At 35.0% G+C, this 57,671-nt stretch carries 46 protein-coding genes and 1 pseudogene (2 of these 47 only partly in view); 28 read left to right on the forward strand and 19 right to left on the reverse strand.

Annotation, left to right across the window (positions count from 1 at the left end; translation table 11 throughout):
* The 8 genes from A4F88_RS13930 to A4F88_RS13965 all read left to right on the forward strand — a co-directional run.
* On the forward strand, positions 1-1,540 hold the 3' end of the coding sequence (locus A4F88_RS13930) for a SusC/RagA family TonB-linked outer membrane protein (RefSeq protein WP_068843216.1). 1,559 nt of this gene lie to the left of the window's left edge; 1,540 of the gene's 3,099 nt are visible here — the last part of the coding sequence; its start codon lies beyond the left edge, outside the window; its stop codon occupies positions 1,538-1,540.
* Between the two features lie 31 nt (positions 1,541-1,571).
* Positions 1,572-3,083: a RagB/SusD family nutrient uptake outer membrane protein gene (locus tag A4F88_RS13935; RefSeq protein WP_068843217.1), complete on the forward strand. Its 1,512-nt coding sequence runs from the start codon at positions 1,572-1,574 to the stop codon at positions 3,081-3,083.
* Positions 3,084-3,182: 99 nt separating this feature from the next.
* Positions 3,183-4,595, forward strand: coding sequence for an aryl-sulfate sulfotransferase (locus tag A4F88_RS13940; protein WP_068843218.1), 1,413 nt, complete (start codon positions 3,183-3,185; stop codon positions 4,593-4,595).
* A 280-nt stretch (positions 4,596-4,875) separates the two neighbouring features.
* A complete protein-coding gene (locus A4F88_RS13945; RefSeq protein ID WP_068843219.1) occupies positions 4,876-5,865 on the forward strand; it encodes a c-type cytochrome in 990 nt (329 codons plus the stop codon).
* 43 nt (positions 5,866-5,908) lie between these two features.
* Positions 5,909-8,917 carry a glycoside hydrolase domain-containing protein gene (locus A4F88_RS13950; RefSeq protein WP_245179121.1) on the forward strand — a complete coding sequence of 1,003 codons (3,009 nt, stop codon included), beginning with the start codon at positions 5,909-5,911 and terminating at the stop codon, positions 8,915-8,917.
* A 102-nt stretch (positions 8,918-9,019) separates the two neighbouring features.
* Positions 9,020-12,115, forward strand: a complete 3,096-nt coding sequence (locus A4F88_RS13955) for a DUF5107 domain-containing protein (protein ID WP_068843220.1) — start codon at positions 9,020-9,022, stop codon at positions 12,113-12,115.
* 18 nt (positions 12,116-12,133) lie between these two features.
* Positions 12,134-14,314 (forward strand): M1 family metallopeptidase, encoded by a 2,181-nt coding sequence (locus tag A4F88_RS13960; RefSeq protein ID WP_068843221.1) that lies wholly within the window; start codon positions 12,134-12,136, stop codon positions 14,312-14,314.
* A 175-nt stretch (positions 14,315-14,489) separates the two neighbouring features.
* Complete coding sequence (locus A4F88_RS13965) at positions 14,490-15,869, forward strand: Gfo/Idh/MocA family protein (RefSeq protein WP_143154971.1); 1,380 nt, start codon at positions 14,490-14,492, stop codon at positions 15,867-15,869.
* Between the two features lie 303 nt (positions 15,870-16,172).
* On the opposite strand, the gene A4F88_RS13970 is transcribed toward A4F88_RS13965, so the two are convergent.
* The 4 genes from A4F88_RS13970 to guaA all read right to left on the reverse strand — a co-directional run bounded on the left by A4F88_RS13970 (position 16,173) and on the right by guaA (position 22,274).
* A complete protein-coding gene (locus A4F88_RS13970) occupies positions 16,173-16,574 on the reverse strand; it encodes an OsmC family protein (RefSeq protein WP_068843222.1) in 402 nt (133 codons plus the stop codon).
* Positions 16,574-18,673, reverse strand: a complete 2,100-nt coding sequence (locus tag A4F88_RS13975) for a LysM peptidoglycan-binding domain-containing protein (protein WP_068843223.1) — start codon at positions 18,671-18,673, stop codon at positions 16,574-16,576. Before A4F88_RS13975 ends, A4F88_RS13970 begins: the two co-directional genes overlap by 1 nt.
* 93 nt (positions 18,674-18,766) lie before the next feature.
* Positions 18,767-20,683, reverse strand: coding sequence for a lytic transglycosylase (locus tag A4F88_RS13980; RefSeq protein ID WP_068843224.1), 1,917 nt, complete (start codon positions 20,681-20,683; stop codon positions 18,767-18,769).
* A gap of 61 nt (positions 20,684-20,744) precedes the next feature.
* Positions 20,745-22,274 (reverse strand): glutamine-hydrolyzing GMP synthase, encoded by a 1,530-nt coding sequence (guaA, locus tag A4F88_RS13985; protein WP_068843225.1) that lies wholly within the window; start codon positions 22,272-22,274, stop codon positions 20,745-20,747.
* Positions 22,275-22,513: 239 nt separating this feature from the next.
* Between guaA and A4F88_RS13990 the strand changes: the two genes are divergently transcribed.
* The 3 genes from A4F88_RS13990 (at position 22,514) to A4F88_RS14000 (ending at position 26,917) form a co-directional block, all read left to right on the forward strand.
* Positions 22,514-23,041, forward strand: coding sequence for a hypothetical protein (locus A4F88_RS13990; RefSeq protein ID WP_068843226.1), 528 nt, complete (start codon positions 22,514-22,516; stop codon positions 23,039-23,041).
* Between the two features lie 784 nt (positions 23,042-23,825).
* On the forward strand, positions 23,826-25,562 hold the full coding sequence (locus A4F88_RS13995) for a thiamine pyrophosphate-dependent enzyme (protein ID WP_068843227.1): 1,737 nt from the start codon (positions 23,826-23,828) through the stop codon (positions 25,560-25,562).
* A 107-nt stretch (positions 25,563-25,669) separates the two neighbouring features.
* Entirely contained in the window at positions 25,670-26,917 is a 1,248-nt protein-coding gene (locus A4F88_RS14000) for an MFS transporter (protein ID WP_068843228.1), read from the forward strand.
* A 46-nt stretch (positions 26,918-26,963) separates the two neighbouring features.
* On the opposite strand, the gene A4F88_RS14005 is transcribed toward A4F88_RS14000, so the two are convergent.
* Positions 26,964-27,680 carry a hypothetical protein gene (locus A4F88_RS14005; protein ID WP_068843229.1) on the reverse strand — a complete coding sequence of 239 codons (717 nt, stop codon included), beginning with the start codon at positions 27,678-27,680 and terminating at the stop codon, positions 26,964-26,966.
* 302 nt (positions 27,681-27,982) lie between these two features.
* On the opposite strand from A4F88_RS14005, the gene A4F88_RS14010 reads away from it, so the two are divergent.
* The 15 genes and pseudogenes from A4F88_RS14010 (at position 27,983) to A4F88_RS14080 (ending at position 41,137) form a co-directional block, all read left to right on the forward strand.
* Positions 27,983-28,906: a DnaJ C-terminal domain-containing protein gene (locus A4F88_RS14010; RefSeq protein WP_068843230.1), complete on the forward strand. Its 924-nt coding sequence runs from the start codon at positions 27,983-27,985 to the stop codon at positions 28,904-28,906.
* Positions 28,899-29,204 (forward strand): chaperone modulator CbpM, encoded by a 306-nt coding sequence (locus A4F88_RS14015; protein WP_082815774.1) that lies wholly within the window; start codon positions 28,899-28,901, stop codon positions 29,202-29,204. Before A4F88_RS14010 ends, A4F88_RS14015 begins: the two co-directional genes overlap by 8 nt.
* 166 nt (positions 29,205-29,370) lie before the next feature.
* Complete coding sequence (locus tag A4F88_RS14020) at positions 29,371-29,754, forward strand: RidA family protein (RefSeq protein WP_068843232.1); 384 nt, start codon at positions 29,371-29,373, stop codon at positions 29,752-29,754.
* 132 nt (positions 29,755-29,886) lie between these two features.
* Positions 29,887-31,131, forward strand: coding sequence for a voltage-gated chloride channel family protein (locus A4F88_RS14025; protein WP_068843233.1), 1,245 nt, complete (start codon positions 29,887-29,889; stop codon positions 31,129-31,131).
* Between the two features lie 198 nt (positions 31,132-31,329).
* On the forward strand, positions 31,330-32,334 hold the full coding sequence (locus A4F88_RS14030; protein WP_068843234.1) for a DHH family phosphoesterase: 1,005 nt from the start codon (positions 31,330-31,332) through the stop codon (positions 32,332-32,334).
* Positions 32,335-32,340: 6 nt separating this feature from the next.
* Positions 32,341-32,985 carry a gliding motility-associated peptidyl-prolyl isomerase GldI gene (gene gldI / locus A4F88_RS14035; RefSeq protein WP_068843235.1) on the forward strand — a complete coding sequence of 215 codons (645 nt, stop codon included), beginning with the start codon at positions 32,341-32,343 and terminating at the stop codon, positions 32,983-32,985.
* Positions 32,986-33,000: 15 nt separating this feature from the next.
* Entirely contained in the window at positions 33,001-34,077 is a 1,077-nt protein-coding gene (locus A4F88_RS14040; RefSeq protein ID WP_068843236.1) for a peptidylprolyl isomerase, read from the forward strand.
* Between the two features lie 40 nt (positions 34,078-34,117).
* Entirely contained in the window at positions 34,118-35,260 is a 1,143-nt protein-coding gene (locus A4F88_RS14045) for a peptidylprolyl isomerase (protein ID WP_068843237.1), read from the forward strand.
* Positions 35,261-35,471: 211 nt separating this feature from the next.
* Complete coding sequence (locus tag A4F88_RS14050; protein WP_068843238.1) at positions 35,472-36,368, forward strand: EamA family transporter; 897 nt, start codon at positions 35,472-35,474, stop codon at positions 36,366-36,368.
* A gap of 87 nt (positions 36,369-36,455) precedes the next feature.
* Positions 36,456-36,812, forward strand: a complete 357-nt coding sequence (locus A4F88_RS14055) for a DoxX family protein (protein ID WP_068843239.1) — start codon at positions 36,456-36,458, stop codon at positions 36,810-36,812.
* A 31-nt stretch (positions 36,813-36,843) separates the two neighbouring features.
* A complete protein-coding gene (gene aqpZ, locus A4F88_RS14060; protein WP_068843240.1) occupies positions 36,844-37,551 on the forward strand; it encodes an aquaporin Z in 708 nt (235 codons plus the stop codon).
* A 34-nt stretch (positions 37,552-37,585) separates the two neighbouring features.
* On the forward strand, positions 37,586-37,828 hold the full coding sequence (locus tag A4F88_RS14065; protein ID WP_068843241.1) for a GlsB/YeaQ/YmgE family stress response membrane protein: 243 nt from the start codon (positions 37,586-37,588) through the stop codon (positions 37,826-37,828).
* A gap of 123 nt (positions 37,829-37,951) precedes the next feature.
* A pseudogene (locus A4F88_RS14070) lies at positions 37,952-38,779 on the forward strand (sterol desaturase family protein).
* Positions 38,780-38,899: 120 nt separating this feature from the next.
* Positions 38,900-39,178, forward strand: a complete 279-nt coding sequence (locus A4F88_RS14075; RefSeq protein ID WP_068843242.1) for a DUF2805 domain-containing protein — start codon at positions 38,900-38,902, stop codon at positions 39,176-39,178.
* A gap of 99 nt (positions 39,179-39,277) precedes the next feature.
* Entirely contained in the window at positions 39,278-41,137 is a 1,860-nt protein-coding gene (locus tag A4F88_RS14080; RefSeq protein ID WP_068843243.1) for a M61 family metallopeptidase, read from the forward strand.
* 95 nt (positions 41,138-41,232) lie between these two features.
* On the opposite strand, the gene A4F88_RS14085 is transcribed toward A4F88_RS14080, so the two are convergent.
* Together A4F88_RS14085 and A4F88_RS14090 are read right to left on the reverse strand one after the other, a co-directional pair.
* Complete coding sequence (locus A4F88_RS14085) at positions 41,233-41,676, reverse strand: hypothetical protein (protein ID WP_068843244.1); 444 nt, start codon at positions 41,674-41,676, stop codon at positions 41,233-41,235.
* 227 nt (positions 41,677-41,903) lie between these two features.
* Positions 41,904-44,243 carry a GH92 family glycosyl hydrolase gene (locus A4F88_RS14090; protein WP_068843245.1) on the reverse strand — a complete coding sequence of 780 codons (2,340 nt, stop codon included), beginning with the start codon at positions 44,241-44,243 and terminating at the stop codon, positions 41,904-41,906.
* A 168-nt stretch (positions 44,244-44,411) separates the two neighbouring features.
* Here A4F88_RS14090 and A4F88_RS14095 point away from each other — a divergent pair, with 168 nt between their 5' ends.
* Positions 44,412-45,035 (forward strand): M949_RS01915 family surface polysaccharide biosynthesis protein, encoded by a 624-nt coding sequence (locus A4F88_RS14095; protein ID WP_068843246.1) that lies wholly within the window; start codon positions 44,412-44,414, stop codon positions 45,033-45,035.
* Positions 45,036-45,185: 150 nt separating this feature from the next.
* On the opposite strand, the gene A4F88_RS14100 is transcribed toward A4F88_RS14095, so the two are convergent.
* From A4F88_RS14100 to A4F88_RS14155, 12 genes are all read right to left on the reverse strand, one after another.
* Complete coding sequence (locus tag A4F88_RS14100) at positions 45,186-45,803, reverse strand: GNAT family N-acetyltransferase (RefSeq protein WP_068843247.1); 618 nt, start codon at positions 45,801-45,803, stop codon at positions 45,186-45,188.
* Positions 45,804-45,889: 86 nt separating this feature from the next.
* Positions 45,890-46,420: a hypothetical protein gene (locus tag A4F88_RS14105; RefSeq protein WP_068843248.1), complete on the reverse strand. Its 531-nt coding sequence runs from the start codon at positions 46,418-46,420 to the stop codon at positions 45,890-45,892.
* A gap of 26 nt (positions 46,421-46,446) precedes the next feature.
* On the reverse strand, positions 46,447-46,803 hold the full coding sequence (locus A4F88_RS14110) for a hypothetical protein (protein ID WP_068843249.1): 357 nt from the start codon (positions 46,801-46,803) through the stop codon (positions 46,447-46,449).
* A 186-nt stretch (positions 46,804-46,989) separates the two neighbouring features.
* Positions 46,990-48,168, reverse strand: a complete 1,179-nt coding sequence (locus A4F88_RS14115; RefSeq protein WP_068843250.1) for an AIR synthase related protein — start codon at positions 48,166-48,168, stop codon at positions 46,990-46,992.
* 164 nt (positions 48,169-48,332) lie between these two features.
* Positions 48,333-49,817: a carboxypeptidase regulatory-like domain-containing protein gene (locus tag A4F88_RS14120; protein ID WP_068843251.1), complete on the reverse strand. Its 1,485-nt coding sequence runs from the start codon at positions 49,815-49,817 to the stop codon at positions 48,333-48,335.
* 64 nt (positions 49,818-49,881) lie between these two features.
* Positions 49,882-51,243 carry a CsgG/HfaB family protein gene (locus tag A4F88_RS14125; protein WP_068843252.1) on the reverse strand — a complete coding sequence of 454 codons (1,362 nt, stop codon included), beginning with the start codon at positions 51,241-51,243 and terminating at the stop codon, positions 49,882-49,884.
* Between the two features lies 1 nt (position 51,244).
* A complete protein-coding gene (locus tag A4F88_RS14130) occupies positions 51,245-51,649 on the reverse strand; it encodes a curli production assembly/transport component CsgF (RefSeq protein ID WP_068843253.1) in 405 nt (134 codons plus the stop codon).
* Positions 51,650-51,665: 16 nt separating this feature from the next.
* Positions 51,666-51,968: a curli production assembly/transport protein CsgE gene (locus tag A4F88_RS14135; RefSeq protein WP_245179122.1), complete on the reverse strand. Its 303-nt coding sequence runs from the start codon at positions 51,966-51,968 to the stop codon at positions 51,666-51,668.
* Positions 51,969-51,991: 23 nt separating this feature from the next.
* Entirely contained in the window at positions 51,992-52,396 is a 405-nt protein-coding gene (locus A4F88_RS14140; RefSeq protein WP_068843255.1) for a hypothetical protein, read from the reverse strand.
* A gap of 9 nt (positions 52,397-52,405) precedes the next feature.
* Positions 52,406-52,927, reverse strand: coding sequence for a hypothetical protein (locus A4F88_RS14145; RefSeq protein WP_068843256.1), 522 nt, complete (start codon positions 52,925-52,927; stop codon positions 52,406-52,408).
* 68 nt (positions 52,928-52,995) lie between these two features.
* A complete protein-coding gene (locus A4F88_RS14150) occupies positions 52,996-53,844 on the reverse strand; it encodes a hypothetical protein (protein WP_068843257.1) in 849 nt (282 codons plus the stop codon).
* Positions 53,845-54,237: 393 nt separating this feature from the next.
* Positions 54,238-56,427, reverse strand: a complete 2,190-nt coding sequence (locus A4F88_RS14155; RefSeq protein ID WP_068843258.1) for a glutamine synthetase III family protein — start codon at positions 56,425-56,427, stop codon at positions 54,238-54,240.
* A 428-nt stretch (positions 56,428-56,855) separates the two neighbouring features.
* Between A4F88_RS14155 and A4F88_RS14160 the strand changes: the two genes are divergently transcribed.
* Positions 56,856-57,671, forward strand: partial view of a glutamine synthetase beta-grasp domain-containing protein gene (locus tag A4F88_RS14160; protein ID WP_068843313.1) — the 5' portion only. Its footprint extends 201 nt past the window's final position; the window shows 816 of its 1,017 coding nt (coding positions 1-816); its start codon is at positions 56,856-56,858; its stop codon lies beyond the right edge, outside the window.

Genomic DNA, 57,671 nt, shown 5'->3' on the forward strand with positions numbered 1-57,671 from the left:
ACACCATTCTTTTACCACAATGATTGGAACATCGAACCAAAAAGACACTTTCGAAAGAATGAAAGCGTCCGGTTCTGGTTTTGCTAATGATATATTAACCTATTACAATCTTGAAAGTGCTTCTGTTTACCTGAAACCTGAAACTCAAAAACAAGAAACAAAACTTACGTCGTATTTTGGTAGGTTAAGTTATTCTTTTGATGACAAATATTTAGCTTCATTTACAGTTAGACGCGATGGTTCTTCTCGTTTTGGTCCAAATAACAAATACGGTACATTCCCATCAGGAGCAGTAGCCTGGAGAATCTCAAAAGAGGCGTTTATGCAAAACTTTAATACGCTTTCAGAACTAAAATTAAGAGTTAGTTATGGTATTACAGGAAATGACGGAATTGCAGATTATGCATACATGTCTACTTTACAGCCTTGGAATACTACTATTGCCGATGGTTCTTTTCAAGGAGGTAATGAACCTAAAAATTTAGCAAATCCTGATCTGAAATGGGAACAACAAGCTCAGGCCAATATTGGTTTAGACATGGGATTCTTCAATGACAGACTTACTGCTACAATTGATGTCTACAAAAAAAGAACAACAGATGCGCTTTTGGATGTGCCTGTTGGAGGATGGTGGGGATTTAAAACCCAAACACTTAACTCAGGTACAATTGATAATAAAGGAATTGAACTTGGCATAAGCAGTGAAAATTTTAAAAATGATAAATTCTACTGGAGAACGTCTTTAAATGTTGCGTACAATAAACAAGAGGTTATTGCGCTTGCAGATAATGTTAAAATAATCAGTTATAATACTTCTAATCCAAGTGGTACAGTTTCTGGTCGTGAATTTACAAGACTTGAACCAGGAAAAGAAATGGGACTTTTGTATGGTTTTGTTTATGAAGGTGTTATCAAAACTGGTGAAGTTTATGCTCCACAACCACTATCAAAACCCGGAGATCCAAAATATGCTGATCTTGATGGAGACGGTAAAATTACAGCCGCCGATAGAACTTATTTAGGAAATTCTACGCCGCATTATATTGTTGGTTTTAATAATGATTTTAGATTCGGAAATTTTGATGTAAATATCTTCTTTCAGGGCGCTCTTGATTATTCTGTTTACAACATGACCAAAATGGTAGGCGAATCATCCACCAGTACTGATGCTTTAAATCGTTGGGTTGCCGGAACAAATGAAAATACTGATATTCCAAGAGATGGTTATTACAAAAGCACTTATGGTAGTTATGTAAATTCAAAATTCGTTGAAGATGCCTCTTACCTGCGCCTTAAGAATTTATCTATTGGATATTCTATTCCGGAAAGCATCTTAAAACCAACCAAGTTTATCGACAACATAAGATTGTATGCTACAGGTCAAAATTTACTGACCATTACAAAATATTCTGGAAACGATCCTGAAATAAACGGACATACCACTACTGCTACAGCACAAAACCTTGGCGGAGGAATTGATTTTAACTCTTTCCCGGCTTCAAGAACGTTTATATTAGGGATAAAAATAGCAATTCATTAATAGCTTTTTCAGTAACATTAAATTTATCAAAATGAAAAAATATACAATATTATTGCTTTTACTTGCTGCAGGTTTACAATATTCCTGTAATGAAGATCTTGATCCTACAGTATACAGCAGTTTAACTAATACCAATGGATACCAAACCAAATCTGATGCTATTGCTGCTGTTAATTCTATTTATGGCAGGTTAAAAGGACCATCAGTAGGAGACAATTTTTCGTATTGGGCAACACGCCACTTTGCGTTGACTGATATTGCAACAGATTTAGGACATTGTCAGTTTGGCGGAGATCCCGGACAATTATCATTAGGAACATGGAACTCAGCAAATGGTTTACTTCTTGAAGACTGGAATGCCATGTATAAATTAATTTCTAATGCAAATAATGCTATTTATTACATTGGAAAAATGTCTTCAATTTCAGAAGTTGAAAAAGCACAGTTTATAGCTGAAGCCAAATTTCTAAGAGCATCTTCTTATATGGATTTAACAGACTCATGGGGTCCCGTTATTTTAATTACTGAGGATAACTTAGTAAATCCTAATTATCTGGAACAAACGCCTCCAACATCTGTAGAAGATATTGATAAACTTCTTATCAAAGACCTTACAGAAGCTGCTGCTGTATTACCGGTTAATTATAAACAAAATGTAATTTACGGAAGTAATGATGTAGGCCGTGCTACAAAAGGGGCAGCACTTACTTTATTGGCAAAATTATATTTACGCAGCCATGACTGGCAAAAAGTGGTTACACTTACACAACAAGTAATCGACCTGAATGAGTACAGTCTTTATCCTTCGTACTTAGGTTTGTTTAAAGAAAGTAACAAATGGTGCAGCGAAAATATCTTTTCGTCTCTAAGTGATGCTAATACAAACGGAACTGAATTATTGAACCACTTTGGTCCAACAGATCATCCGGTTGTTCAAAATAGATGGCAATATTACACTGTGAACTGGGATTTTTACAACACTTTTGGTGATGAAGACGACAGAAAAAAATGTTTTTTCCCGGAATTTATGGGTTCAGATAAATTATTGCATACACAAGCACCAACTTTAGGCGCACAACCACCGGCTGGTGTACTTTATATGCCTGATGTATCAACCAGAAAATATGCAGATGATGAAACTACAACCTATTATGATGGTCATAGTGTAAACATATTGCGTTATGCTGATGTATTGTTAAGCAGAGCCGAAGCCTTAAACGAAATTAGCGGTCCAACTCAGGAAGCTATTGACCTTATCAATAAAGTAAAAGGAAGATCGCATGCAAAACTTTTAAATATAGGCGATTACAATCAGACTACATTAAGAGATGCTATTTTGCAGGAAAGAGGATGGGAACTTTTCTATGAAGGAAAACGTCGTGCCGATTTAATCAGAATGAACAAATATGATGTTCTTGTAAACGCTTATCACTTAAGAGTTGGAGAAGCTGCATTAATTAAAATGCCACAAAATAAATATTACACATATCCTCAAAGTCAGGTAGATCTTAACCCTAAGTTAAGTAACGCTGACAGACAATAATAAGGAGTAAAATCAAGAATAGGCAGACAAATTAAAACTGTCTATTCTTGATTTTTATATAAAAAATGTACTTTTCTGTTTCACAAAAGAAGCCTAAAGATGATACAAAAATTAATCGTAAAATGGAGTTTTGTTTTAGCATTACTTGCTTTGGCAGGCTGCTCTAAAAATCAGGGCAATTCGATCTCAAATATCAATATTGGGACTCATAGCAACAACGAATTGAAAATTCAGATCGATGTTACTACGAATGACAATGTGCAGGTATATGCAGAATATTGGTCTGATAAAAAAGGAGTAAAAAACAAAATAACATCGCCAGTTTCAAAAACAGGTCTCTCCCATTCATTAGTTCTTTGCAACATCACTCCCGAAACCAATTACAGCTTTCAATTGGTCACTATTGAGGGAAATACAAAAAACACCAGCAAAGTCTATACTTTCAAATCCCGAAAATTGCCGGAATGGCTTCAAAAACAATTCAAAGCAAATATTCCAAAACCGGAATTATTACCAGAAAATTTCAAAAAAGGATTTATGCTTTTAGCCAAAAGAGAAACTCCCGGAACAGCATATATTGTAGATTACAAAGGCAACTTAAGATGGTATCATACTATTGAAGGAACCGGATTTAAAGTAGCACATTTTACCAAAGAGCAAAGTATCATTGCTATTTTAGGAAAAAATGATGAACCAACAAGCTACGGAAGCGAGATTCTTGAAATCAATTTACAGGGTGATACCTTAACACATATCAAAAAAGGGCAAGGCGATTTAAAACAAGTTATCCATCATGAAATTATAAAAAAATCGGCAAATGAAATTGTCACTTTATTTGTTGATGCCAGAATCACTGATTTAACCGCGATTGGCGGAAAACAAAAAGATACCATCAATGGTGACGGAATTTTGATTTTGGATAAAAAAGGAAAACAAATCTGGAAATGGAGTGTTTTTGATGACTTAGATCCAATGAAAGACAAGGCATTACTGAAAACAAAAAAAGACTGGATGCACGCCAACAGTCTTAATTATGATAAAGATGGTAATTTTCTAATCTCTTTTTACAACAACGGACAAATCTGGAAAATAGATTCGAAAACCGGAAAAGTAATCTGGAAATTAGGAAAAGGAGGAGATATGAAAATGTCAAAAGATAGCGAATTCTCTCAGGCACATGCCGCTCACATCAATCCCGAAGGAAGTCTAATGTTTTTTGATAATGGTGTAAATAAAAAACAATCTTCGGTATTTGCCTTAAAAGTAGATGAAAAAGGAAAATCGGCAAAACTGGATTTCCACATCAATCTACCAAAAGATATTTACAATGACCGAATGGGAAGTGCTTATATGATCGACAAAGAAACTGTATTATGTTGCTGTTCAAAAAGACATATTACTGTTCTGACTAACAAAAAAGGAGTATTACTTTGGGCATTAGAGTCGGAAATTCCGCCCTATCGCGTACAGTTTATTCCGGAAGAAAACATGAAACCATTTCTTCTTAATTAGACAAATTATTATACTACAAGGCTTTGAATTCTTGCAGACATTAAAACAACTTGTTAAGTACAAAATATTAAACACATAGAAACATAGATTAATATGTCTAAAAAAGAAAGCAAAAAGAAATACACTTCTCTCACATAGATAGCTATGTGTGTTTAAATTAAGTGAGACGCCTTTTTTAAGTAACCAAAAGCTATGTTTCTATGTGGTTACCAACAGTTCAGAATATAAAATTAAAATACTTAACAGGTTTCAAAAATCTGTTAGGATAAAAATAGTAAACATGAAAAAAATAATTCTTATTGGTCTCTTTTCAGCATTGCCAATGGTTGTTTTCAATTCCTGCAATACTTCAAATTCACAGACATTGGCAGCAAAAACAACCGAAGATGATTCGTATATCACCATCGATACTTCAAAAATTCCCGATGACGAATTTGGAGCATCTGTACGTTACGGAAGAGAATTAATGCTAAAAACAGCTTATTATATTGGTCCAAATGGGATTAACGGAAAATATTTGGGCAATAAAATGAACTGTACCAATTGTCATCAGGATGCAGGTACCAAACCTCATGCCTTCAATTTAATGTCATCTCATGATAATTATCCTCAATACCGCGGACGTGAAAATAAAGTGCTTACACTGGCTGAACGTGTAAACAATTGTATCATGCGCCCGCATTCCGGAAAACCACTTCCGCTTGACGGAAAAGAAATGGTTGCTTTTCTGTCTTATTTTAAATGGATCAGCAAATTTGTTCCAAAAGACGGAAATTTTAAAGGCGCTAAAAACTTAGAAATAGAATTTCCGGATGTAGCCGCAAGTCCGGTAAGAGGAAAAGCATTATTTGTTGAAAATTGTGCCCGCTGTCACGGAAATAATGGCGAAGGAGTTTACAATGCAGATAAATCAGGATACACCTATCCTCCACTTTGGGGAGAATACGGATACCAACCCGGCTCAAGCATGCACAGAGTAATCAAACAGGCGCAATGGCTAAAAAGCAATATGCCTTATGACAAAGTAACTCTTGGAAAACCGTACCTTACAGACTTGCAGGCACTGGATATTGCCGCTTATGTAAATGACGATGAAATACATACAAGACCAAACCCAAAAACATTAGATTATCCAAACAAAATGGGCAAACCTATTGATTATGCACATAGCCCGTTTAATGATAATTTTTCTGAAGAACAACACAAATACGGACCATACAAACCTATTATTGCCTACTGGAAAAAAAATGGATGGAAAGCCGTTTACTAACTTTACAAAATAAGCATACCTTTTTAACCTGAACATCAAAACAATGAAACTAAACTCACACAACACACCAATTTTAAGCCGAATATTGATCCTGTGCTTTTTCATTCTCAGTATTCCCTTAGCCGCACAACAAATAAAATATACAGACGGAAACGATAGCTGGAACCCAAATCAACTGGGGAACCATCGTGTTGCAGTAGCATTTTCCGGAACAGGAAATGTTGCTAAAACTACTATCGAATGGCGCAGAAGAGACGAAAATCCAGAGCTGAAAAAAATCATTGTTCAGGATGCTTCAGGTAAAGAAATCCAAAACATAAAAACCACCAACATCAATAGAGAAAACGGAACTGTTTTCTTTGAACCTGTTTCAGGAAAAGGAACTTATTATGTGTATTATATGCCTTATATTGATGAAGGTACAGCAAATTATCCAAAAGGAATTTATGCAAAACCAGAGTATAAAGCAGATGCACAATGGCTATCAAAGATCAACACCAATCTGACTGACAATTGTATTGTAACCGAAATTCAGAGTATAAACGCATTCAATAGTTTTTACCCAATGGAAGTCATTGCGACTGCTGCCGAAACCAAGGATCTTATTGCCAAAAATAGTGGAAACACTTTCCTGGTTTTCCCGGAAGACAGATTGTATTCAATCCGAATGAAAAATGATTTACCACAACGCTGGATTCAAAAAGGAGTTCAAAATACATTTTCAGATACCGCGCAAAAAGGAGAATATTTAGCTTTTCAATTAGGTGTTTATGCTTTGCAGGATTTAAGCAATGTAAAAGTTACTTTTTCGGATTTAAAAAATAATACCGGAGAAACCATCTCATCAAAAAATATCAGTTGTATAAATACGGATGGAGTGAAATACGATGGTTCCGTTTTTATGAATACAGTTTCCGTTTCAAAAGGAAAAGTTCAGGCAATGTGGTGCGGAATCGACGTTCCTCAAACTGCAGCAGCCGGGACTTATACCGGAAAAGCAACAGTAATTGCTGATGGAAAATCTACAGCAATCACACTTCAGATAAAAGTAACAAACGAAGTTACCAAAAACGGAGGAATTGACAGCCCGGAAAAAATGACACGTCTTAAATGGCTGAATTCTACTTTAGCACAGGAAAATACCGTTATTGCGCCCTACACTCCATTAGTTGTAAAAGATGCTGAAATATCTTTATTGGGCAGAAAACTAGTTTTAGGAGCAAATGGTTTGCCAGCACAAATTCAGACTTTCTTTACTCCTGAAATGACCACTGTAACGACAAAAGCCAATGATATTTTGAGTGCCCCTTTTGCTTTTCATTTTGTAGATGCATCAGGAAAAGAAGTTTCACAATGGAAAAACTCAGGGTTAAAATTCACTAAAAAAGAGGCCGGAACAGTTTCCTGGGAAAATACTTCTACGTCTAAATCAGTACAGATGGATGTAAATGCATCGATAGAATTTGACGGTTTTTTACATTATACTGTAAAAGTTACCGCACTTGAAGATGCTTCTTTTAATGATATTAATTTTCAAATACCAATGCAGCCAACATCTGCCAAATACATGATGGGATTAGGTCAAAAAGGAGGCGATCGTCCTGCAACTTTTGACTGGAAATGGGATGTAGCACATAAAAATCAAGACGGGGCATGGATTGGAAATGTAAACTCAGGATTGCAATTTTCTTTAAGAGACGAAAAATACAGCCGTCCGTTAAACACCAATTTCTATTTACAAAAACCATTGTTATTACCAACTTCATGGGGTAACGAAAACAAAGGTGGAATTACGATTACACCAAACCCAAAATCAGTTTTGGTAAATGCTTACAGCGGCGCCCGCAGCATGAAAAAAGGAGATGTTTTGTATTATAACTTTACTTTGTTAATTACACCATTTCATACCATAAACACCGATTTTCAATGGGATACTAAATTCTATCATAAATACAGTCCAATCGATTCTATTGCCAAAACTGGTGCAACAGTAATCAATATTCATCATGCAAATGCTATAAATCCATATATCAATTATCCTTTTATCGAATTTAAAAAGATGAAAACATATATTGATGAAGCACATGAAAAGGGATTAAAAGTGAAGATTTACAATACCGTAAGAGAGGTTTCGAACAAAGCTTACGAAACTTTTGCCTTAAGAAGTCTGGGTCATGAAATTTATTCTCCAGGAAAAGGCGGCGGATTCTCATGGTTACAGGAACATGTTGGTGACGATTACATCGCAGCATGGTTTGTACCTGAAATTAAAGACGCTGCAATTGTAAACAGTGGCATGAATCGTTGGCATAACTATTATGTTGAAGGTATGAACTGGTTAACACAAAACGTAGGTATCGACGGTATTTACCTTGACGATGTTGCTTTTGACAGAATCACCATGAAACGTATCAAAAGAGTATTGACAAAAGACGGACATCCGGGAATTATCGATTTGCACAGCGCAAATCAATACAACAAAAGTGACGGATTTAATAATAGTGCCAATCTGTATATGGAACACTTTCCGTACATCAATAAATTATGGTTCGGAGAATATTTTGATTACGAGAAAAACCAACCTGACTTTTTCTTAACTGAAGTAAGCGGAATTCCTTTTGGGTTAATGGGAGAAATGCTTCAGGGTGGCGGAAATCCATGGAGAGGAATGGTTTACGGAATGACCAACAGATTACCTTGGAGCGATAATGCTGATCCAAGAAATATTTGGAAATTATGGGATACTTTCGGGATTAAAGGTTCTGAAATGATTGGATACTGGAGCGAAAACTGTCCGGTAAAAACATCTAACGATAAAGTCTTAGCGACAGTTTACAAAAAGAACGGAACCGCTTTAATTTCAATTGCAAGCTGGGCAGATACTGATGTAAATGTAAAACTGAACATTGACTGGAAAAAACTGGGAATTAATCCAGCCAAAGCCACTATTACAGCTCCTGAAATTACAAATTTCCAACCGGCAAAAACGTTTACAGCAAAAGACGAACTACCTGTTTCAAAAGGAAAAGGCTGGTTGCTAATTGTTAAGTAATTTTTGAACAACAGTAATTACCGCGTTCTGTTTGTCATTCCTCGAAATGACAAACAGAATGCTAAAACAACCTGATCATCTAACTAATCATAACCACATAATATGAAATTTAGACCAATATTATCTATTTTGCTCTTTGGAAGCCTGTTTGCCAATGCACAAAATAAAACCACTATAAAAGAATACAAAAAAGTATTTACTACTTATCCGTTTTCAGATCCGGATCCGATCCCAAAGCCGGATACCAAAATCTATCCTTATTATCGTTTTGACGGTTTTACCAATAAATCTGTTCAAAAAGAATGGAAAGTAATTGAACTTGAAAACGACTATATCAAATTAATGATCCTGCCGGAAATAGGTGGAAAAGTTTGGTCGGCAGTAGAAAAATCAACAGGAAAGGATTTTATTTACAACAATCATGTCATTAAATTCAGAGATATTGCCATGCGTGGTCCGTGGACAAGCGGCGGTGTCGAAGGCAATTATGGCATCATTGGACATACACCAAATTGTGCCACTCCGGTCGATTATACCATCATTAACAGAGAAGACGGAAGCATAAGCTGTGTAATTGGGGTTTTGGATTTACTAACGCGTACTTCATGGAAACTCGACATCAATTTACCAAAAGACAAAGCTTATTTTACAACCAGTTCATTTTGGTTCAATTCAACCGAAGCAGAACAGCCTTATTACACCTGGATGAATACCGGGCTTAAAGCAGGTCAGGATTTGCAATTTATTTATCCTGGACAAAGTTATATTGGTCACAATGGCGAACACAATTCATGGCCAATTGACAAAGAAAACGGTAAAGATTTGTCTTATTATAAAAACAATAATTTTGGCGGTTATAAATCCTATCATGTGTTTGGCAAATACAATGATTTCTTTGGCGGATATTATCATAACGAGGATTTCGGAATGGGAAGATATGGCAACTATGATGATAAGCCCGGCAAAAAAATATGGATTTGGGGACTCTCTCAACAAGGTATGATTTGGGAAAAACTACTAACCGATACTGATGGTCAGTATGTAGAAGTTCAAAGTGGCAGACTATTCAATCAGGCGAGCGAAGGCAGTAATTTAACCCCGTTTAAACAACGCTCTTTTGCACCTTATCAAACAGATTCGTGGACAGAATACTGGTTTCCTGTAAAACAAACTAAAGGTTTTGTAAAAGCCAATAATTATGGGGCCGTAAATGTAAAAAACGAAAACGGCTGGCTGAAAATCTATTTTTCCCCACTTCAAAAATTAAATGAAAAACTGGAAGTTTTTAATGACGGAAAGAAAGTATATTCTAAAGATATTTCAGTTAATACCTTACAAGTATTCAAGGATTCTGTTCAGGTTGCAGTTGACGAGCACAAATTGAAACTGACACTTGGCGAAAATAAACTGGTTTGGAATTCAGCTCCGGAAGATGGAAACCTAAACAGACCTTTAGAAGTTCCTAAAGATTTCGATAATAACTCTGTTTATGGCTTATACCTTCAGGGGAAAAATTATATCAGTTTTAAAGATTATGTAAAAGCTGAAGAAAAACTAAGTGCCTGTTTGCAAAAAGATCCAAACTACGCACCTGCCCTTTCTGATATGGCAGTATTACAAATTCGTAAATTTCAATATAACGAAGCCATTGCGACAGCCGCCAAAGCCTTATCTATAAACACTTATGATCCTGCTGCCAATTATTATTACGGTGTTGCCAATTTACACGCAGGAAATACAACCGATGCCAAAGATGGTTTTGATATTGCAGCTGCAAGTACAGAATTTCGCAGTCCTGCTTATACTGCTTTAAGCAAAATTTATTTTACCGAAAATAATCAGGCAAAAGCTATTGAATATGCTGAAAAAAGCCTGCTCAATAATCAGTACAATTTAGAAGGATTGCAGTTACTGGCCGTTATTTATCGTTTACAAAACAATACTGCCAAAGCAACCGAAATGCTAAATACCATCAACAAAGTCGATCCCTTAAATCATTTTGTTGGTTTTGAAAAATTCCTTTTCGAAAATTCAGATACCTCAAAAGGACGTTTTACTGCTTCTATTCGAAACGAAATGCCGGAGCAAAGCTATCTTGAATTAGCAATCTGGTATGCACAATTAGAACGTAAAGACGAAGCTTTGAAAGTTTTGTCTCTTGCTGTTCCGAATGCTGAAATTATGTATTGGAAAGCCTTTTTAGAAAACACAAAAGTTGATTTGCGTCAGATTCAGCCTCAAATTAGCTTTCCATTCCGCTCAGAAACAGCCGGGATTCTAAAAAAACTAATCCAAACCAACGATCAATGGCAATTAAAATATCATTTAGCCTTAATCGAATGGAATCATGAAAATATTTCTGATGCTAAAGAATTGTTTTTGCAATGCGGAAACATACCTACAGATCCTGCTTTTTATGCCGCAAAAGCAGCTTTGATGAAAGACGATTCGCAATTGGTAATCTCAAGTCTTCAACAAGCAATCAGGCTTGATAATCAAGGATGGAGATATCATAAATTACTGGCAGAACACTATATCATCCAAAAACAAAATGACAAAGCTTTGGCCATTGCTGAACCTTTTTACAAAAAACATTCAGAAAATTATTTGATGGGAATGTTATATGCCAAAACATTATTACTCAACAAAAAATATGCTGCTGCCGATGCTTTTTTAACCAAATTAGAAATCCTTCCTTTTGAAGGAGCGACTGCAGGCAGACAATTGTATCATGAAGCCAAACTGATGCAGGCATTATCAGAAATGAAAAACAAGCAATACAAAAAAGCATTAAAATTTATTGCCGAAGCTAAATTATGGCCACAAAACCTGGGTGTAGGAAAACCATACGACGAAAACATTGACGAAAGGCTGGAAAACTGGTTAGACTATCAATGTTACACCAATTTGGGCGACGATAAAACCGCTGTAAAATTATTACAAAAAATTATTACTTTTACTCCAAAAGTCGACAACACCGTGATGAACTTTTTACCGGCAAATCAATTGGTTTCAGCCTGGGCCATCGAAAAAACATCATCAGCACAAAAAGCAGAAGAATGGTTGAGCAATCAGGCAAAATTATATCCAGATAATAAAATTATTCAATGGAGTTTAGCCGTTTACACTAAAAAGCAATCGGATTTACTAACCGAAGATGAAAAAGATGGTGAAGTCAGAATAATAGAAAAACTTTAAATTTTATAACAAACAACCATGAACAGACTATTTTTAAAATATGCCGTTTTTAGTCTTATCCTTTCAGCAGGTTCAAAAGTACAGGCTCAAAATGCAGATCAGAATAAAGATCCATTATCAGTTTACAGAGTTACCGCATTAAAAGTAAACGATTTGGTTCATACCAAATTAGAGGTTTCTTTTGATTATGGTAAGAAATATTTATACGGAAAAGAATGGCTAACCTTAAAGCCACACTTTTACGAAACAGATTCACTTACCTTAGATGCCAAAGGGATGGACTTTAAAGAAATCGCGATCATTGATGGTAAAAAAAGTATTCCGTTAAAGTATACCTATGACAACGAACAGCTTTTTATTACATTAAACCGAAAGTATAAAAGCACTGAAAAATATACACTTTTCATTAATTATACCGCAAAACCTGATGAGTTAAAAGTTAAAGGAAGTAATGCCATTACCAATGCAAAAGGATTGTATTTTATAAATCCTGATGGTAAAGCAAACAAACCTGTTCAAATCTGGACTCAGGGTGAAACAGAAGCATCTTCTTGCTGGTTTCCAACGATAGACAAACCAAATCAAAAAACCACATCTGAAATTGCGATGACGGTTGAATCTAAGTATACTACTTTATCGAATGGTAAATTAACATCGCAAAAAGCCAACAATAACGGAACCAGAACTGATGTCTGGAAAATGGATCAGCCTAATGCACCCTATTTGTTTATGATGGCTGTTGGAGATTTTAAAATTTACAAAGACTCCTACAATGGAAAAGAAGTAAGCTATTATCTGGAACCAAAATTTGCACCTTACGCCAAACAGATTTTTGGAAAAACTCCGGATATGATGAATTTTTACAGTAAAATGCTGGGAGTAGAATATCCATGGGTTAAATATTCTCAAATTGTTGCCCGTGATTATGTGTCTGGCGCAATGGAAAACACATCTGCTACTTTACATGGCGAATATGTACAAAAAACAGAAAGAGAATTGCTGGATGATAATCAGGAAAGTACCATAGCACATGAACTTTTTCACCAATGGTTTGGAGATTATGTTACGGCTGAATCCTGGTCAAACCTAACCATGAACGAATCTTTTGCCACTTTTGGAGAAGTACTTTGGCATGGACACGATGCCGGACAAGATGCAGAAGACAGATCACGTTACGAAAAATTACAAAACTATTTACGTTCTTCTAAAAACGGAGACAGTCCAGTTTTAGCTCGTTTTTATTACAACGACAAAGAAGATTTGTTTGACAATATAAGTTACTCAAAAGGTTCAATCATCTTGTATGCAGCAAAAAATCAAATGGGAGATGCAGCATTCTTTAAATCCTTAAACTTATATCTAACCGCAAATGCATACAAATCCGGAGAAACACACCAATTGCGTCTCGCAATGGAAGAAATTACCGGAAAAGACTGGAGCCCGTATTTTAACCAATGGTATTATCAGGGAGGAAATCCAATATTGAATGTTGAATACGGATATGCTAACGGAAAAGCGACAATTGCAGTAAAACAAGTTCAGGAAAGCAAAGTTCAGACTTTCAGCCTTCCGTTAAAGGTTGATTTTTATGTAAACGGAACTAAAATCAGAAAAGATATTCTTATTGATAAAAGAGAACAAAATTTCAGTTTTGATGTACCTGCACAGCCTACTTTCGTAGATCTGGATCCTGATAAAATTTTAGTAGGTCAGGTTCTGGATAACAAAAAAGTATCAGATTATTTATTTCAATATAAAAATGCTCCATCTTACTACAACAGAATTGAAGCGATAAAATTTGCAATAAAAGATAAAAGCCATGAAGCACAATTGATTTTACTGGCAGGTCTTGAAGATCAGCAAGAAGATTTAAGAACACTTAGTATAAAAGGATTAGATTTAAGTGATAATCAAATCAAAGATCCGGCTTTAAAAAGTCTGCTTAACATTGCGAAAAATGATAAAAAAACGATCGCAAGAGCTGCTGCGATTATAAAATTAGCTGCAACAGGCGATGCTTCTTATAAAGCGTTAATGATCGAGAGCACTAAAAATCAATCGTACAATGTAATTGCTGCCGGAATATGCGGATTATCTAAATTCTCAACGGATGAAGCAGATAAAACCTTAGCAGCACTAGATGAGGATACTAAAAATCACGTAACACCACTTATTAAAAGGTTTAACAACCAAAAATAAGCTACCATATCATACTTTCGATAGCCTGAAAGTATTAAAAGAACATTATTTTAAATTAGTAATTTTTTTTAAATATTGTTTGTTTTTGAGGCCTCTCTAATTGGATAAATTAGAGAGGTAATTCAAAAGACAAATCGTTTGTATTTAGATGATTATTAAAATCAAAAATTAATTTATGAAAAACCATATTGCAAAATTTATCATTGTTGCTTTTATTTTGTTTGGAGGAACATCGGCATCAGCACAAATGATTAAAACCAAAACTCCGGCTCGTGCCAAAGGACAACAAGATGTTTTACGTTTGGCAGCAGCACCTATTCCAACGGTTCGTGTCGCTTTTATCGGACTCGGAATGCGTGGTCCCGGAGCAGTTGAGCGTATGACTCATATTCCGGGTGTGGAAATTGTGGCACTTTGTGATATGTTAGAAAAAAACACACAATCAGCCAATGAAATTTTAACCAAAGCAGGATTCCCTAAAGCGCAGGAATTTTTTGGAGATGAAAATGCTTGGAGAAAAGTTACAGCGTTACCAAATGTTGATTTAGTTTATGTGGCTACAGATTGGAAACATCATGCGATTATTGGTGTTCAGGCGATGAAAGATGGAAAACATGTTGCAATAGAAGTTCCGGGAGCTTTGACCATGAAAGAAATCTGGGAGCTTATAGATACTTCTGAAAAGACCAGAAAACACTGTATGCAGCTTGAAAATTGTGTCTACGACTTCTTCGAACTCACTACTTTAAACATGGCGCAACAAGGTTTATTTGGAGAAATCCTTCATGCCGAAGGTTCTTACATTCATGGTTTACAACCTTTTTGGGGTGAATACTGGAACAACTGGAGAATGGATTACAACATTAAACATCGCGGAGATGTATACGCGACTCACGGAATGGGACCTGCTTGTCAGGCTTTGAATATCCATCGTGGAGATAAAATGAATTTTCTGGTTTCTATGGATACCAAAGCAGTTGGAAATCCGGCTTACATTAAAGAAAAATCGGGTCAGGAAATAAAAGATTTTAGAAACGGAGATCACACCATGACTATGATTCGTACTGAAAACGGAAAAACAATACAGATTCAGCATGATGTTACTTCTCCCCGTCCGTACAGCAGAATGTATCAACTGAGCGGAACGAAAGGTTTTGCCAACAAATATCCGTTAGAAGGTTATGCTTTAGACGGAAAAGAATTAAGCGATGATGTTAAACCAAATCACGAAAAATTAAGCGCACACTCGTTTGTCCCTGAAGATGTCAAAAAAGCATTAATGGAAAAATACAAACATCCAATGGTAAAGAACATCGAGGAACAAGCCAAAAAAGTGGGCGGTCATGGCGGAATGGATTTTATAATGGATTATCGTTTAATTCATTGCCTTCAAAAAGGACTTCCGTTAGATATGGATGTTTACGATTTAGCCGAATGGTCCTGTTTAGGTCCGTTAACCGAAATCTCTCTTGATAATAATTCTTCACCTGTTCAAATTCCTGATTTCACGCGTGGCGGATGGAACAAATTACAAAAATTAGAATTTTCAGAATAATTTATTCATTGGTTAGTTGATAGTTAAAACGAGAAAGAGGCTATCCGAAAAGTATTGGGGAAAAAATCTGCTTCGGAGAAGCAAAATATTTATAGAAATCAGATTATTATCAATAGTAAAGCTCCAGCGGAGCGACATATTTCTTATATGACTCTATATTTCGCTCCGCTGGAGCTCTTTTATGGATGTCGTTTAATTTCTATAAATATTTTGCTCCGCTGGAGCTTAATCAAAAAATGGATATAATAAAATGAGATTACTCAATACTTTTCGGAAAACCTTTTCTTATTTTATATTTTAAAATTACTTCCAGTTAAAAGTAATTTTCTTTTCTATTTCACTGCTTAAACTCAAAAACACAGGACAAGTCATTCCTGCACGTTCCAGAATTGTTCTGTTTTTTTCATCTTCAACACCCTGCATGTCAAAAACAATTTCGATTGCCCCAATTCGTCTTGGTTCAGCATTCATTATTTTCGTTACTTCGGCAGTCGAACCAACAAAATCTACGTTTAAATCGCGTGCTTTGATTCCCATAATGGTCATCATACAACTCGCTAAAGCATTGGCAACTGTATCTGTTGGAGAAAATGCTTCTCCTTTTCCGTTATTGTCCAGTGGTGCATCAGAGATAATCTCACTTCCTGATTGCACATGAATTGATTTTGTTCTTAGATCTCCTAAATAGGTTACTTTTGATGTCATTAATTTGCTACTTTTAAAGTTAAGTCTGAATCGTAATATAAAATGTAAACACCTTTATTAGCGTGTCCGCCATCTTCTTTTCTGTAAAACTGAAATTTATTGTCAACCTGTTCTGTTGTCATTAAATCTGCTGTTTCCTGATATGTTTTTCCTTGTACCAAACGCATCATAGTGTCGAACGTAACATCAAATCCGCGAGTTGCATATGTACTTGGGTTTACTTTATTTTTCAATCGGTATTCTTTTTCAAAAACCAAAACTCCTGCTTCGTCGCTTTCGCGTGTTACAGACGGATACATCAATTTTAATTTTACCAAACTATCAAAACTAATTTCGTCAGTATCCAAAGTACTGTTTGGTTCTAAAATCACCAATTGTACCTGACATGATTTTTGTGCATCCAATAATGCTTTAATCGTAGTCTTAACCATAGCCGTATTAGCTGTTTCCATTACCACATAGTTCATACGATTTGGCAACAATAAACTTTTTAGGTTAGCTACATCCAAAGCTCCTGTTTCTGTCAAACCAGCAAAAACAACTCCTTTTTGATTTTGTTTGATATAACTGATAACCGATTCTTTTTTCTTATCAACCACAGCCACAATATTCCCGTTTTTCGCACGCATATAATCAAAAACAGCATTACGAACTACGTCATTTGATGGAATGGTCTGGTATAAATTATCAATTGGGTTTGCTTTATCTTTTGATAATGGCGAAATGACCGGAATGTTATACAAACGCAATGTATTTGCTGTAGACTCGGCATTGTTTTGGTAAAATGGCCCGATAACGGCATTCGCATCCTGTAATTTATTTTGTGCCAGTAAATTTGAAACGTTTGAGCTGCTTTTGGTTTCCTGAGAATCGTAAATCGCTACATCAATTGGTAATTTCAAAGTTCTCGCTGAATCGATTGCCATCAAAGCCCCTGAATAAAAATCAAGAGTCATATTCAGGAATTTATCATTTTTAATTCGTGTAGCAGAACTTGTCGTATCATTTTGCATTTTAGCCAGATTAAACGGCAATAGTAAAACTAATTTCTGGCGATCTGTTTGTCCGCGTTTTTTAGTCAGTTCAACAACTTCAGGATTTACAGAAACCGTTTCAGATTTTACTTTGTCTATAATTTGTATTCCTCCTGTACTTTTATTTTCCAGCGCTTTTTCAATAGTTTGTGGTTGGTGTTCCTGCACCACAATTGGAGAAGGTGCTAAATATCCCGCAGGAACTTTTAAAACCATCCCTTCTTTTACCCCTTCAGAAAGTGACGGGTTTAATGCCGTTAATTCTTCCTGAGTAATATGAAATGTTCTTGATAAGCTATAAAAAGTCTCTTTTGGTTTTACCTGATAATCCATGTAAGAAGTTACTTTTTTTGTAGTTTCAGCTGTTTTTTTAACTTCAGCCGGTTTTGCAGAACTTACCGCTGCTGCAGCAGTTTCTGTTTTAGGAGCCGTTCCTTTTATTGTCAGTCGATATCCAACAGGTAAATTTGAAACAATTTCAGGATTGCGTTTTTCTAATTCTTCAATAGAAATACCATATTGTTTTGCAATCGAAAACTTAGTTTCTTTTGCCACCACATCATGATACACATATTTTTCCTGAACCAATGATTTAGTTGCCGGTTTTGCAGCTGCAGCCGAAACTGTTTTTGCTGTACTCCCTTTTCCCGGAATTACAAGAGTCTGCCCTGTTTGTAAGCCATCATGAACTAAAAAAGGATTTGCAGCTTTTAAAGCTTCATCAGAAATGCCATATTTTTTTTCAATACCAAACAGTGTTTCTTTTGGCTGTACTTCATGCGTAGTGGCTTTTCCTGAAGCTGAATTTTTTACCTCTGCAGTTTCTGTTTTTGCCGTTGCTGATTTTGAAGCACTTGTTGGAATCAACAAAACCGTATTGGGTTTTACTCCATTTCTGGCATCCGGATTTAATGCATAAATATCATAAGGTGTAACCTTAAATTTTACTGCAATCTGATTAATAGTCTCTCCGCTTGAAACCGTATATTTTACTACCTTTTCCTGCGAAAAAGCATTACTGGTTACAAAAAAAACTAAAGACAATAATGTTGAATAATATTTCATAATAAGGCTTAAAACAATTTAATTTCTAATTCAAAACAAGTTCGTAATTTCTCTTTAAATCAAGATTCCTGTCACTTTCAAATCCAGCGCCAATTATTCTCTAAGATCAATTTCTACCTTGGCAATAATAATCTCTTTATATAACTCATCTTCTTCTTTTTTCTTGCATTTATAAAGCACTTCTTCCATATTTTGGTACTTATCTGAGTAAACATAGTACGAAAGACTGTTTATATTAAAAAAGAAACTAGCGTTAAAATCGCCAGAATCAATGAGTTTCATAATGAACTTATCTCTTAACATTGCGTCTGTAAATATACCTAAAACTAAGTAATAGCCGTTTGAAACTTCTCTAAGATTATCATAAACTTCAACCTTTACCGTTTTATCCGTTTTAAGCGGGTTTTCCTTTAGTTCGCGCTTCATTTCTTCTAAGGAAACTGCTTTTGAAGTTTCTGCCAAACCAGTTTTATTTTGATTTTTTATCGCTTCATCCTGATATTTTTTCAGTTTAATCAAAGCCACTTTATCGTCAAATTTTCGCGCTTCCATACTATAATAAGATGCCTTGCTGATATGACGTTTTATCTCAATAGTTTTCTGTGTATCCAGCGAATCAATTTTAGCAATCAAAAGCTGATTTTGTGCATCACCTTGCTCCTGCTGTATTTTGTAACGCTTGATTTCTTCCAGTGAAAGACGTTGTTGCAACGAAGTGTTGGTATTATTTTTTTCGCTTTCGCGGATTTTCTTCTTGTATTCCTGATTTTCTTCGACAGCAATTTTCTCTACTTTATTCATTAAACCGGCATACGCTTTTCGGTTTTCTGCCAGTTCTTTTTTTAATTGGGATGATAATTCGCTGGTTTTGCCAATGCTGGCGTAAGATTGTTTTTCTAATCGTTTTGATTCATCGACATTCAAAATATCCATTCTTTTTAAATCGATTAAATCATTATTCATTGTATTGACTAATGAATCTAATTTTGCCATTAAAATATCCTGAACATTTTTATTGGCTTCCAGAACCAAACGCAGTTTTTCGACCGAATTTTCTTTTGATCCGTTCATGTCATTCAGATTTACTTTTAAATCATTAATCTTTATGATTTTCTGATTCATTTCTTTCTGAACAACCAATCTGTCTTTTAAATCTTCTAATTCAACCGTTTTGGCTTTTCCTTTTTCAACTACCACTTGTTTTTCGGCAAGAGCCAGCATCAATTCTTCGCTTTCATTGGCAGGTTTTATTGCTGCAGTATTAATCGCTAATTTATTCCCTACAACCAAACCGTTTACAATTTCTGGATTTTGAGATTCTAACTGATCGATCGAAATGCCGTATTTTTTAGCAATCGAAAATTTGGTTTCCTTTGGCTCGACCACATGAAAAACAGTTTCCTGATTGATCACACGAACACGTCCGTCTAATGTTTTACGTTTATTTGGAATAGCAATCGTTTGTCCGATTTGCAATCCGTTTTGTAATAACTCTTTGTTGAGATTTTCTAAATCCTGAACCGAAACATTGTATTGTCTGGCAATACTAAACAATGATTCTTTAGCAACAACCTGATGTGTTACTTTTGAAGAAACAGTAATTTCAGTTTTAGAAAGATTCGCAGGGTTTTGCGGAATACTTAATTCCTGACCAATCTGAAGTCCATTGGCAAGAATTGGATTGGCATTTTGAATGGCTTCTACAGAAACATTGTATTGTTTCGACAAGCCAAAAAGAGTTTCTTTTGCCCCAACAATATGTGTAATTTGCTGGTTTGGGTTTTGCTTTTCTGCAGAGTGAACCGGAATCTTAATAATTTGATTGTCTTTGATTCCGTTTTGAGACTCGGGGTTGAGTTTGTAAATTTCATCAACAGAAACCTTGTATTTTTGGGCAATAAAATAGGCAGTTTCTCCTTTTTGAATTTTGTGTTCAATAATTGAATCTTGCGCAGTTATTTTGTTAAAAGACAAAATAAAGACAAGAGAAATCGTTAAAAAATCTCTCATACATAGTAGGTTTAAAAAATTAAGGCATTACAAATGTAACGCCTTAATTTGAAAAACAATACTATTCCCACTCAATTGTTGCTGGTGGTTTTGAGCTAATATCGTAAACGACACGGTTCACGCCTTTTACTTTATTTATAATGTCATTTGATACTTTCATCAAGAAATCATAAGGTAAATGAACCCAGTCAGCCGTCATACCATCTGTTGATTCTACAGCTCTAAGCGCTACTACTTTTTCATACGTACGCTCATCCCCCATGACACCAACACTGTTTACAGGAAGCAAGATTGCTCCAGCCTGCCAAACTTTGTCGTATAATCCCCATGATTTTAATCCGTCGATAAAAACAGCATCAACATCTTGTAAAATCTGAACTTTCTCAGGAGTAATATCTCCTAAAATTCTGATCGATAATCCTGGTCCCGGGAAAGGGTGTCTTCCTAACAATTCAGGATCTATTCCTAAAGTAGCCCCTACTCTTCGAACTTCGTCTTTAAACAACATTCTAAGCGGTTCTACAATTTTTAATTTCATATAATCCGGCAATCCACCCACATTGTGGTGCGATTTAATCGTTGCCGATGGTCCTTTTACCGAAACAGATTCGATTACGTCAGGATAAATAGTTCCTTGCGCCAACCATTTTACATCTTCGATTAAGTGTGATTCATCATCAAAAACTTCGATAAATACACGGCCAATTGTTTTACGTTTGGTTTCAGGATCACTGATTCCGGCAAGTTCAGAAAGGAAACGATCTCCGGCATCAACACCTTTTACGTTTAATCCCATTCCTTTATATTGGTTCAGTACATTTTCGAATTCGTTTTTACGAAGTAAACCGTTATTTACGAAAATACAATATAAGTTTTTACCAATTGCCTGGTTCAATAAAACTGCTGCTACAGTAGAATCTACTCCGCCTGACAATCCTAAAACTACTTTATCATCTCCTAATTTCTCTTTTAATTCTCCCACCATTTCTTCAACAAAAGCATTTGGTGTAAAGTTTTGAGGAACCTGAGCAATGTCTACTAAAAAGTTTTTCAGCATTTTTGATCCATCTGTAGAATGGAAAACTTCAGGATGATACTGAATTGCATAAGTCGTTTCGCCTTCGATTTTATAAGCAGCAAATTCTACATCATGTGTACTGGCTAATTTTACGGCATTAGTTGGTAAAGCCTTGATACTATCGCTATGACTCATCCAAACCTGACTGTTTTCTGAAACTCCGTTAAAGAAAACTTCATTCTCTTTAATGTAAGATAAATTAGCTCTACCATATTCTCTCGTATTCGAAGCCGCTACTTCTCCTCCGCTAAAGTGAGCTAAATATTGTGCGCCATAACAAACTGCCAACATAGGAAGCTTGCCTCGAATTTGAGATAAATCAGGATGTGGAGCATCTTCTGCACGAACAGAAAAAGGGCTTCCTCCTAAAATTACGGCTTTATAAGGTGATAAATCACTAGGAAAGTGATTGTAAGGGAAAATTTCGCAGAATATATTTAATTCGCGAACTCTACGCGCAATAAGCTGTGTATATTGCGATCCGAAATCTAAAATAAGTACGTTGTGTTGCATGCGCAAAAATACTTTTTATTCTCGAAATTGAAAAATCAGAACGTTGAAAAAATATTTTTTTTTTCAACGTTGCGATTTTGAGGTTCAAAGGATCAGAAACACAAAGGTTCAGAAGTTTATAAATTTATAAAAGTTTTTTTGCTTTGTTCCTCTGAACCTTTGCATCTTTGAACCTGAAAAACAAAAAACCAAAAACGTAAATATTTCGTATTTATCCAAAAACCCCTTTAAATTTAACTATGAAATCAAAACTTATTGCCCTCACTCTTTTATTATCCTTGTTTTTAACATCTTGCAGCGCTGTAGATGACTTATTGAGTTTTACTATTTCTAATGCGACTTCAATTAAAATTCAAAGCACATCGCCTATTAATTTACCATCAGAAATCATCACGCCTGATGTAACCACAAATTCTTCGGCTGAATTTCAAAACAACAAAACCAAAGCCAGTCTGGTAAAAGATGTCAAGATCAGATCTCTTAAATTAACCATTTCCGATCCGTCAGATAAAACTTTTACGTTTCTAAAATCAGTTCATTTGTACATCTCTACTACAGATTCTGATGAAATCGAATTGGCTTATCAGGACAATATCAATTCTTCCAGCAATACAATTGACTTAATTTGTACCGATGCCAGATTAGATCAGTACATCAAAGCCGACAAATACAAAATCAGAACAAAAGTTACCTTAAAAGAAACATTAACTAAAGATGTAACCATAAAAGCAGATATGAAGTTTAGAGTAACTGCAGATCCGTTCTAAAAAAGGTTCAAAGTTGCAAAGAGACAAAGGTTCAAAGGTTCAAGGGTAAACAAGGTGTAAAAATTTGTCCCTTTGAACCTTTATTTCTTTGTACCTTAAAAAGAAAAACCTCTGCCTCTTTGAACCTTTGCTTCTTTGCACCTCAAAAAAAAAATACAAAATCAGAACAAAAGTTACCTTAAAAGAAACATTAACTAAAGATGTAACTATAAAAGCAGATATGAAGTTTAGAGTAACTGCAGATCCATTCTAAAAAAGGTTCAAAGTTGCAAAGAGACAAAGATTCAAAGGTTCAAGGGTAAACAAGGTGTAAAAATTTGTCCCTTTGAACCTTTGCTTCTTTGCACCTCAAAAAAAAAAAATACAAAATCAGAACAAAAGTTACCTTAAAAGAAACATTAACTAAAGATGTAACTATAAAAGCAGATATGAAGTTTAGAGTAACTGCAGATCCATTCTAAAAAAGGTTCAAAGTTGCAAAGAGACAAAGGTTCAAAGGTAAACAAGGTGTAAAACTTTGTCCCTTTGAACCTTTATTTCTTTGTACCTTAAAAGAAAAAAACTCTGCCTCTTTGAGCCTTTGTCTCTTTGCACCTTAAAAAAAGAACTTTTCTTACTTTGTACCTCCAAAAAAACCAAAACTTTTCATTAAATTTATTGAACCATACCAAAAACCGCTTTTACATCATAACCAAGTGTATCTTAAAATGTAATCATTAAGAGAGTAAATTAAACCTTAACCAATGTTTATACTTCTCAAATATTAATTTTAAAAATATAACCCATGAGTAAAATAGTTGCAGAACAATTAGTTGAAATGTTGGTAGAAGCCGGAGTAAAACGCGTTTATGCAGTAACCGGCGATAGTTTAAATTATTTTAATGATGCCATACGCAAAAACGGCAAGATAAAATGGATTCATGTTCGACATGAAGAAGTAGGTGCTTATGCAGCAGCTGCCGAAGCAGAATTGGATGGTTTTGCGGTCTGTGCCGGAAGCTGTGGCCCCGGACACGTTCATCTAATTAATGGTTTATATGATGCACATCGCTCTCATGTTCCTTTACTGGCGATTGCATCCACTATTAATACGGGCGAAATGGGAATGGATTATTTTCAGGAAACCAATACCATTAAACTTTTTGACGATTGCAGTTGCTATAATCAGATGATTATGACTGCCGAACAAGCGCCCCGAATCATACAAACTGCTATACAACATGCTTTGGGTAAAAAAGGAGTTGCCGTAATTGGCTTACCCGGTGATGTTTCTGAACTAAAAGCAGTTGAAAGCAATATCTCTACTCAATATTTTCATTGTAATCCCGTAATCCGCCCTTCGGATCAGGAATTGCAGCATTTAGCGAAAGCCATTAATGAAAGTACTAAGATAACCTTGTTTTGCGGAATCGGAGCTGAGAAAGCACACGATCAGGTCGTACAATTATCCCAACACATTAAAGCTCCTGTTGGATATTCTTTCCGCGGAAAAATGAGCATTCAGCCTAATAATCCCAATGAAATAGGAATGACAGGTTTACTTGGTCAGCCTTCAGCTTATCACAGTATGCATGAATCTCACTTGGTTTTATTATTGGGAACTGATTTTCCTTATGATAAATTCATGCCTGCAGACAATAAAATTATCCAAATCGATACTAGCACGGAGCGTTTAGGACGCAGAGCCAATCTTTATATGGGATTATGTGGCGATGTTGCTGATACTATAGAAGCTTTAATACCCTTATTAGAAACTAAAACTGACGATAGTTTTTTACAGGCACAGCTTAAATTCTACAATAGTGTAAAAGAAAACATGGACATTTATATTAAGGATAATGGCGACGAAGACACCATTCAGCCGGAATATCTTGCTCATATTATTGATCAGCTTGCCAGTAAAGATGCCATTTTTACGGTAGATACCGGAATGACCTGTGTTTGGGGAGCCCGTTTTATTAAAGGAACAGGAGAACGAAAAATGCTGGGTTCTTTTAATCACGGATCTATGGCTAATGCAATGCCAATGGCAATTGGAGCCGCTTTGGCACATCCGGAAAGACAAGTTATTGCGATGTGTGGCGATGGTGGATTATCAATGTTACTGGGTGATTTGGCTACAATTCATCAATATAATATTCCCATCAAAATTATTGTTTTTAACAATCGTGCTTTGGGAATGGTAAAACTTGAAATGGAGGTAAATGGTTTACCGGATAACGAAACAGATATGGTGAATCCTGATTTTGGACTTATTGCCCAGGCTATGGGATTTCAGGGTATAAATGTTCACAAACCCGAAGAAGTTGTTCCGGCAATTGAAAATGCATTTCGTCATAATTGCCCCGTTTTACTAAATGTTTTCACTAATCCAAATGCTTTGGCAATGCCTCCAAAAGTAGAATGGGAACAAGTTCTGGGTATGGCAAAGTCAATGACTAAATTAATGCTTGGCGGCAAAATGGAAGAAGTTTTCGATACCATTAAATCTAATTATAAACACTTAAAAGAAGGTATTTAAAAGTAATTTTTATACACCATTACAAACACGAATTTCACGAATTATCACTAACTTATTCGTGAAATCCGTGTTCATTTAAGTACCTGCTTTAATAAAACAAATTCCCTATGGATATCAATACTGATAAATCGTATACCAAATACTATGTTATTGCATGGGTATTTGGTCTGGTTTTCTATTTTTTAGATTATGTAATACGTTCTGCTCCGGCGGTTATGTTGCCGGAACTTGCTCAAAGCTATTCTGTCAATGAGATCAGATTAGTAACTATTGTGGGCACTTATTATTATACCTACTCAACCTGTAGTTTAATTGCCGGAATTGCACTGGATCGCTTTGGAGCGAAATACTCGCTCTTTGCCGGAGCCCTTATTCTGGGAATTGGCTGTTTATTATTTATGATTTCCAGTCAGTTTAGTGGTGTTACCGGTCGATTGTTTCAGGGTGCCGGATGTGCTTTTGCTTTTCCCGGCTGTGTGTATCTTGCCAGTAAAGGATTCTCCGCAAAATCATTGGCAACAGCCATTGGATTTACACAATGCCTGGGAATGCTGGGTGGTTCTGCAGGACAATTTGTTGTTGGCCCGTTAATTGAAAAAGGAATGGAGATCAACACTTTCTGGCTTTCTATTGGAATTTTCACCATAATTGTTGCCTTTGGACTTTGGTTTATAACTCCGGCAAACATCGTAGAGAAAAAGACAGAAAACGCAGAGAAAAAACAAAGTTTATTAGATCCGTATAAAATTGTTTTTAGCAATCCGCAATCCTGGTTGTGTGGCATTATTTCAGGATTATTATTTGCACCTACTACGATATTTGCGATGACATGGGCGGTAGATTTTTTTCAGAAAGATCGCGCCTTAGACTTTCATACTGCCACAATTTCGAGTGCTATGGTAGCTTTTGGCTGGGTTTTCGGATGTCCATTATTAGGATATATTACTGATAAATTAAAAAGACGAAAACCGGTTTTAATGTTTGGTGCATTATTGATGATTGTAGCTTTGGTTCAGCTTTTGTATTTACCGGATTTGCTTCCTGCTAAATTTAGTATGTTTTTATTAGGCGTGGCTTCAGGAGCTGCTATGATTCCGTATTCCATCATTAAAGAAGCAAATCCTGATCATGTAAAAGGAAGCGCGACAGGAGCAATTAACTTTATAACTTTTGGGGTAACAACACTTTTAAGTCCGCTGTTCAGCCGTTTATTCGGAAGAACCCTTCATGATACTCTTGATAAAACCGCTCATTTTCAACAAGCCGGTTTATTTTGGATTGTGGGAATTTCGATTGCAATTTTGGTCAGTTTTATGCTAAAAGAAACTGGTGAAGGAAAAGCTGTTAATTCATAAGAATATAAAATACAGAATAAGATGCAACAGCATTATGAGTTGTATCTTATTCTTCTTTTGTAACGACTATAGAAGCTTTAAATCCGGCAGCAAGGTTATCCCAATAATCATTGGTAACCAATTGACCTTTATCATCATAAACCTGAATTTCGGCCGTATTTCCTCCTAAGGTTCCAATATTTAAGGCTTCAAAATCTAATTTATTAAAGCCATTGGCAAGATCAATTTTTACATCTTTAAAATTAGCTTCTAAAAGTATTTGTTCACGTATTACGACATCATTAGAAGACACTTTAACCAAGTCTCCATCGATCGCTCCAAAATCACGAAATTTTACGATAAAGTATTTCGATTTTGTTCTGAAATCTCCTAGTGAAATATTATGTTTTACTAATGTACCGCGACCTTCTTTTAATCCTGCATCTTTTAAGGCTTTATCTAAGTCCTTCTCCATTTTAGGAACATAACGATCCCCCGGATTTGCAAAATCTGTTTCGGTAGACATTGTAAATTTGCTTTTCTCTGCTCCTATCTGAAATTGAGATTTTGGCGTAATACTCGTATTATTAAAAACATTTGGTGTTTTAATAGCCGGCATATCCAAATTATCTGCCTGAGGATCTTTTACTTCAGGAATTGGTGTTTTTTTTGGTTTTGCGCCAAATTTTGGTGCTGCGATTGGCTTGAATTTAGTACTAAATTCAGTTTGGGCTGATACAGTTACAGCAGTAAAAAATAATATGAAAAATAAAATGTGCTTCATTGAAAAAGTATTATCGAATCGGCTTTTATAGTTTTATAAAATCAAAGTATAGCATCACAAAAATAGCATAATTTAGTTTGGCTCTACAACTTTAAGACTATTATAACAATATATTAGGCTAATTTTTGGAATCAAAAAACCTGCCAATTATCAAATTAAATGGCAATAAAAAAAATCCAAATTTCAAAATCAGCTCAGAACACTGTCCGTTTTTTTCATTTAAATCCAACGCATCATTTTGATAATTACCAACTTATTCCTAACTTCAAGGTTTTAATTTATCTTTATAAAAATACACGCAAATGGACTACATTGACTATTATAAAGTGTTAGATATCACGAAATCGGCTACAGAAGCTGAAATCAAAAAGGCCTATCGTAAGTTAGCCCGAAAATATCATCCTGATTTAAATCCGAATGATAAAGAAGCGGAGAAAAAATTCAAGGAAATAAACGAAGCCAATGAAGTTTTAAGCAATCCTGAAAATCGTAAAAAATACGACAAATACGGAAAAGACTGGAAACATGCTGATGAATTTGAAAAAGCAGGTTACGATCCTAATCAGCAACAATATTCCAGACAACAGCAAGGTGGTAATCAAAGTTATTCTGATTTTGGCGGAGGCAGTTTTTCCGAAAGTGATTTTTCGGATTTCTTTAATTCGATGTATGGTTCTGCCGGGCGAAGCTCCAGAGGTCAGTCCAAATACAGAGGACAGGATTTTAATGCCGAATTGCAACTGGATTTAGCTTCTGCTTACACCACACACAAACAAAATTTAACGGTAAACGGTAAAAATATCCGAATTACAATTCCGGCCGGAGTTGAAAACGGACAAATTATAAAAATTCCAAATCATGGCGCTCCCGGAGCAAATGGTGGTCCAAATGGTGATTTGTACATTACTTTTTTAATTGATAATAATTCTGATTTTAAACGAGAAGGCAATAATTTATATGCCGATGTTGATCTGGATTTATACACTGCCATTTTAGGAGGCGAAATTTATGTAAATACTTTTGATGGGAAAGTAAAAATAAAAGTCGCTCCCGAAACTCAGCCCGGAACCAAAGTAAAACTAAAAGGAAAAGGTTTTCCGGTGTATAAAAAAGAGAATCAGTTTGGAGATCTGTATATAACTTATACTTTAAAAATTCCAACAAAACTGTCTGCAAAAGAAAAAGAATTATTCGAAGAATTAGCAAAATTAAGAAATCATGAATAGCAAAAACTTAATTCAGATAAAACAATTCTGTCTGTATCACGAAATTGAAAATACCTTTATATCAGAGTTACACAATTATGGACTGGTAAATATCATAGTTCTCGAGGAAGATGAATACTTACAACCAGAACAATTACCTGCAGTCGAAAAAATGATTCGGCTTCATTATGATCTTAAAATTAATCTAGAAGGTATTGATGCTATTGCAAACCTGTTGAATAAAATCGAAGCTTTGCAGCAAAATCTTACGGCAACCCAAAATAAACTTCGGCTTTATGAACAGCATCAAACAGAATAAATAATGTTAAAACTGATTCATTAAAATATCACAAAAAAGAACGAATTGCGAAGTGATTTCAATTCAATCGTACTTCTTTTCATCTGCATATTTTATAAATTGCGACTGAATTAACTAACCAGAATTTGATTTAAAAACACAAAACAAATTCAATAAAACAGAAGAAATGAAAAGAGAAAACATCTTAACAGGATCACCATGGGAAGACAAAATGGGATATTGTCGTGCAGTAAGAATTGGCAATATCATTGAAGTTTCAGGAACTGTGGCTATTGTTGATGGTGAAAAAGTAAAAGCCGATGACGCTTTTGCCCAAACCTACAACATTCTGGAACGTGTCGAAAAAGTTTTGGAAGATTTGAATGTTGGAATGAAAGATGTAATCAGAACCAGAATTTTCACCACTGATATTACTTCTTTTGAAGAAGTTGCCAGAGCACACTCTGCTTTTTTTAAAGATGTAAAACCTACAACCGGTTTTTATGAAATCAGCAAACTGGTTGCGCCTGAATATTTAGTTGAAATTGAATTCACAGCTGTTGTACAGTAATTTTTTTGCCCGGAATTTCACGAATTTCTACTAATTTCTTTTCTACATTTAAGAGATTTCTTTTTTGTTTCTCTCAATTAAAACATTTTAATTCGTGAAATTTGTGGCTAGAAAAAACATCCTAAATTATTAATGACTTTACAAAACCCAAAACAAATAGTGTTTTCAATTTTCAAATGGATTCTCATTTGTATTTTGATCGGTATTTTGTCCGGATCTGCCTCAGCATTTTTTTTAGTTGCTCTAGAATGGGTTACACAATTTAGAATTCATCATGACTGGATCGTATGGCTTTTGCCTTTTGGCGGGTTATTAGTAGGCTTTAGTTACTATTACTGGGGAGAATCTGTTGTAAAAGGCAATAATTTATTGCTGGACGAATACGAAAATCCTAAGAAAGTAATTCCGTTTAAAATGGCTCCTTTAGTACTTTTAGGAACTCTGCTTACACATTTATTTGGAGGCTCTGCCGGTCGCGAGGGCACAGCAGTACAAATGGGCGGTGCCATTGCTGATCAGTTTACCAGAATTTTTAATTTAGACAATACTGAACGTAAAATTCTAATTATTCTTGGAATCAGTGCAGGTTTTGCATCCGTTTTTGGTACGCCTTTAGCAGGTGCTATTTTTGCTTTGGAAGTTTTATACTTTAGTAAAATCAATTTTAAAAGTATAGTTTTATCATTTTTAGTAGCATATGCTGCTTATTTTACGGTAGAATTTTGGGAAATAAAACATACACATTACAGTATTCCCGTTGTTCCTGAAATCAGTTTTATCAACTTATTTTTTGTTCTTTTAATTGGGACTTTATCCGGCTTCGCTGCATTATTATTTTCCAGAAGTACTCATTTTTGGGGCTCTCTTTTTTCAAAAAACATCAAATATCCGCCTTTACGTCCTTTTATTGGCGGAATTGTTTTGGCTATTGCTATTGCTGGTTTTGGATTTACAAAATTCTCCGGATTAGGAGTTCCGGTAATCGTAGATTCTTTTTCGAATGCAAATCCGTGGTACGACTTTTTACTTAAAATACTGTTTACAGGTTTTACTTTAGGAGCAGGTTTTAAAGGTGGCGAAGTTACTCCGTTATTCTTTGTAGGTGCCACTTTAGGAAGTGCTTTATCTCTAATCATTCCTTTACCTATTGCTTTTTTAGCTGGTTTAGGATTTGTAGCCGTATTTTCGGGTGCAACCCACACTCCTATCGCCTGTACGGTTATGGGCATGGAACTTTTTGGAATTGAATCCGGAATTTTCATTGCAATTGCCTGCACAATTGCCTATTTTACTTCAGGACCTGTTGGAATTTATAAATCTCAAATTGTAAAAGGAGCCAAATATAAATTGTACCAAAAATTAAATCCTAATTTTTAAATGGCAACGACAATACTAAAAAGCAAATTTGTCTTTATTTAATCTATTTTCTGAATTCTTTGTAGCTCTTTGTAAAAGAGATGCCATTTTAGACTCTATACCTACAATTCATATCTTACAAATCATAGCCAGCATAAAAGTGTGTTAATCTGTAAAATGATTTCAACTTTACATTAAAAAAATGTAAATTCGCACACTATGAAAATACAAGATATTCAAGCGATACAATTGTTACTCGCAAGCCCAAAGAAAATCGTCATAATTCCGCATAGAGGTCCTGACGGTGATGCTATGGGTTCAACCTTAGGTTTATACCACTTTTTAATAAAAAACAATCATCAGGCAACTGTGATTGCTCCAAATGATTTTCCTGATTTTCTGGCCTGGTTACCGGGTTCTGAAACAGTAAAAATATTCGAAAAAGACACTGAAAACTGCACCCGAATATTAGAAGAAGCCGAGTTAATTTTTACACTCGACTTCAATGCTTTTCATCGTACTGGCGAAATGGAACATACTTTAGCCCGACTAACGGCTCCATTTATCATGATCGATCATCATCAAAAACCGGATGATTATGCTGCTTATATGTACTCTGATACTACATTTGGTTCTACTTGTGAAATGGTTTACAATTTTATTTCTTTCTTAGGAAAAAAAGAAGATTTAGACAAAACCATAGCAACCTGTATTTATACCGGAATTCTAACTGATTCAGGTTCTTTTCGCTTTCCGGGAACTACTGGTAATACACACAGAATCATTGCTGAACTGATTGACCTGGGAGTTGAAAATACTGAAATTCCTGTTTTATTGTTTGATAACAGCTCTTACAGCCGTTTGCAATTATTGGGTCGTGCTTTGCAAAATATGAAAGTGTTTGAAGAGCATAAAACATCTTATACAACGCTTACTCAAAGCGAACTGGATTCTTTTGATTACGTAAAAGGTGACACCGAAGGAATCGTAAATTATGGGTTGAGTATAAAAGGTATTGTTTTTACTGCTATTTTTATCGAAAATAAAGACGAGAAAATTATCAAGATTTCGTTCCGTTCGCAAGGCGGATTTGACGTGAATCAATTTGCAAGAGATCACTTTAATGGTGGAGGACACAGCAATGCAGCCGGCGGAAGATCTGATGTTTCGATGGAAGAAACCGTGAAGAAATTTGAAGATTTGGTACAAAAATTAAAAATATAACCCCATATGAACTATTTAAAACAAAGCATTTACATCCTACTTTTTGCTGTTTTACTGGTAAGTTGTAAACATCATGAAGAAGCCAGAAGACCAATTTCTCAGGCTTCAGGTACTTTCATGAAAAAATCGGCTGACCGAAATAAAAAACTGGTTGCTAATGAAGAAGATGTGATTAAAAAAATCATCAAAAGCAATCCAAAAATAAAATATTACGCTACCAGAAAAGGATATTGGCTGTATTACGATGAACAAAATCATACTGATACTGCAACACCAAAAAAAGGAGATATTGCTTATTTCAATTTAGAAGTAAAAGATATCAACGGCAAAATTATCTATTCTGAAGCAGATCTTGGTCCTCAGACTTATTATGTAGACAAACAAGACATCATGATGGGATTGCGTGACGGTATTAAAATGATGCATAAAAATGAAACTGTTACTTTCTTATTTCCATCTCATATCGCCTATGGCTATCACGGAGACAATAAAAAAATTGGAACCAACCAATCTTTAATCTGCACTGTTACACTTCGCAATTTTGTACCGGATCCGGCAGCAGCGACACCAGCTCCAGTTGTTGGACAAGCACAAAAAACAGTAGCTCCAAAAGCTCCTGTTCAAACCAAAAAAGATACAATAAACCCATAAAACAACATTTTGAAAATGAAAAAAAGTATTTTAGTATTACTACTGGCTGTTACTGCCTTATATTCCTGTAAGGACGAACACAGCAATTTGCCTGATGGTTTGTATGCAGATATCGAAACCAATAAAGGTCATATTATTGTTGAATTAGATTATAAAAAAGCACCTGTTACAGTGGCTAATTTTGTAACCTTAGCCGAGGGTAAAAGTGAATTCGTAACTAAAGATTACTTGAAAAACAAACCTTTTTACGACGGATTAAAATTTCACAGAGTTATTGAAGATTTTATGATTCAGACCGGAGACCCTGAAGGAACTGGTTCTGGAGATGCAGGATATAAATTTAAAGACGAAATCACGGATTTAAAATTTGACAAAGCCGGTATTTTGGCAATGGCAAATAATGGTCCCGGAACAAACAGCAGTCAGTTTTTCATCACACATGTTGAAACTCCATGGTTAGATGGTAAACATACTATTTTTGGTCATGTTGTAGATAAAGGCCAGGAAGTAGTTAACCAAATCAAACAAGATGATAAAATTGTTTCTGTAACGATTGTTAGAAACGGTGAAGCAGCTAAAAAGTTTGATGCCGTAAAAGTATTTCATGATTACTTCTCTGAAATTGCGAAAGAAAAAAGCAAATTTGCAGGGGTTCAAAAAGAAAAAGTAGACTATTTCGCTTCTGTTTTACCAAAAACAACCAAAACAAGTTCAGGATTGCAATATTTGATTACTGAAAAAGGAACTGGTAAAAAACCGGCTACAGGAGCTCAATTATATATCAATTACTCTGGTTTCTTAGAAGACGGAACTTTATTTGATTCAAGTGTAGAATCTGTAAATAAAGCTTTCGGTAAATTTGACTCTGCAAGAGCTGAGCAACACGGATACCAGCCAATTCCTTTTCAGGCAGGTCGTAAAGATGGTATGATCCCTGGATTTATTGAAGGTATCGAACAGCTTTCATTTGGAGACAAAGCGATTCTTTTTATTCCGTCACACTTAGCTTACGGAGCAACTGGCGCAGGAGGAGTTATTCCGCCAAATGCAAATATCATTTTTGAAATTCAATTATTAGAAAAGCCACAATAATACATTTTAAAGTTTAATACAGACTTAAATTCGGAAGACCATGAAGTTTAAATTTTTATTTTTATTTTGCCTTGCAGTAGTAAATATTCAGGCTCAGACAACAAAAAAACCTGTTGCTAAGGCAAAACCAAAAGCTGCAGCAACAACTACAAAAGCAGCTCCTAAAACAGATCCTAACGACGGGATTTTTGCAACAATTTCTACAACAAAAGGAGATATTGTTGTGTCTTTAGAATATGTAAGGACTCCGGTAACTGTAGCTAACTTTATTTCGCTGGCAGAAGGAACTAATCCAAATGTAAAAGTGGAAAGACTTAAAGGAAAACCATTTTATGACGGATTAAAATTTCACAGAGTAATCAATGATTTTATGATCCAGGGTGGAGATCCGGACGGAAACGGTTCAGGAGGTCCGGGATATTCATTTAAAGATGAATTTACTGAAGAATTAAAATTCGAAAAAGGCGGTGTTTTGGCTATGGCTAATTCCGGTCCTGCTACAAACGGAAGCCAGTTCTTTATTACACATAAAGATACTCCGTGGTTAAACGGAAAACATACTATTTTTGGTCATGTGGTTTCTGGAATGGATAATGTAAACAAAATTGTTCAGGATGATATCATGACAAAAATTACCATTACCCGTAAAGGTGATGCTGCCAAAAAATTTAATGCGGTAAAAGTTTTAGCAGATGATGCTAAAAAAGAAGAAGCTAAAAAAGGAGAAGCACAAAAAGTAATCACACAAAAAGCGGCTTATTTTGCAGCTACAAAAGCCAAAGCGACTACTACTGCATCAGGTTTGAAATATGTTGTAACCAAAAAAGGAACAGGAGTTAAAGGTGCAGAAGGATCAACGATTTATTTTCACTACGCAGGTTATTTCGAAGACGGAAATCTTTTTGACAGCAGCATGTCAGGTGTAGCAAAAGCTTATGGTAAATACGATGCCAACCGTGATGCTCAAAAAGGATATCAGGCTTTTCCGTTTACTGTTGGTAAAAAAGACGGAATGATTCCTGGTTTTATTGAGGCTTTAGACATGATGACAGATGGTGAAAAAGCAATCTTCTTTCTTCCTTCTAATTTAGCTTATGGAGAAAAAGGTGCCGGAGGAGTTATTCCGCCAAACACAACTTTGATCTTCGAAATCGAAACGTATCAAAATCAGCCAGTAAAGTAATATAAACTTTTCTATAGAGTTCAAAATGAGCCATCGGGATGTTATTCCGGTGGCTTTTTTATTTTATCTAATTCTGTGATATCTGTAATTTTAGAACTTCATAAAATACCAAAAACAAATTAATAATAACGTTTATCGCAATTTTCTATTAAATCCTAAACAAAATAACTTACCTTTGCCGGCTTTAATTTTTCAAAACAAACAAATTAAGATGTCACAAAACAACGTATTAAAAGGAGTATTTTTAGTAGCAATTGGAGCTACAACTTATGGAATGTTAGCCACTTTTGTAAAAATGGCCTATTCTGAAGGATATACCACTGCCGAAGTAACCACATCTCAATTTATATTAGGAATTATTGGTATTCTTATCATCAATACTTTCCAGAAAATAAAGCATAAAAGCAATGTTGTAAAAGCAACTCCAAAAAACATATTCAGCCTGATGCTTGCCGGTACTTCTTTAGGAATGACAAGTTTGTTTTATTATCTGGCGGTAAAATTTATTCCCGTTTCTATTGGTATTGTTTTATTGATGCAAACTGTTTGGATGGGGGTTTTACTGGAAATGATTTTAGAAAAAAAATTACCTTCAAAACAAAAAGTATTTGCTGTAATTATAGTACTTATCGGGACTGTTTTAGCAACTAATATTATTCATAATGATATAACACTGGACTGGCGTGGTATTGCCTGGGGAATCCTGGCCGCTGCCTCGTTTACCACAACTATGTTTACGGCAAATCGTGTTGCTACAGAAATTTCTTCTGCACAACGTAGTTTATATATGTTGTTGGGCGGAGCAGTAATTGTATTTTCGTTTGCCTTTGCAACTCAGGTAACTCCTTTTAATTTTGAAATTTTCATGAAATGGGGAATTATACTTGCTTTATTTGGAACTATTATCCCGCCAATGCTTATGACTGCCGGCTTCCCTTTAACCGGAATTGGACTTGGTAGTATTGTTTCCGCATTGGAACTTCCGGTTTCTGTTATGATGGCTTATGTGTTACTGGATGAAAAAGTAATCTTCTCTCAATGGGTTGGAATTGTTTTAATCATTCTGGCGATCATTATTATGAATGTAAATTTCAAGCGTAAAAATTAACATATTTTGAGGAGGGTTAAAAAAAAGCCGTTCAAAACATCATAATTGTTAATTTTTTTATAAATTCGTAATAAATAATTTCATATTATGAATTTACCCTGGCATTTATATTTAATGGCTGTGCTTTATATTATTGCCGGATTAAATCATTTTAGGAATCCCGGAATGTATATCAGAATCATTCCTCCTTATTTCTCAAATCCCAAATTACTAAATACTCTAAGCGGAGCTGCCGAAATCATTCTCGGCATTCTCCTCCTGATTCCTTCTACAAGCCCTTTTGCTGCATGGGGAATTATAGTATTATTAATTGCTGTATTTCCTGCTAATCTCTTTATGTACCGTAAGAAAAAAGGTTCTTTTTCTTGGCTAAAATTTATTTTATTAATACGTTTGCCCTTACAAATCGTATTGATTGTATGGGCGTACTTATATACCCGTTAATAATTAAACTATTAATTAAAATTATTTTATTATGAAAAAATTATTTGCAGAATTTTTCGGAACATTCTGGCTTGTTTTTGGTGGTTGCGGCAGCGCAATCTTTGCAGCCGGAATTCCTGATTTAGGAATTGGTTTTGCCGGTGTAGCCTTAGCATTTGGTTTGACTGTATTAACAATGGCATATGCCGTTGGGCATATTTCGGGAGGACATTTTAACCCTGCTGTTTCATTTGGTTTGTGGGCCGGCGGAAGATTTCCGGCAAAGGACCTTATTCCTTACATTATTGCTCAATGTGTTGGAGCGATAGCCGCAGCAGGTACTTTGTATACCATTGCATCAGGAAAAGCCGGTTTCGTAATTGATAATACTAAAGCCGGAGCTTTTGCATCAAATGGTTTTGGAGCATTCTCACCAGACGGGTATTCTTTACAATCTGCTTTTATTGCTGAATTTGTATTAACCTTGTTTTTCTTATTGGTTATTCTTGGTGCAACAGATAAGTTTGCCAATGGCAGATTTGCCGGTATAGCAATTGGTTTAGCTCTGACTTTAATCCATTTAATTAGTATTCCTATTACCAATACTTCTGTAAATCCTGCAAGATCATTATCTCAGGCAATCTTTGTTGGCGGAGAACCATTATCACAGGTCTGGCTGTTTTGGGTAGCCCCAATTTTAGGAGCTGTTGTAGCCGGTTTTATATATAAGACATTATTACAAAATCACGCAGAAGCGTAACACAAACTTTTACTAATTCATAAAAAATTAAAATATGTCATTTCTATATTTTTTACTTATTGGAGCAATTTCCGGATGGCTGGCAGGTCAAATCTGGAAAGGTGCCGGTTTTGGACTCCTTGGCAACATTGTCGTAGGTATTGTTGGCGGAATCATTGGTGGCTGGATTGCAGGTAATCTGGGTATTGGAGGCGGCGGACTTTTATGGCAAATTATAATTGCTGTTGGAGGGGCTTGGGTACTACTTTTTATCATTAGCCTGATCAAAAAAGGATAAAAACATTTCACCTAATAAATTCATTTAAAGAGAAAATCAGATATATTTATATTCGGTTTTCTCTTTTTTACATCCCAACAACCCGGATTCATCTTTTCATAGAACACGCAAAACTTTACTTTTATGAATGATATAGTAGCATATTTCAGTACAATTCCGTCCACCCACCGAAGCTTAATTCTGGTTGGGGGAATTACTATTTTTTGGCTCATCGAAAATGCTTTTCCGTTATTTCATATGCGGTATAGAAAATGGCATCATGCGGGAATCAATTTCTTCTTGACATTTACGACCATAGTAGTCAATTTTGTTTTAGCTTTTATCTTAATTAAAACGGCAAACTGGACCACCGAAAATCATTTTGGTATCCTGCAAAGACTGCCGGAGATTCCGCTTTGGCTGTAAACTCTTATCGGATTACTTTTGTTAGATTTAACAGGAGCTTATCTGGCACATTATGTTCAGCATAAATTTAAATTTTTATGGCGTTTTCACATCGTTCACCATACTGATACCTGGATTGATACTACAACAGCAAACCGTCATCATCCGGGAGAAAGTGTAATCCGGTTTGTATTTACAACACTTGGCGTTTTGGTTGTGGGTAGTCCTATGTGGATGGTATTTTTGTATCAGAGTTTATCTGTAGTATTTTCACAATTTAATCATGCCAACATTTCTTTGCCCGATAAACTAGATACTTTTTTGAGTTATTTCATCATTTCGCCCAACATGCATAAAGTACACCATCATTATGTCCTGCCTTACACAGACAGCAATTACGGAAATATCTTTTCGGTTTGGGATCGTCTTTTTGGCACTTTCACCAGCTTGCCCAAAGAAAAGCTTATTTATGGATTGGATACTCATATGGCAACGGAAGAAAACAATCAATTGAAAAATTTATTAAAAATACCGTTTCAAAAATCAAGATCTGCAAAAAACAGTTAAAATCATTAAAAAAAATATCCTTCATCGAACCAAGTAATTATTTTTTTTATTAATATTGATACTTAATTTGAAAATCAATCTATTAATCATTAACCCCTATTTTGAATTAATTTTCACGTGATGAAAAAGAGTAACCGCAAAGAATTGAATTGGGAACAAACGGAAAGACTTGTTTCGTTAGCTTTAGAAGAAAAAAATCCATTTGAGATCATTAAAAAAGAATTTGGATTGGCAGAAAAAGAAGTTTTGGAAATCATGAAGAAGAAAATGCCTCTTGAAAAATTTGAAATGTGGAAAAAGAAGGCAATCGCAAATAAACCAAAACCAAAACCCGTTAAAATAGATGATTTTGATGAAGATTTGGATGGCAAATATTATATAAAAAACAAACTAGACTAAAACAGAACTCCTGAAATTCAGGAGTTTTTTTATATTTTTTAACTCAATGTAACTTTTTTACATTTTGTAAGTCAAATAGCAATAATCAAACTCAAACAAATGAAGAAAATACTTTACACCTTAGCTCTTGCGGTGACACTTTGGAGCTGTAAAACCGGAAGCTCAACAGGTGCTGCAAAAAGCAATGTTGTAGATGTTAATATTAATCTTGTTGACGTAAAAGACGATAAGGTTTTAGTAACCGTTACTCCTCCACAAATAAAAACAGACGAAATTGTCTACAGTATTCCTAAAACAGTTCCCGGAACTTATTCTACAGATAATTATGGTAAGTTTTCTGATGGTTTTAAAGCTTATGATGCAAAAGGAAATGAGTTAACAGTAAAAAGAATTGACGATAATTCATGGTCTATCTCTAACGCCAAAACATTAAAAAAGATTACTTATCTGGTTGGCGATACTTTTGATACTGAAAAAGGAACCGGATTTGGTAATGATGATGTATTTTCACCTGCAGGAACCAATATCAATGCAGGAGTTAATTTCCTGGTGAACACACATGGTTTTGTAGGTTATTTCCAGGATAAATTAGATGTTCCGTACAAAGTTACGATTACACATCCTGAAACACTTTGGGGGGCAACATCAATGACTGATGAAGATGCAAGCAACACCAGTGACGTTTTTACTACTTCGCGTTATGCTGTTTTGGTCGAAAATCCAATTATGTATTCTAAACCGGATTATACCACATTTAATGTAAACGGAATGGATATCTTGATTGCAGTTTACTCTCCAACAGGAAAATTTACTGCCGAAAGTATCACACCGGAAATGAAAACAATGATGACGGCGCAAAAAAACTTTTTAGGTAAAGTAAATGCAACTAAAAAATATACTGTTTTATTGTACTTATCCAGTATGGCCAAAGATGATGCTCATGGTTTTGGAGCTTTGGAACACCCAACTGCCACTACAGTAGTTTTGCCTGAAACAATGCCAAAAGACAAGTTAGTAGAATCAATGAAAGACGTGGTTTCTCATGAGTTTTTTCATATTGTAACACCATTAACCATTCACTCAAAAGAAATTCAGTTTTTTGATTATAATGCACCTAAAATGTCTGAGCATTTATGGATGTATGAAGGGGTAACAGAATATTTTGCAAACCTGTTCCAGATCAATCAGGGATTAATTAATGAAAATGAATTTTATACGCGTATTGCAGATAAAATCGAAGAAGCAAAAGGCTTAAACGATACAATGTCATTTACTGTAATGAGTAAAAATGTACTGGAGCAGCCTTATAAAGATCAATATTTAAATGTATACCAAAAAGGAGCATTAATTGGAATGTGTATTGACATTATCATTAGAGAGAAAAGCAATGGCGAAAGAGGAATTCTGGATTTAATGCACAAGTTATCTAATGAATATGGTGTTGAAAAACCATTTAACGATAGTGAGCTTTTTGCTAAAATCACTGAGTTAACGTATCCTGAAGTGGGTGAATTCCTAAATAAATATGTTGCCGGAACAACCCCAATTCCTTACGATTTTTATTTAGCCAAAGTAGGTGTTGGTAAAGCATCTGAAAAAGTTCCGGGATCAATTTTCATCAAAGGACAAAATCCATACATTGGAGTTGATAAAGCTACTAAAGTAATCAGTGTACGTCCAGAAATTGACCTAAACGTGTTCTTTACGAATTTGAATTTAAAAGCCAATGATCAAATCCTTACTGTAAACAATAAAGCATACAATCTGGATAATATCTATGACTTAATCACAGAAAGCGAAAACTGGAAAGAAAATGATCCAATTACGATCAAAATAAAACGTGCCGGTGCTGAGCAAACTATCAAAGGAACTGTGAAGATACCATTTGAAGAAAAAGAAACTTTTAAAGTAATCGATCCTTCAAAAGAAAAACTTAGAAATGCATGGTTAAAAGGATAATTTTCTTTTAGCATTTATCATAAAAAAAACCGACAATTACTTGTCGGTTTTTTTATGCAAGTTTAATACTTTACAAAGATTTCAAACTCATCTGTTTATTTCTTAGCTGGAAATTTCCAGTCAAATTCGTCTTTATCGTTGATGATAGCGCCAATTTCAAACTTTACTACTTCATCAAATTCTGTTTGAAGAATAAACCAATTGTCTTCATTGAAATAATTTTCGAAAGTATCAAAAGTCTCCTGATTGTATTTCGTAATTCCTTTTGTCGCTAAATCTTTCTTAACATCAGCAATTTTTCTTCCGATTATTTTGAATCCGAAAACTTCTAAATCATTACTTGAAGCAACAAGATAACCTAGTTTTAAATCTTCTTCTTCATAAAATGTCAATCTGATTTTGTGGGCATTATATACAAAAATCACATTATCATCTTCGTCTTTGTAATTTTTATCAGGTTTTCCTAAAGCAGCCGTTACATCGTTTTGCTTCATTCCGAAAAGCAATTTATCAATTCCTGATTTTAGATTTACTTTCATATTTAATCGTCTTTATTTGAAGTGCAAATTTCGTGAAGTTTTTCCTTGTTTCGTCACGAATTACACAAATTTTCTCGAATTTTAATATTGTTATGTCTGTCTAAGCTCCCTTTTATGTCCGGCTGAGCGAAGTCGAAGCCATTTTGGTCGTGAAAGCTTTTCGACTTCGCTCAGGGTGACAACCGAGCCTAACAGGCTTTTAAAAACCTTTTAGGTCTGTCATGAAGCTAATTTTGGTAATTCTTCTTATTCGGTTTGGCACTCATGTAAAATGTAATTTTTCCGCCATTGATAACATCTTCATGTTTTAAAAAAGGCTTTTTAAGTTCTTTTCCATTCAAAAGTACTTTGCTCACAAACACATTTTTATCGGATTGATTAACGGTTTCAACTTCGAAATTTTTTCCACTTTCTAAATTAAAGATTGCTTTTTTTACTAACGGACTTCCTAATGCATATTCATCAGAACCCGGCGCAACTGGATAAAATCCTAAACTGCTGAAAATATACCAGGCACTCATTTGACCAAAATCATCATTTCCTCCTAAACCATCAGCGCCATTTCGGTACATTTTTTTCAGGATCATTCTGATTTTGTCCTGTGCTTTCCACGGAGAATTTGTCCAATCATACAAATACACCACATGATGTGAAGGTTCGTTTCCATGAACATAATTTCCAATAATTCCGTCTCTCGTAATATCTTCTGTATTTTCAAAATATTTGTCTGGCAAATGCATGCTGAATAAGGAATCTAACCGCACATTAAACTTCTCATTTCCGCCCATCATTTTAATCATATCGGCAGGATCCTGCGGAACGTACAAACTGTAATTCCAGGAATTTCCTTCAATAAAACCTTGTCCGTGCGTATCTAACGGATCAAATTCTTTTTTAAAAGTTCCATCGTTTAATTTCGGACGCATAAAACCTGTTTTTGCATCGTAAACGTTTTTATAATTTTTAGATCTTTCGATGAATTCATTATAAATATCCGTTTTCCCTAATTTCTTAGCAGCCTGTGCAATTGCCCAATCATCGTAAGCATATTCTAAAGTTTTAGATACTGATGATCCGTTTTTATCTTCCGGAACATAACCCATCTTCATATAATATTCCAATCCGTCATAATAAGGTACTTTTGCTGTATTTACACATGCCTGAAGTGCTTTTTCGGGATCAAAACCTGTATTGCCTTTTACAATAGCATCAGCAATAACAGAAACAGAATGATACCCAATCATACACCAGTTTTCATTGGCATAATGTGACCAGACAGGCAACATTTTATGTACACTCTGATCTGAATGTGCCAGCATCGAACTGATCATATCAGAATTGCGTTTAGGCTGAACTAAATTGAATAAGGGATGCAAAGCTCTATAAGTATCCCATAATGAATAGCTGGTATAGTTTTTAAAGTTTTCGGCTTTATGAACATTCATATCAAGACCTTTGTAGTTTCCGTCTAAATCCATGTATTCTGTTGGACCTAAAAAGGCATGATACATTGAGGTATAAAAGTTTACCAGATCTTCTTTTTGTATGGTTTCTACCTGAATTTTATTCAATTCGTTATTCCATATTTCCTGACTTTGTTTTTTTACTTTTTCGAAATCCCAGCCCGGAACTTCTTTTTTCATGTTTTCAAGTGCTCCGGCAGAACTTACTGGCGATAAAGCCATTTTAATTTTGATTTTTTCACCTTCTTCAGTATTAAAATCAAAGAATAATTTCAGGTTTTGACCTGCCATTTCAGGAAAGTTTTTGGTTTGGTCAAATCTTCCCCAAAAACCTCTGTAAACACTTTTTTCTACTGCAGCTTGTCCGTAGCTTTTAATAGGTTTACTAAAAGACATGGCAAAATAAACGGTTCTGGTTCTCGCCCATCCGTTAGTCTGACGGTATCCTGTAATTAAAGTATCATTTTCTACACGAACAAATGTCCACACATTCTTTTTGTCGTAGTTGTAAATTCCCGATGTCAGATCTAAAATAATATGGGCTTCTTCAGATTTTGGAAATGTATATTGATGCATTCCTACTCTCGTTGTTGCTGTAAGCTCAGCTTTAATTTTATGGTCTTCTAAAAATACGCTGTAATAAGCAGGTTCTGCTTTTTCGGTCGAATGAGAGAATGCTGATCTGTAACCTGATAGTGGTTTTGAGGCTATTCCGGGATTCAGTTGCAATTTTCCGGTTGTAGGCATAATTAAGAAATCGCCCAGATCTGAATGTCCTGTTCCGCTAAAATGGGTATGGCTAAAACCTACGATAGTTTTGTCTTCATATTGGTATCCGGCACAATATTTATAAACATCTCCATTGTATTTTCCGTTTAAACTGTAAGCAATGGTATCGGTTTCCGGACTTAACTGTACGCTTCCAAACGGAACTGTTGCTCCGGGATATGTATGTCCCATTTTTGCGGTACCAATCATGGGATCAACATACTGAATGAGGTTTCGTTTTTCGATTGTTTTTTTCTGTGCTTTAATTTCATTGGCAAAACCAAAAGCTAAAATGGATAACCCGAAGAGAAAACCTTTGCTATTTACAATATTCATCAGTTATTTTTTTATTATTATTTTATGTCTTTAATAAAATCAATGTCTTACTAAAACGATTTAATACATTTTTCAGGTTAGAAAATTACAATAAAATATGGGTTTTAAAAAATATAGGCTAAAAAGGTTTTTGAATATCTTTGAAGATCTAAAAAAGACAATTTGTAGATGAAAAATTATATTTTATTTCTGGTTCTCTCTTTCTCAACATTTGGTTTTTCGCAAAAAACAGAAAGCTACAAATTGTCTAAAGAAGAAATAAAACAACGCGAACTGAATCAAATTTCAGATTTTCCTATTTATAAAGCATTTGAATGTTCAGATAAAAGCGGTGTTTATGAATTGCTTTTGTGCGAAAATCAAAAAAACATTTCTAAAAAAGATACTTTAAACACTAAAATTGAGGCTATTTGTACCATGAATGACCATGGTGGCTTTTTAGAAAAATGGAGAATTAAGGATTTACTGGAAAATTACGATCCTAAAGAAACTACAATCTGGTTCTGGACAAAATATTGCAGTACTAAAGATCTTGATGGCGATGGTTATATTGATCCGGTTATTGTTTATGGATCAAAAACAGAGTATGGAGAAATAAGACGTGTAAAAATTATAACGGTTTACAAGAACAAAAAATACGCAATTCGCGCGGTTGAATGTGATTTAGATTATTGCAGAAGTTTCAAAAAAGATGAAAACTGGAACTCATTACCTCCGAAAATAAAAACTTATGTAAATGAATTAGTTGCAAAAATTAGAAAAGAGCAAAATTTGCTATTGAAAGATGGGTAATGGTAATATCAATTGCAAAATTCAATGGCAATGACAATATCAAATATCAATGGCAATCGCAAAATTCAATGGCAATGGCAAAATTCAATGGCAATGACAATATCAAATCTCAATATTAATCTATAATTCTTAATTTTTAATTCTTAATTTTTAATTCTTAATTTTTAATTTGACTTTTAGGTTCTCTTTTACCTCATCGAACCATTCATTTTTCAGGATGCTTAAAACGATAGAATCGCGACGTACTTCGCTGTTGGCTGTTGGCATATGGTTTCGTAAAATGCCTTCGACTTTACATCCGATGCTTTTCATGGCGGCAATACTGCGTTCGTTATTATTATCGGCACGAAATTCTACTCGTTCCATTCCGAGGGTTTCGAAAGCAAATTGAAGTAATAAAAATTTGCAGTGCTTATTAAGTCCGGTTCCTCTAAAAGCTGAACCATACCAGGTATATCCTAATTGAAGGGTTTTGAATTCGAGGTTCATATCGTAAAAACGGGTTGAGCCTGCATATTTTTGAGTTTTTTTATCGAAAACAATAAACGGAAATTCTTTTTGATTTTCTCTCGCTTTTATTGCCAGTTGAATGTATTTGATCAGATTTTCTTTTCCGTCTGCACCAACCAATGAATATTTCCAGGTTTCGGGTTCGTTGATTGAAATTTCTAATAAGTTATCGACATCTGATTCTTGCAAAGAACGCAATAAAACCTGATCGTCTTCTAAAATTATATTATCTGAGAAATTAAAGTTTGAATTTGTCATGGCTTATGTTTTTGAGAGTCTTATGAAATCTTTTTAAGTCTTGTGCTGTTTATAAAATAATCGCTTCCATAAATCAGATATCTGATTTAATTAAATCTTTTATCTTTTTTAATTCCTTTAATTTGCCAAAAGATTCCCAGAAGTAATCCAACTGCACCTCCTAAATAACTAAAACTGTGCATTTCAGAAACTGCAATAAAATTTTTCACGTTATGAATTTCAAGCGGAAAACAGCAATCTGAGTCTAACCGGGAAAAACCGAGAAATCCATAACATAATCCAATAAATCCAAATATTAGAGATGTACTTAACGTAATTAGGGTCGCCCCTTTTATACTTTTTATCATTTGTCTGATATCTGAATGAAATAAACTTACAATTGAAAATACAGTACCTGTAATTAATCCCATCCACCAAGTTGACCATCCTCCAATTATTGAAGCCGTTAATCTTGGAGTATCTTGTCCATATTCTGTAAATCCAAATCTTTCAAACATCAGTTTGGTGAAAAATTCATCAGAAACAGTAAATGTAAATTGATTGTGAATTACACCATAAGATACTGCAATAATAACACTTAAGAAAATAGAGGTTATAAATAGTAATGCTTTTTTCATCAATTTTCAGATATCACAAAAATAGATTATTCACTCATTTCATCGTATCGTTCCGGCACTTGCGGATCATATAGCGGACATTTGAATTCCTGCATTACATCTACAAGTTTATTCATGGTTTTACCTTCGGTTCCGTAGCAGTCGATTTTTATACTTTGTGGTGTTGTAATTACCTGAAAAGCACCTTTTCCTGAGTTATTTTTCCAGCTGTTTTCATCGACTCTTTCCCATTGTGAGAAAACAGAATTGATTCGGTTGATGATAACTGCTACCGGAAGTGTTTCAAGACCTTCGACTTCTTCTTTTTCTACAAGTGCTTCGTAGACTTCATGATGGTTTAGATAAACTTCTTCTAAATATCTCCAAAAAAGTAATTCGTACATAGTCTGGTGTTTTTTAGCCCCGATAGTAGTGAAAATCCTTTTATCTGCCACAGCGGATAAAAGATTGTAACGAATAGCGGGATTAGCTCCTAAAAAAGCTAATTATTAATAAAAAAGGTTCTGTTGTAAACTCCAGTATAAAAACCTTTGTAACTCAGAACCTTTAAACCTTTTTAACTCAAAATATTAATATTCGAAAGTTCCGTATTCACTGGTGATAGTTAATTTCTTAGCTTCTGAAGCTTCTACTCTACCTACGATTTGTGCATCGACATTGAACGATTTTGAAATCGCAATGATATTCTGTGCAATATTTTCCGGAACGTAAATTTCCATACGATGTCCACAGTTAAAAACCTGATACATTTCTTTCCAGTCAGTTTTTGATTGTTCCTGAATTAATTTGAACAATGGCGGAACCGGAAATAAATTGTCTTTTATAATGTGTAAATTCTGAACGAAATGTAAAATTTTAGTTTGCGCTCCTCCACTACAATGCACCATTCCGTGAATATCTTCTGGTGTGTAAGTATCTAAAATTTTCTTGATGACCGGAGCATAAGTTCTGGTTGGAGAAAGTACTAACTGACCTGCATTTATTGGACTGTTTTCTACCTCATCTGTCAGGTTTACCTGTCCGGAATAAATTAATTCTTCGGGTACAGCGGCATCGAAACTTTCCGGATATTTTTGGGCTAAATATTTTCCGAAAACATCATGACGTGCAGAGGTTAGTCCATTACTTCCCATTCCGCCGTTATAACTTTTTTCGTAAGTTGCCTGACCAAAAGAAGCTAAACCAACGATTACGTCACCAGCTTTAATATTGGCATTGTCTACTACATCGCTGCGTTTCATACGGGCAGTTACGGTAGAATCTACAATAATCGTACGAACTACATCTCCAACATCAGCAGTTTCTCCGCCTGTTGAATGAATGGTAACTCCAAATGATTTTAGTTCGTTGATTAATTCTTCTGTCCCGTTGATGATTGCTGAGATAACTTCGGCAGGAATTAAATTTTTATTTCTTCCAATGGTTGAAGACAGCAAAATATTATCGGTTGCCCCAACACATAACAAATCATCAATATTCATGATTAAAGCATCCTGAGCAATTCCTTTCCAAACTGAAACATCTCCTGTTTCTTTCCAGTACATATAGGCTAATGATGATTTTGTACCTGCACCATCTGCATGCATAATCAGGCAATAATCCTGGTCCTGTGTTAAATAATCAGGAACGATTTTACAAAATGCTTGAGGAAATAAACCTTTATCGATATTTTTTATGGCGTTGTGTACGTCTTCTTTTGATGCCGAAACACCTCTTTGTGCGTACCTTTTGCTTGAATCTGAACTCATGAAACTTAGTTTGTGTTGATGTGGTGCAAAGATAATCCCTTTTTTTAATTCTTAAGGCTATACGATTTAAAATTGAATACTTTGGTTCACAAAAAAAATTCGGCAGGTTTTGTAACACTGCCGAATTTTTAGGCAATCTGGTTTTAAATTTTGGCATTTAAAAGTTATTCCCAGTCCGGCATAGAGGTTCCGGAAAACAGAATGATTCTTGAGTTTGTTGCTCCAATAGTAGTTTTTACAATGTTTTTTACTGAAATACCATCATTTGAGGTATTGGTAAAAATAAGTTCTGATTCATTTGGCGAATATCGAACGTCGAGATCATTTGTTCCCAGAATTTTCTCTGTTGCGATTTGGGTCAAAGTTCCTGCTCCAAAATTATATTCGAAGATTCTGGAATCGAGTTGTCGGTAATTTAAGTTTTCAAAACCGGCTACATCTCTGGTATAGACTAGTTTTTGTCCTGTTACAGAAAAGTGCAATCCGCCGGCTGCTCCGGTTTGTCCTGAAAGTATTGAGGTAAGCACTACTCCTGCGGTATTAATGACATAAATTTCGACATTGTAACCGTTTGCATCATTTACTTTTAAGGCAATTTTTGATCCATCGGCACTCCAGTCGCACTCTGATATAAATTTACCGTTTGGAGTCTGGAATATTTTGGTTAATCCGCTTCCGTCGCTGCTGATTTTGTATAATTTATCAAAATTAGGGTAAATCAATTCACTTCCGGAGGCATTCCACGAATAGTCGATATAATCTGAGTTAAAACCGGCTATTGGTACTGAACTGGTTACTCTTTTTATTCCTGTACCGTCAAAATTCATGGTGTAAATATCGTTCTGAGAACCGTTTGTTCCTATAAAAGCTATTTTTTGTGCCTGGTTATTTCTTCTCGGACGCCAGTAATTTTTATCTGAACTTGTTAACTGATATTGTTTTCCTGCATCATCGGCTGTAAAAATAACATTGTTTCCGTTTATAGTTTTTACAAATAAATATCGGGTAGTTGGAAATGCTAATGTGGTAAAGGCACTTACTGTACTTAAAACAGGGGTGTTTATACCATCTGTTGCTTCAACCTGCCAATAGTATTTGGTACCATAAATCAGATCTGTTAAGGTTAGTTTCTTGTCTTTTATGCCGTCATAGGTTTTTACATCGCTATTGCTGCTGTTTCTAAGGGTTACTTTAAAAGTAAGAACATCATTATCGGGATCTGTATCAGTCCAGGTTAAATCCAGCGAAACGGCCTGATTTATACTATTATCTACCGGACTTACCAGTACAGGAACTGTTGGCGGCTTATTATTGGCTGTGGCTGTTTTGAGTTCAAAAACAACTTCTGAGGTATTGTTTGCCGTTACGGTTGTAGCTTCAAATTTGGCTATAAATCCATCTTTTTGAGCCTGAAACGAGTATTCGCCTGTTTTTACATTCGAAACTGTAAATTTACCATCTGCATCTGTAAACACAGTGCTTGAAGTTGGGCTTGAAAGTATCTTGACATTCTCGATTGGCACAAAACTATCTGCATTGACCACTCTTCCGGTAACGGTACCATATTCTGAGTCTCCTATTTTTTCTTCACTACATGAAACCAAAAACAATAAAAAAAGTACGCTTGTTATGTTGTATATATACTTCATTATTAATTTGTTTTTAAATTTAAACTTTGTCGTTGTATTTTAAAATATGCTGTTTTTAATTACGCTATTTTTTCTTTTTTCCGAAATAATAGGTAAGCCCTAACCCGAATTTATAATAGTAATCGTCCCGGGTTCCTGCCTTGATATAGTCGACATTATCACTGAAGTTGATATTTTGCTCAGCAAATAATTTTACGCCAATCCGGTCTGATGCCATATATTCTAAACCTGCACCAAACTGAACTTTACTGTATGTGTTTTCAAATTTCCGGTTCATGGCAAATCCTCCCCCTCCGTATAAATAAGGTGTTAATTTGTCTTTAGGAAGCAAAATCCATTCGAGATTAAGATCGTAAGTGATATAACCTACATCGAGTAGATTTTTATTGGCGAGATTGACGACGTTTGTTGAAGCGCTGATATTAAAGGCGGGCGTTATAAAGAATTTCAAAGCGCCACGACCAAAAGGTCTTAAAAGCGGATCTTTATAATCTCCATTCATTAAGGTAGAACCACCAGAAATCTCGATCGCAAATTTACTTCTCCTGTCTTCCATAACCCTTCCATAAAGTCCAGTTACATCGGCTGTTTTGGTTTCTTCATTATAAGCTTTCAGTAAATTATCAACCTGCCATTTTGGTGCATCGGCTTCCCATATATTATCTTTTATTCCTTCCAGGATCAAAGACTCAACGGCTTTTTCGATGGCTTCTGTAACCGCCATGTGTACGGGTTCATTGGTTGTATAACCAGTTTCTACCTCAAGCAGTCTTTTAAAGTTTACATATCGAAATAAGCTTTCGTCAATCGCCTGTGATAAAATGGTTTTGGAAATATAAACCGATTTCAGAATTTTTCCGTTGGATGTTGAAATCATTCTCAAATACACCGTAACACGATCCTGACGGTATTTTACTGATGCTCCTGCTCCAAAATATCGTGCTCCAAAACCTCCTGTAATGATGTTAGAATCATACGAAACGATTCCGCCTTCTAATAAAACTCCGGCATATAATAAAGGAGTTAATTGCGGATCATTAGGGTTGGCATTTTTTACATATTCCTGACGTGTTGCCCGAATCAGATTTCGTTCCTGAAGTAAATTCCCGATATTTTCGCGTTCTATGGGCACAAACCATTTCGAATCTTCAAGTGCTTTTATCAATATAGAAGTGGCACCCTGGGTTACGGCTGTACTAAAACTGCTTCCGTTTTCCTGAGGTTTATATTGTCCGGTCTGATCTCTGAATTTGTAGACTCCCACGACAACTGGTTCTTTTGGCTTTGGCAAATCTTTTAATAAGGAAGTTGCAGGAGTTCCTTCTCCTAAAATGGCTTTTTCAACGCCTGTTGGCTGATTGTAATAGGCACCGCAACCCGAAAAAAGAAATCCGGATACTATAAATAAGTAGTGATGTAATCTCATGTTATTGATTTGGGATAATTACCTGAGTTTGTTCTCCTGTATTGGTGTCTAAAATGTTAAGGGTAAGCCCGCCTGAAGATGGGTAAACGTCGACTGAATAGCTTCCGAAGGTATAAGAACCTGCTTTAATACCATCAGTACCAAATTGTTGTTTGTAAAGCTGACTGGAAATCTGACTTAATAGCTGCGAATTTAAATTGGCTTTAAATCGCTCCAGATCTGTTTGTGTAGCAGTCTCGGCTGTTTTATCCTTCTGCTTATTTTGAGCTTCTGCACTGCTCAAGAGCCATTGATAATTGAATGTGTCTCCCCCAAAGGCTGGATTTACGGGTTTATAAACTAAAGCCTGCGCGTTTATAAGTGGAGAAATGAGTAGTAATACTACCAGGGTTACAATAAATTTCATGTCGTTAATAATAAAATTAATACTGAGTGAAATATTTTCGGTGCTTTTCTTTTTCTTTAAAGTAAGTAAAGGTTGCATTTACAGATTCTTCTGCAACTGCATCTAAAAATTCATCGTCTGGTCTTGCGAGAAACTCATATATAACTTCGTTATCTACAGATACGGTTATGGCTGTATTTCTTGCAAAACTATATTCTTCACCTATTGTTACTATTTTTTCAGCATTTATTCCAATATCATTGTACTTGTAATAATACCGATCATAAAAATCTTTACCAATTTTTGTTTTGGTGTCGTCTGTAATGATTCCTCTCAACACAAATCCGTCAGCAGGAAGTATTATTACATCGTCTTTTTTTTTTCTTCACCCAAAACCACACGATCTTTTGCTATTATTTGTTTGTTTTCATCATAAAACAATAACAAAACGATTACCTCATCATCTTCTGAAAGATTGATCTGAGAGGTAGATAATTTTTGCAGTTCGTTGGGTTGCAGAGTAAAAACACCAACCTGATCGTTGTTAGACTGATTATTACTTTTACTATTATTTTTTATAACTGACATTCTGTAGGCAGCACTCCTGATTACATCTGTGAGGTTTTCAGCAGTTCCTGTAATTTTTATATTACCTTCGATTTTTTCGATTTCCAGTTTAGCTTTTATTTTGTCCTGGGGAACCTGACCATAAGTAATGGCAGTAAAAAACAGTAATACGAAAATGATATGTCGATATAAAAAACGCATGTTTTTAATTTATTTGTTAATGAGAATTATGGAGGCTCCATTTCCTGTCTGGGTAATTTTCATGTTTTTTGACAGTGAATTGGTTCCAATACTTTGTATGTTTTGATTGTCTCCTTTTTGGATCATTTCCATGTTTACATTATAGTTCGTGTATAATGTAAAATCAGAAATCTTATTGTTGTCGCCTTGCTGAATAATGCGTTGCGTTAATGTTTTAGCATTTTTATCTAAAAGCAATTCATTTCGGTCTCCATTTTGATCCACAGCAACTTTTGTTTCATTTGATCTTAAGTTTGCCACTACTTTATTTAAATCCCCTATTTGCTGTATCTGAATACCGGCCTGAATTTTTGAATTTAAATCGTCCTGTGCTTTTTTATTCATACTCGAAACAACGCTTAACGCTTTTTCTTTTGAATTAAAAACCGAAGAACTATAAGGCTTAAAATCTGAATTATCTTCTTTTTCCTGTGCATAAAATACAATGGGAAAAAGTAAAAATAATGCGATATTTAAAATGAAAGTTTTCATCGTAATTGATTTAGATTAAAAAATGAGATAGTCACGTTCTATGACTATCTCATCTTTATTTTTCAAAATTACATACCTGATTGTGTAACTGTAATAGTATTCATGTTTCCGTTAGAGAAGGCAACACTACTATGAGCAGCACCAGTTTGAGTAACGGTTGCAATATTTTTGTTTCCAATTTGCAATGTACTTTCAGTTAACTTAGTACCGTTTTGAACAGTTGTTGCGCTGTTTTCATCACCATATTGATAGTGGTATGATTTGTTGGCATCTGCAGCAGAAGTTCCTGTTGGAGAAGTTTGAGTTTGCCATGATTTGTTTTTAACACCACCCTGAGAAGCATATGCAATGTTGTTGTCTCCTGTTTGAGTCTGAGTAGCTTCATTTGAGTTATGAGGTGCAAATGGCACTGCTACTGCCGCTACAGTTGCAAGTTGAGCTGCTGAAAAAGGAGCTCCGGTTGGTTTTTCATTTCCGGTTGTACCCTGATCGATAGTAGCATCGTTACTTTTTCCTTTTTGTACCTGAGTTGCTTTATCAAATCCGCCAAGTGCTGATACCGGAGGAGCGATCTGATCTTGCCAGATTGTTGCTTTGTTCCAGTCTCCTGTTTGAGTTTGATACGCTTTGTTGTCGTGGTTACTTTGAGAAATAAAAGCACCATTGTTGTTACCTTTTTGTTTTACATCAGATAAATTGTTTTTAGCATTGTAAATACCCGGCTGAATTCCCTGATACACTTCGGATTTGTTGCTGTCACCTAATTGATCAACTGTAGCTCCGTTAGTAGCTCCATTTTGAGTAACAATACCAGTGTCAGAATTACCATTTTGATTTACTGAAGAGGTGTTACCTTGCGCAAAAGCTGCGACTCCCACAAACAGCATCGCTGAGATGCTTAAAATTACTTTTTTCATAATAAATATATTTAATTGGTTATTAATACAACTTATTATGCAGGTTCGCGATTTGGGGAAAAATATGGGGCTTTTCAACTTCATTTGAAAACAAAATCTAAATCTTATTTTCTCTTTTCATGACCAAAATTAGAAAACTTATTAATACACGATTCAAGTAGAAATACCTATTTTCCAATAACTTAACTTCTTTTCGATGAACTGTAAAACTATGTCGATGAACTACTAAAATGGCTAAAAATATAAATAGGAAATTACTGTCTTATTACAATTAATTTACATTTAGCCCCAAAGATTTGTTAAAAACAATATTCATTACCCATTATTTTAACATTAAAACAAAAAAAGCCCATCTTTAATTTGATGGGCTTTTAAGAAAAATTAACTTCTTATTTATTTTGTAAACAATAATTCTCTGTATTTTGTTAAGGTCCAGCTTTCGTCATCAACCAATAATTCTAATTTATCACAATGATTACGGATATCTTCAAAATACGGTTTCACATTATTACAGTATGCTTCTGCCATTTTTTGGGCATCTGTTAAGTGGTTTGCCGTTTTTCTTTCGTTGGTCATAGCCAGTACTTTTGAATTAATTCCTTCAATATGACCTGAAATTTCTTTAATTAAAACGATTTGCTCTTTTGCAATGGTTTCAAATTCCTTCCCGAAGATTTCTTTTAATCCTTTTACATTTTCGATTAATGTATTTTGATAGCGAATAGCAGTTGGAATTACGTGATTTCTTGCAATATCTCCTAAAACTCTTCCTTCGATCTGAATTTTTTTAGTATATTCTTCCAGTTCTATTTCATAGCGTGCCTCTGCCTCTACATGATTTAAGATTCCTAATTCAGAAAATAAATCCAGGGCTTGTTTAGAAACTTTAGCTTTTATAGCTTCAGGTGTTGTTTTAAAATTGCTCAAACCTCTTTTGGCAGCTTCTTTTTCCCATGCTTCACTGTATCCGTCACCTTCAAAAAGTATTTTTTTAGATTGTTTAATGTATTCTCTCAAAACATTAAAAATAGCATCGTCTTTTTTCATGTCTTTTGACTCGATCAAAGTATCGACTTCTATTTTAAAATCTTTTAATTGTTTGGCTACAATACCATTAAGGGTTGTCATTGAATTTGAACAGTTTGAATTTGATCCTACTGCTCTAAATTCGAATTTATTTCCTGTAAAGGCAAAAGGCGAAGTTCTGTTTCGGTCTGTATTGTCTAATAACACATCCGGAATTTTACCTACTACATTTAATTTTAAATCTGTTTTTTCTTCCGGAGATAATTTTCCTGTGGTTACGCTTTCTAATTCCAGTAACACTTTTGATAATTGTGCTCCAATAAAAACCGACATAATTGCCGGAGGTGCTTCATTTGCTCCTAATCTATGATCGTTACTTGCTGTTGCAATAGAAGCTCTTAATAGTGTTTCGTAATCATTTACCGCTTTTATGGTATTGATAAAAAAGGTAAGAAATTGCAAATTGCTCATTGGCGTTTTACTCGGACTCAATAAATTGACTCCTGTATCTGTAGCCAGCGACCAGTTGTTATGTTTTCCGGAACCGTTTACACCTTTAAATGGTTTTTCGTGAAATAATACTTTAAAATCATGACGCTCTGCCACTCTTTGCATTACATCCATCAATAAAGAGTTGTGATCTACGGCAAGATTGGTTTCTTCAAAAATAGGTGCCAGCTCAAATTGGTTAGGCGCTACTTCGTTATGGCGTGTTTTTACCGGAATTCCTAACAACATACATTCCTGCTCTAAATCTCTCATATAAGTTAAAGCACGTGTTGGAATTGACCCGAAATAATGATCGTCTAATTGTTGTCCTTTTGCAGAGGTATGCCCTAATAAGGTTCTTCCGGTCATCATTAAATCCGGACGGGAATTTGCCAAAGCTTTATCGATCAGAAAATATTCCTGCTCCCACCCTAAAGTTGCCGTTACCTTTTTTACGTTTTTGTCAAAGTATTTACAAACCTCAGTTGCAGCTTCATCAATTGCAGATAAAGCTCTTAACAACGGAATTTTGTTATCTAAAGCTTCTCCTGTATAGGCAATAAAAACGGTTGGAATACATAAAGTTGTTCCATAAATAAATGCCGGAGAAGTTGGATCCCAGGCTGTATATCCTCTGGCTTCGAATGTATTTCTGATTCCGCCATTAGGAAAACTCGAGGCATCCGGTTCTTGTTGTACGAGTTGTGCTCCGCCAAATTTTTCTACAGGATCACTTCCGTCATAAGATGTTTCAAAAAAAGCATCGTGTTTTTCTGCAGTTGTTCCTGTAAGCGGCTGAAACCAGTGTGTATAATGTGTAACACCTTTTGATAACGCCCATTCTTTCATTCCCATGGCGATGTAATCTGCCAGTTTTCTGTCTATTTTAGTTCCGTGCTGAATGGCGTCTCTTACTCCTTTTAAAGCATCCGAAGTCAAAAACTGCTTCATTGCTTTTTCATTAAACACATTTGAACCAAAAATATTAGACTTTCTGTCTATTTCTTCAAAATGTACCGGCTTTCTTGTAGAAGCTTGTTGTAAAGCTTGGAAACGTAATGTTGACATGTATATAATTTTAAAAATTCGTAATCATTTTCATTAAAAAAAGAGGAACAAATATAAACAATAAAACGCCCTGTTTAAAACATAAATTTTAGATTTTTAAACGACGATTTTTCAACATAACATCATTTTTTCAAAGAATAATGAATTTGATTCAAAGAAATATAACAAAATACCTTAGCATTCTTCATTAAATAAACATTTTTTCATAATTCCTTAACGATGAATTTTAAAAATCATATATAATTTTTGCGAATTTATTTTTTAAAGGTGTTAAAAATTGCTTTTTACAAAATATACCCCTCTCAAAATTGCGCTTATCCAAAAAATTATAGTCAGCAAAACAAAATAGCCCCCTAATTTTTAGGACTAAAAAAATAAATCTATATTTGACCCAACGAAAAAAAACAAAAAAATTAATTTATATTATTATGGCTAAAATTAAGTTAGAGTACATTTGGTTAGATGGATATGAACCAACTCAAAATCTTAGAAGTAAAACTAAAGTTGAAGAGCACGAAAATTTCAAAGGAACATTAGCTGAACTTGGAAACTGGTCATTTGATGGTTCATCAACAAAACAAGCTGAAGGTGGTTCTTCTGACTGTCTTTTAGTTCCGGTTGCAATCTATCCAGATCCAACCCGTATCAATGGATGGTTAGTAATGTCTGAAGTTATGTATGCTGACGGAACTCCACACCCTTCTAACGGTAGAGCTACAATTGATGATGATAATGATGATTTTTGGTTTGGATTCGAACAAGAGTATTTCATCATGGATACTAAAACTCAACTTCCACTTGGATTTCCAGTTGGAGGATACCCTGCTCCACAAGGGATGTACTACTGTTCAGTAGGTGGAAAAAACACACACGGTAGAAAATTAGTTGAAGAGCATGCTGATTTATGTATCGCTGCAGGAATCAACTTTGAAGGAATCAACCAAGAGGTTGCTTGCGGACAATGGGAATTCCAATTATTCGCTAAAGGTGCCAAAAAAGCCGGAGACGAAATCTGGGTTGCCCGTTACTTACTAGACCGTTTGACTGAAAAATATGGTTACTATATCGAATACCACCCAAAACCTCTGGGAGATACTGACTGGAATGGTTCTGGAATGCACGCTAACTTCTCTAACGAAGTATTAAGAACATGTGGAGATCAGGCAACTTACGAAAGAATTTGTGAGGCTTTCCGTCCTGTTACTGCTGAGCATATCGCAGTTTACGGAGCTTACAACGACCAA

The sequence above is a fragment of the Flavobacterium chilense genome, from assembly GCF_001602525.1.
GTDB classification, from domain to species: domain Bacteria; phylum Bacteroidota; class Bacteroidia; order Flavobacteriales; family Flavobacteriaceae; genus Flavobacterium; species Flavobacterium chilense.

What these genes read in the sequence shown, in the direction of transcription:
- A4F88_RS13935 (WP_068843217.1), top strand. Translation starts at nt 1,572, where the DNA reads ATGAAAAAATATACAATATTATTGCTTTTACTTGCTGCAGGTTTACAA.
- A4F88_RS13940 (WP_068843218.1), top strand. Translation starts at nt 3,183, where the DNA reads ATGATACAAAAATTAATCGTAAAATGGAGTTTTGTTTTAGCATTACTT.
- A4F88_RS13945 (WP_068843219.1), top strand. Translation starts at nt 4,876, where the DNA reads ATGAAAAAAATAATTCTTATTGGTCTCTTTTCAGCATTGCCAATGGTT.
- A4F88_RS13950 (WP_245179121.1), top strand. Translation starts at nt 5,909, where the DNA reads ATGAAACTAAACTCACACAACACACCAATTTTAAGCCGAATATTGATC.
- A4F88_RS13955 (WP_068843220.1), top strand. Translation starts at nt 9,020, where the DNA reads ATGAAATTTAGACCAATATTATCTATTTTGCTCTTTGGAAGCCTGTTT.
- A4F88_RS13960 (WP_068843221.1), top strand. Translation starts at nt 12,134, where the DNA reads ATGAACAGACTATTTTTAAAATATGCCGTTTTTAGTCTTATCCTTTCA.
- A4F88_RS13965 (WP_143154971.1), top strand. Translation starts at nt 14,490, where the DNA reads ATGAAAAACCATATTGCAAAATTTATCATTGTTGCTTTTATTTTGTTT.
- A4F88_RS13970 (WP_068843222.1), bottom strand. Translation starts at nt 16,574, where the DNA reads ATGACATCAAAAGTAACCTATTTAGGAGATCTAAGAACAAAATCAATT.
- A4F88_RS13975 (WP_068843223.1), bottom strand. Translation starts at nt 18,673, where the DNA reads ATGAAATATTATTCAACATTATTGTCTTTAGTTTTTTTTGTAACCAGT.
- A4F88_RS13980 (WP_068843224.1), bottom strand. Translation starts at nt 20,683, where the DNA reads ATGAGAGATTTTTTAACGATTTCTCTTGTCTTTATTTTGTCTTTTAAC.
- guaA (WP_068843225.1), bottom strand. Translation starts at nt 22,274, where the DNA reads ATGCAACACAACGTACTTATTTTAGATTTCGGATCGCAATATACACAG.
- A4F88_RS13990 (WP_068843226.1), top strand. Translation starts at nt 22,514, where the DNA reads ATGAAATCAAAACTTATTGCCCTCACTCTTTTATTATCCTTGTTTTTA.
- A4F88_RS13995 (WP_068843227.1), top strand. Translation starts at nt 23,826, where the DNA reads ATGAGTAAAATAGTTGCAGAACAATTAGTTGAAATGTTGGTAGAAGCC.
- A4F88_RS14000 (WP_068843228.1), top strand. Translation starts at nt 25,670, where the DNA reads ATGGATATCAATACTGATAAATCGTATACCAAATACTATGTTATTGCA.
- A4F88_RS14005 (WP_068843229.1), bottom strand. Translation starts at nt 27,680, where the DNA reads ATGAAGCACATTTTATTTTTCATATTATTTTTTACTGCTGTAACTGTA.
- A4F88_RS14010 (WP_068843230.1), top strand. Translation starts at nt 27,983, where the DNA reads ATGGACTACATTGACTATTATAAAGTGTTAGATATCACGAAATCGGCT.
- A4F88_RS14015 (WP_082815774.1), top strand. Translation starts at nt 28,899, where the DNA reads ATGAATAGCAAAAACTTAATTCAGATAAAACAATTCTGTCTGTATCAC.
- A4F88_RS14020 (WP_068843232.1), top strand. Translation starts at nt 29,371, where the DNA reads ATGAAAAGAGAAAACATCTTAACAGGATCACCATGGGAAGACAAAATG.
- A4F88_RS14025 (WP_068843233.1), top strand. Translation starts at nt 29,887, where the DNA reads ATGACTTTACAAAACCCAAAACAAATAGTGTTTTCAATTTTCAAATGG.
- A4F88_RS14030 (WP_068843234.1), top strand. Translation starts at nt 31,330, where the DNA reads ATGAAAATACAAGATATTCAAGCGATACAATTGTTACTCGCAAGCCCA.
- gldI (WP_068843235.1), top strand. Translation starts at nt 32,341, where the DNA reads ATGAACTATTTAAAACAAAGCATTTACATCCTACTTTTTGCTGTTTTA.
- A4F88_RS14040 (WP_068843236.1), top strand. Translation starts at nt 33,001, where the DNA reads ATGAAAAAAAGTATTTTAGTATTACTACTGGCTGTTACTGCCTTATAT.
- A4F88_RS14045 (WP_068843237.1), top strand. Translation starts at nt 34,118, where the DNA reads ATGAAGTTTAAATTTTTATTTTTATTTTGCCTTGCAGTAGTAAATATT.
- A4F88_RS14050 (WP_068843238.1), top strand. Translation starts at nt 35,472, where the DNA reads ATGTCACAAAACAACGTATTAAAAGGAGTATTTTTAGTAGCAATTGGA.
- A4F88_RS14055 (WP_068843239.1), top strand. Translation starts at nt 36,456, where the DNA reads ATGAATTTACCCTGGCATTTATATTTAATGGCTGTGCTTTATATTATT.
- aqpZ (WP_068843240.1), top strand. Translation starts at nt 36,844, where the DNA reads ATGAAAAAATTATTTGCAGAATTTTTCGGAACATTCTGGCTTGTTTTT.
- A4F88_RS14065 (WP_068843241.1), top strand. Translation starts at nt 37,586, where the DNA reads ATGTCATTTCTATATTTTTTACTTATTGGAGCAATTTCCGGATGGCTG.
- A4F88_RS14075 (WP_068843242.1), top strand. Translation starts at nt 38,900, where the DNA reads ATGAAAAAGAGTAACCGCAAAGAATTGAATTGGGAACAAACGGAAAGA.
- A4F88_RS14080 (WP_068843243.1), top strand. Translation starts at nt 39,278, where the DNA reads ATGAAGAAAATACTTTACACCTTAGCTCTTGCGGTGACACTTTGGAGC.
- A4F88_RS14085 (WP_068843244.1), bottom strand. Translation starts at nt 41,676, where the DNA reads ATGAAAGTAAATCTAAAATCAGGAATTGATAAATTGCTTTTCGGAATG.
- A4F88_RS14090 (WP_068843245.1), bottom strand. Translation starts at nt 44,243, where the DNA reads ATGAATATTGTAAATAGCAAAGGTTTTCTCTTCGGGTTATCCATTTTA.
- A4F88_RS14095 (WP_068843246.1), top strand. Translation starts at nt 44,412, where the DNA reads ATGAAAAATTATATTTTATTTCTGGTTCTCTCTTTCTCAACATTTGGT.
- A4F88_RS14100 (WP_068843247.1), bottom strand. Translation starts at nt 45,803, where the DNA reads ATGACAAATTCAAACTTTAATTTCTCAGATAATATAATTTTAGAAGAC.
- A4F88_RS14105 (WP_068843248.1), bottom strand. Translation starts at nt 46,420, where the DNA reads ATGAAAAAAGCATTACTATTTATAACCTCTATTTTCTTAAGTGTTATT.
- A4F88_RS14110 (WP_068843249.1), bottom strand. Translation starts at nt 46,803, where the DNA reads ATGTACGAATTACTTTTTTGGAGATATTTAGAAGAAGTTTATCTAAAC.
- A4F88_RS14115 (WP_068843250.1), bottom strand. Translation starts at nt 48,168, where the DNA reads ATGAGTTCAGATTCAAGCAAAAGGTACGCACAAAGAGGTGTTTCGGCA.
- A4F88_RS14120 (WP_068843251.1), bottom strand. Translation starts at nt 49,817, where the DNA reads ATGAAGTATATATACAACATAACAAGCGTACTTTTTTTATTGTTTTTG.
- A4F88_RS14125 (WP_068843252.1), bottom strand. Translation starts at nt 51,243, where the DNA reads ATGAGATTACATCACTACTTATTTATAGTATCCGGATTTCTTTTTTCG.
- A4F88_RS14130 (WP_068843253.1), bottom strand. Translation starts at nt 51,649, where the DNA reads ATGAAATTTATTGTAACCCTGGTAGTATTACTACTCATTTCTCCACTT.
- A4F88_RS14140 (WP_068843255.1), bottom strand. Translation starts at nt 52,396, where the DNA reads ATGCGTTTTTTATATCGACATATCATTTTCGTATTACTGTTTTTTACT.
- A4F88_RS14145 (WP_068843256.1), bottom strand. Translation starts at nt 52,927, where the DNA reads ATGAAAACTTTCATTTTAAATATCGCATTATTTTTACTTTTTCCCATT.
- A4F88_RS14150 (WP_068843257.1), bottom strand. Translation starts at nt 53,844, where the DNA reads ATGAAAAAAGTAATTTTAAGCATCTCAGCGATGCTGTTTGTGGGAGTC.
- A4F88_RS14155 (WP_068843258.1), bottom strand. Translation starts at nt 56,427, where the DNA reads ATGTCAACATTACGTTTCCAAGCTTTACAACAAGCTTCTACAAGAAAG.